Raw genomic sequence first — 42,682 nt, 5'->3', positions numbered from 1 at the left:
GTCACGGGGGCACGGTCACGGGGGCACGGTCACGGGGGCACGGTCACGGGGGCACGGTCACGGGGGCACGGTCACGGGGGCACGGTCACGGGGGCACGGTCACGGGGGCACGGTCACGGGGGCACGGTCACGGGGGCGCGGTCACTCGGGCACCGTCAGTGGGGCAGGGCGGGCGCCACGTACACCGTGCGGGGCGGGTGGTGCTCGACCACGACCACGATCGTCCCGACGCCGATCTCGTCCTGCGGGTTCACCGGGTGCGCGTAGAACGCCTCGACACCGCCCCGGATCGGGATCATGACCTCGCCGACGAGCCCCGGCCCGATCCGGCCGGTCACCCGGCCCTCCTTACCGATCAAGGAAACCCCCGCTGGGAACGACGCGCCCGGGACGTCCGTCCCGTGTAAGGCGAACCGTATCCGCTGAACGAGACGGACCGCGAGCCGCGCGCCTCACATGAGGACGCGTTCCGCCTGGGCATGCGATTCGCGGGCGAGGCGCTCGGCGTCCGCGCGGGTGACGGTCGGGCCGAAGACGGAGACGGTCGCGACGTAGTGGCGGCCCCGGAAGACGACGTACCAGGTGCGGGTCTTCGCGTTGCCGCTGGTCGTGGTGACGCCGACGGTGCGGGAGCCCTCGCCGATGTCGCCCTTCGGCACCTCCACGACGCGGTGCTCGGCCCAGTTCGAGCCGATCCTGGTGCGGAAGCTCAGGCAGCCGGACGGGACGCGCGCGTTGACCTGCTTCTCGCCGTCGGCGGCGGACATGCCCATCAGCGTCTCGGTGGCGGTCTGCCCGGCGTTGCCGGTGAACGAGACGAGCGCCGCCGGGACGTCGCCCGCCACGGCGCCGCCGGGACGGCCCGTCCCGCAGCGCGGCCTGTCCAGGGTCGCCTCGCGCTGGAGCCTGGCCGCGTTCTGGATGGCCTTCAGCGAGCCGTACTCCCCCGAGTCGGGCTCCCCCGCCCGCCGGTAGCCGGTCGCTTCGAGGAGCAGCGCCTGCGCGAGCTGGTCGGAGGTGTACCCGATGCCCGCGACCTCCGCGCGGGCGGTGCCGCCCACCTCGCGGGCGCGCTCGCTGCCGCCCCCGCACGCTGTCGCGGCGGCGGCAGTCACCAACAGGACGATCGGGAGGATCCTGTGCGCCATGGCCGCGACATTACGGCCCGGACGCCCCTTTCCGCCCCGGCGACACGCGCTGACCCCGAGCCTCCTCGGGGGCGCCCCGCCACGAGGGCGGCGCGGAGGGCGCTAGCCCTTCTCCGCGCGGTCGTTGTACTCGGCGGCGTAGTCCTGGCCGGACATCTTCTGGATGGTCTCGACGATCTCGTCGGTGATGGCGCGGCGGGCCTTGGCCGGCGGGAGGTCGCGGTAGTGGGAGAAGTCCATGGGCGGGCCGATGCGGACGGTCGGACGGGGGCCGAAGACCCGGGGGAAGGCCGTCCCGATCGGCTGGATCTTCTCGGTGCCTTCGAGGGCGACCGGCAGGACGCGGGCGCCGGATTCGAGGGCGAGCCAGCCCACGCCCGTCCGGCCGCGGTAGAGGCGTCCGTCCGGGGAGCGGGTGCCCTCGGGGTAGATCGCGAAGGCGCCGCTGTTGTCGAGGACCTCGGCGGCCTGCTCCAGTGCGCCCATCGCGGCGCGGCGGGCGCCGCGCCGGACGGGGACGTGCCCGAGGTTGGTGAGGAACCAGCGGACGAAGGCCCTCTTCAGCCCGCCGCCCTCGAAGTAGTCGGCCTTGGCGATGTAGGTGACCGGGCGCGGCACCGCGAGCGGGATGATGAAGCTGTCGATGACCGACAGGTGGTTGCTCGCCACGATCAGCGGCCCGTAGCTCGGCACGTTCTCGCCGCCGATGACGCGGGGCCGGAAAAGCAGCCAGAGGATCGGACGCACCACTCGCGTCATGAACGTGTAGAACACCCAGCCTCCCGAATTTCGCCACCGCCACTGTAACCTCTGCGCGGATCCGGGCCCGGGTCAGCGTCCGCCTTTCGCGCGGGGAGGCGGGCAAGAAATGGTCTGTCCCCAGTTCAAGCCATGCCGGAGGCGGTATTGGACGCCATTTCTTACTCCCTGGTAAGTTTCTCTTGAGTAAGTTATTGCCCGATTTCCCGGATGACCCCGGACGCATCCGGACGGCCCGGGCGGCCGTCGGGTAGAGTCTGCACGTGGGACCCGGCCGGGACGTCCGGTACGGCGTTACGGTCCGGGAGACGGGCCCGTGGCCCGGTCCTCATTCCCGGTCAGAGCTTGGAATGCGGGCACGGGTGCGCGATCCTGAGGAGTCACCTGAGTTGGCCGGGTGCCACCCGAGTGGGGCGTGAGGTGACCATGGACTTCGACATCAGCCTGATGCGCGACGACCGCTGCACCGTCGTACGCGTGAAGGGCGACATCGACGTGGTGTCCAGGACGCGCTTCGAGGAGATCCTCTTCGAGGTCGTCGACACGGCCGAGCCGACGGTCGTCGACATGCGCGAGGTGACGTTCTGCGACTCGACGGGCCTGAACGCGCTCGTCGCCGCCAACCGCCGCGCCGGCGAGCGCGGCACCCACATCGCGCTGGTGGCGCTCCCGCCGCGCGTCCAGCGAGTCTTCCGCATCACCGGGCTCGACAAGTTCATCCCGATCTACGACACGCTGCGCGAGGCGATCGTCGGGTTCCCGTCCACCACCACGCCCTGAGGTTCAGGTACAGCCCTCGAACTGGGGGACGCTGGTCGTCAGCTTCAGCCCCGACTCGCCGAACCACTTGGTGAGCAGGCGCTGCGCCGTGCCGTCCTGGTACATGGCGGTGATGGCCCGGTTGACCTCCTCGCAGCCCTTCAGGTCGCCCTTCCGGAGGCCGACGCCGTACTTCTCGTCGGTGAACGGCGCGTTGATCATCCGTCCGGGGCGGCCGGCGGCGAACCCGGCGAGGATCAGGTCGTCGGTCGAGACGGCGTCGAGCTTCCCGGCGGCCAGCGCGTCCATGCACGCCCCGTAGGTGCCCACGGTGACCGGCTCGGCGGCGACCTTGCGCTCCTCGATGACGCGGCGCCAGGAGTTGGAGCCGGTCACCTCGCAGATCCGCTTGCCCTTCAGGTCGCGGACGTTCTTGATCGAGGCGGCGTCGGCGCGGACGAAGGTGTCCTGGTGGGCGACGTAGTAGGGCCCCCCGAAGGTGACCTTCATCTTGCGCTTCGCGGTGATCGAGTACGTCGCGACGACCATGTCCACGGTGCCCTTGGCCAGCGCGTCCTCGCGGACGGACGAGTTCGTCGTCCGCCACGTGATGCGGCTCTTCGGGACGCCCATCCTGCCCGCGATGTAGGTGGCGACGTCGACGTCGAAGCCCTCGTAGGTCCCGTCCGGGCGCTTGACGCCGAGGGCCGGCTGGTCCTCCTTCAGGCCGATGACGAGGGAGTCCTTGTCGGCCGCCGACTCGGCCTCGGTGCCGCCGAGGCCGCAGCCGGCGAGCGTCGCGGGGGTCAGGACCGTGGCGGTCAGGACTGCGGCGATCGCCCGGGGGGCGGCCGCTCGGGGGGCGGTGGCGCGCATGGCTTGCTCTCCTCCGGTCAGCGGAACTCGGCCAGCCGGGGACGGACCCCCGCCAAGATCAGCAGGGCGATGACGGCGGCGCCGGCGGGCGGGACGGCGTTCCAGCCGCGCAGCCCGCCGTCGGCGTCCCTGATCGCCTCGTCGAAGGCGTCCTGGTGGACGGCGGTCAGCGCGCTGAGCGAGGCGTCGAAGGCCCCGAAGTCGCGGATGGCGCCGGACGTCCGTCCCATCCGGTGGTCGATCGCCCCGGAACGGTTCCCGGACGACGCGAGCCGCCGCATCTCCGCGTCGTTGCGCTGGACCGCCCGGTACGCCTGCAGTGTCTTCGCGAGGGCGTCCGCCTCGCGACCCTTGCCGGTGGTGCGCGCCTCGTCCCCGAAGAAGCCCAGGAACGGAACGGCGGCCGGGCCGCCCGCGCCGGGCTTGTACGGGGCGACCTTCTGCTCCAGGCCCGCGTAGTAGTTCTCCAGGTTCACCGGCTTGTCCCCGAGGTCGGGGTAGATCACCGACAGCGACTTGTCTAGGTAGGTCTGCTCGTAGGTGTCGGCGCGTCCCGGGTCGAGGAGGTAGCGGCTCTCGTCGGCGAACGCACTGTGGCTGATGGCGCGCGCGCGGGACAACTGGAGGATCGAGTCGAACCCGTCCTCCTTGGCGTTCTTGATGTGGCCCGCATGCGCCGTCAGGAGGCCCGCACCGACCGAGGTGAGGACGATCGTGGCGAGCGTGGCCAGCAGCAGCGCCGGGTTCAGCACGCGGCGGAACGTCCGCGCCAGGTACAACTGCGTGGCGATCAGAAAGAGCAGCACGATCAGGCCGGTGAGGGCGACCCATGCGCGGCCCGTCAGCACGGCCGACCGCTTCGTCTCGTACGACTGCCGGACGTGCGCGCCGCTGTCGAGCGTGATGTTGTACGCCTTGGGCAGCAGTTGCAGCTTCATCAGGTCGGTCGCCTGCCGGTAGGCGTCGATGACCTGGTTCGGCAGCTCGCCCGGCGCGTGGTTGGACTGGGCGTCGAGCTGCATCGCCTGGCCGACGAGGCGCTCGTACTTGCCGAGGCCGTCCAGTACCTCCTGGACGGTCCGCTTCAGGGCCGGGTCGCGTCCGGCGAGCTGCGCGGCCTGGACGGCGGCCGCGTCCGCCTCCGCGCGGCGCTTCTCATACACCCGCAGGGACTCGTCGTAGCCGACGCCGAGGTCGTGCTCGCGGCCGATGAGCAGGATGTTGGACACCTGGGCGTCCATGTCGCTGAGCGCGAAGTACAGCGTGCCGGTCGCGACGACCTGCGGGCCCGCGTCATGCCCGATCGTCTGGACGGAGTCGCGCGCGTTCCCGATCGCCACCGCGAGGACGGCGAGCAGCGCGACGAGAGCGGCCAGACACAGGACCACGTGCGCGCGCACACGGCCCGGGATCGTCTTCAGCCACCGTCCGCGGAGGAACGTCCTGAGACGGCCTCCGGTGGCGTGCTGCCGGCTCGCCGCCGGCTCCGGATCAGGCAGCGGACCAGGCTGCGGGGCGGACGTCCGGGGAGCGGGAACCACCGGCTGCACGGGACTCATCGTCATGGCAGGCCCTCCTGCAGGGACAGCGTGATGGTCGTCCAGGCGCCCACGTGGATGCGGTCGCCGTCGCCCATCGGCAGCGGCACGTTCACCGGGATCGGCTCGGTGCCGCCGTTCACCGTCGTGCCGTTCGTCGAACCGGGGTCGACGAGGTTCCAGGTGCCGTCCGGCTGCGCCAGCAGGACGGCGTGCAGATGCGACACGCCGGGGTCTTCGGGCGGCGCGCCCAGGTCGATCTCCGGCACGATCGCGCGCGACCTGCTGCGCCGCCCGATCCGGACCTGGCCGCCGAGCAGCGGGACGCGGCGCTCCGGGCAGTACGGCGGGAAGGAGAGGCCCGCGGCGTCCGGCCCCATCTCGGCGAGGACGCTGTCGAAGTACGCGCGGTCGGCCGTGACCAGCGCCGACGGGCCGACGGGCGGCGCGGCCGGGCCGCCGGGCGGCGCGGCCTGCGAACTGCCCGGGCGCGGCTGCGGCACGACCGGGACCGCCCGCGCCGCGTGGTCGACCGACAGCTCGACCGTGTAGAGGGTGCCGGTGTCGAAGTCGTACCCGTCGACCTCGCAGAAGCGGCCCGAGCGCGGCGTCCCGCAATGCGGGCACGCCGGCGGCTCCGGCGGGGCCGCAGGGGCCGCGGGGGGCGCGCCGCCGATGAGTTCGCCGCACACGTCGCAGTATTCGGCGTCCTCGGACGTGTGCCCGCTCGGGCAGATGGGCATGGGCGTCAGCCCCCGCGCCTGTCGCCGGCGTCGTCGCCGTGCCGGGTCCGCACGGTCCGGACGGAACGCGTGTCGAGCGACATCTCGTCCGCCTTCGACACGTCCCGTTTCAGGCGCACGGTGCCGTTCGCCTCGTCCACCACGTCCACGACGCGGTCGAGCAGGCCGGAGATCTGCTCGTTGCCGACCTCCCGCGCGAGGACGACTGCGCGCCCGAGCCGGGCCGTCGCGGTGTCCTCGTCGCCCTCCCGGCGCGCCTCGAGCCCCTCCTGGATCGCCTCGGCCAGCTCCGACTGCCCGGTGTGGTGCGCGACCCTCCCGTTGATCTTGGTCGAGCGGGCCTCGTCGTCGGTCCACTCGGCGAGGACGTTCCCGGACGCGAGGACCCGGTCGCCCGCGAGGAGCTTCAGCCACGCCGCCCGCATCTGCCGTCCGACGTCGCCCGGCCGCACCTCGACGCACACGTGGTACTCGCGGGACTCGTTCCCCCACGCGCCGAGCGGGTAGTCGCCCGTCTGCGGCCCCGACTCGACCCGCCGGCCGGTCAGGTCCTCCACGGCCGGGACCATCTGCTTGACGAACCGGAGCCGCGACTGCTGCGGCGTCCACACGCGCATCGTGACGTCCGCGACCTCCTTGCTCATCGCGGCCCGCGTCATCGCCAGGAAGTCGGCCTCCAGGTCGGCGGGGTCGGGGACGTCCAGGAACCCGCCCAGCAGCGCCGAGGTGATCTTCCGCAGTTCGGCGACGTCCCAGTCGGTGCCGACGCCGCGCGCGTCGCAGAGGAACCGGCCCGCGCACAGCCGCAGCGCCGCGTCCAGCTCCTCGGCCGACTCGTGCTGGTTCTTGCCGTCGGTCAGCAGGATCGCGTGCTTGACGGCGTCGTCGTACCCGGTGAACAGCCGTTCGGCGAGCCGCAGCCACGACCCGATCGCCGTCCCCCCGGCGGCCTCCAGCCGTCCGATCGCGTTCACCGCGCCGCGCCGGGACGCCTCGTCCACCGCGATGAGCCGCTCCCCCTGCGGGTAGATCATCCGCGGCCGGTTCGCGCCCGCGACCACCGCGAAGTGCACACCGTCCCGCAGCACGTTCACCGCCGCCCGGGCGGCCCGCTTCGCCGCGGCCATCTTCCCCCGGTACGACATGGAGCCGGACGTGTCGATGAGGATGATCTCCGCCGCCGGGGCGCCTCCGCCCCCGCCGCCGCCACCGCCACCGCCGGACGAGCGCGCCTCCACGGTCACGATGGCGTGCATCTCCTGCCCGCCCGCCGGAAGATAGGCGTTCTGGTCGACGCGGACGGTGAACTCCGGAGTCCCGCTCATCTGCCCCGCTCTCTCCCCGGCGGCGAACAGGGGATCACCGCCACCGTCACGTTGTCGCGGCCACCCGCGTCCAGCGCCGCCCGCAGCAGCCGCCGCGCCGCGCCCATCGGGCCGTCTCCGCCCAGCGCCACCGCCGCGAGATCCGCCGCCTCGGGCAGTCCGTTCCACAGCCCGTCGCTGCACAGGAGCACCAGCCCCGGGCCCGTCGGGCGGAACGCCGCCACATGCGGCTCGACGGGCCCCGAGTCCGCACCCAGCCACGCCGTGATCGCATGCGCCCGCTTGTCGGCCCACGCGTCGTCGGCGCTCATCGCGCCCTGCTCGATCATCGACTCGGCCCACGAGTCGTCCCGCGTCAGCAGGCACGACCCCGCTTCTCCCAGCCAGTACGCCCGGCTGTCGCCGACCCATCCGACCGTGACACCGGCCGGATCCACGATCGCCGACACGAACGTGCACGCCGGCGACCTCCGGGGTTCGCCGGCGAGCCCCTCCACGACCTCCGCGGCCCGCTCCACCGCCGCGCGCGTCGCCCCCTGGGGATCCATCCCGACCGAGACACGCCCGGTCAGCACGGCCACGGCGGCATCGGCCGCCCGCCGCGACGCCTCCTCGGACCCCGGCGCGGTCGCGACCCCGTCGCAGACCACCGCACACGCCCCGCGCGGTAGGGCCGCGATGGCGAACGCGTCCTCGTTGCGCCGCCGCCGCAACCCGAGATCACTCACCGCCGCCCCGGCCGCCCCGAGATCAGCCTCGACGTGCTCACGCCCGCCGGGCTGCCGCAGCCCGCACCGCTCACAGAACCCGTCCCGCCCGACGGCCGACCCGCCGCAATCGACACATCCCGCCCCGGCCTGCGGAACGAAACCCCCGCCGGTCGCGCAAGGCGCGGACGACGTGCCCGGCGCAGGTGCTGCCACCGACACGCCAGGCGCACGCCCCGCCCGGGGCGCGAACGGCACGCCCGACGCGGACGGCGCGGGTGTTGCGCCCAACGTGCCCGGCATGCTCCCGGCCCCCGGCATAGGTCTCGCACGCGGCGCGGACGGTGCACCGCTCATGTGCGGCATGGGCACCGCGCTCTCCACGGGTGACCTGGGGTGGGGGACTGCCGGGTCGGGGGCGCCGCATTGTTCGCAGAAGCGGTCCTGCGCGTGGGCCGGTTCGCCGCACGTGCGGCACGACGAAAGGTAGGTGCGCTGGTCGGGGTTCATGGTCAGAAGAGAGTCCTCGGGCGGACGGCGTTGGCGCGTTTCACCATGGCGTGGCGGTGTTCGGCGCCGTCGGCGAGTTTGGCGAGGACGCGGTAGGTCTCCTCCAGCTTCGCGCGCAGGGCCCGCTCGTCCAGGTCCGTGCCGAGGATCTGCTGCCGGAACCCGGCCGGGATCGGGGCGCGGCCCGCGCGGAGCCAGGCGAGGGCGGCCTCCAGGACCTCGGCGGTGAACGCGGCGGCCCGCTCGGTGTCCAGGCGCAGGGACGCGAGGCGCCGGCCCGCCTCGACGAGCCCGGCGGCTGCCAGCTCGCCCGGGTCACGGCCCCGGACGGCCGTGGCGACGGCGGCGAGCTGCGCGGCGAGGTAGTGGCTGGAGACGCGGGGCACGGAGTCCAGGACGCGCTCGGCGGCGGCCCGGTCGCCGGCGGCCAGGCGGGCGCGGGCCAGGCCGAACGCGGCGCTGACGTGGGTGGGGTCGGTGCGCCAGACCGTCTCGTAGTAGTGGCTGGCGTTGCCCATGTCGCCCAGGGTCTCGTAGCAGAACGCGAGCGCCAGCTTGGGGGCCCGTTCCCCGGGCGCGAGGTCGTACAGGTCGTTGAAGACGGCGACGGCCTCGGTGCCGCGCCCGCCCGCGAGGGCGCGGACGCCCCGGTACCAGTCGACGCGCCAGTCGTCGGGGGCCTCGGCCGAGATCTCTTCGAGGAGCCGGGCGGCGCCGTCCAGGTCGCCCAGCTCGATGCGGACGCGCAGCAGGGCGAGGCGCACCTCGCGGGACGCGACCGGGGCGGAGCCGAGCGCCGCGGCCAGGTCGTCGGGGTCGCGCGCGGTGAGCCCGGCGAGGAACGCGGCGGCCGGGTCGAAGGCGGACACGAGCGGGACGGGCAGCGCCGCCGCGGCGGCCGCCGGCTCCAGCGGCACCAGGACGGTCGTGTTCCCCACGGTGCCGGCGATCTCGGTGCCGGCCGTCTGCTGCTCGGGGCCGAACAGCGGCGACGGCGACGGCCGGGGGCGTCCGTCCTCGGCGGACAGGACCTCGCGCAGGACGCCGGTCAGCTGCTCGGCCATCTCGGCGGCGCTCTGGAAGCGGCGGGACGGGTCGGGGTGCGTGGCGCGCCGCAGCAGCCGGTGGTAGGACTCGTGCCGCTGGAACAGCGGGACGTCGTCGCGGGGCGGCAGGCTGCGCAGATGCCGTCCGGTATAGCCGCGGAACGGGAAGCTGAGCACGGCGAGCGCCCGTCCCACGGTGTAGAGGTCGGACGTGACCGACGGGCCCTGCGAGCCGATCTCGGGGGCCTGGTAGCCCGGCGTCCCGAAGATCGGGCTGTCCACGTCGAAGGCGCGGCGCACGCCGCCGAGGTCGATCAGCTTGAGCTGCTCCTCGGACTGGATCGCGTTGTCCGGCTTGAAGTCGCAGTACAGCAGGCCGACGCCGTGCAGGTAGCCGAGTGCGCTCAGCACCTCCAGCCCGTACGCGATCACCTGGCCGAGCGGCAGCGACGCCTGGTCGCCGTGCTGGCCGCGGACGCTGAGCAGGATGTCCTTGAGGGAGCGCCCGCCGACGTACTCCATGACGATGTAGCCGGAGTCCTCGTGCCGGACGAAGTTGTAGATCTTGACGATGTTGGGGTGCTCGACCTCGGCGAGGAACGCCCGCTCGGCGGTCGCCGCCGCGAGGGAGTCGGCGTCCCCGGTGTCGAGCAGGCCCTTCAGCACGACCCAGCGCTCGCTGACGTTGTGGTCGCGGGCCAGGTACACCCAGCCGAGGCCGCCGTGCGCGAGGCAGCCGAGCACCTCGTACTGCCCGCCGACCATCTCGCCCGCGTGCAGCTTCGGCGTGAACGAGAACGGGTGCCCGCAACTGCGGCAGAACCCCTCGGTGCGGCCGGGACGCCCACCCCGGCTCCGTCCGACCTTCTCATCGCATTTGCTGCAGAAACGCCGGTTCTCCGGCACCTCCGGATTGTCCATGATCGCCGAGGCGGGGTCGCGGGCCGGGACGGGCGGCACCTCGACGAGCCCGGCGCCGAGCATCCCGCGCCTGGTGGAGCCGCTGGACCCGGTCCCCCGGGTGCCGCCGCGCGAGGCCGTCCGGCCGGACCCGACCGTCCCCCGGCCGCTGCCCCCCGAGCTCCCGGCCGTGCCTCCGCCGGGCGCATCGCGTCCGGTCGGGCCGGACGAGCCCGGATCCTTGCTCGTCGCGGGCGCGAACGGGGTCTGCGTGGTCACCGCCGCGACCGGGACCCGCGCGGGCGCCGCCCTCGAGTATCCCGTCCTCGCCGGCGCGGCGGGCCCGGCCGTGCCCGCCGGGGCCGCGGTCGCGGGCTCGGGCCGCCGCGGCGCCGGCGGCGCGGCGGACGGGACGCCGGAGCCCGAGGTACCGGACGGCGGGCCGCCCGTGGCCGAGGGGGCGGCGGGCGGCGGAGCGGCCGCGGGCGGCGCGGAGGCAGCGGACGGCGGGGAGGCGGCGGGGGCCATCCCGCAGAGGTCGCAGAAGCCGTCCGCGTCGACCTCGCCTGTGCAGCCGGGCTGGGTGCATCGGTTCATCGCCGCGTCCCCGTCTCGCTCTCGCTCGCCCTGATCGCCCGCTGGAACTCCGCCAGGACCGCAGTGGCCCGGCGCAGGTCGCACGGGGCCGTCCACAGCACCTCGCGGGCCTCGCCGTACAGCTCGGTGACCCGCTCGTCCTCGACGAGGCCGAGTCGCGCGGCCTTCGCCCGGTACGCCTCCAGGCGCCCGCGCAGCTCGCCCCGCCGGTCCATCAGGCCGGCACTGAGACGCAGGTCGCCGCGCGCCCGTTCCAGCGCCTCCTCGGCGGCCCGCTCCAGCTCGGCGAAGCGGCCCGTCATCTCGATCCAGCGGCCCGCCTCGCGGAGCCGTTCGAGGGCCGCGAGCCGGTCGCGCAGGGCGACCCCGAGCCCGGCCGACGGCTCCGGCAGGTTCGGTGAGTGGATCTTGGCATGGGCGGTCGTGTACGCGTCGCGGGCCCGCCGCTCGGTCCGCTCGATCTCCTCGATCACGGCGGTGATCCGGGCGACGAGCTCGGCGTACTCCTCGCGCATCCGCGCGACGCCGGCGAGTTCGTCGCCGAGCGCGGTGAGCGCGGCGCGGACGCGGTCGAGCCGGGCGGTGTCCGGCCGCCCGTCCCGGACGAGCGACAGCGGGTCGGTGCGGACGAGCCGGCCGAGCGCGGTCAGCTCCCGTCCGACCCGGTCGAGTTCGGGGTGGCGGGTGCCGTCCAGCGCGTGCGCCAGCCGGGCGGTCGTCCGCCAGGCTTCCTCGGCGGTCTCCAGCGGCGCCAGCAGCGCCGTCCAGGCGGCGTCCGCGGCGGCGACCTCGCCCGCGACGAACTCGTAGGCGTCCGACATCATCGCGACGGCCTCGTCCAGGGTGATCCGCCGCTCCTGCGGGCCGAGCAGCGTGCGGTGCTCCAGCGGGACCTCCCCGTCCGGCAGCTCCACCGAGCACCCCGACAGCAGGCCGGACAGCTCCGTCAGCGTCGCCGCGTCCGGCCGGGGCGACCGGTCGCGCAGCTCGCACGCCTCTTCCAGGACGCGCTGGTACGCGTCGAAGATCCGCCACAGCGTCGCCAGCCGGGCCTGCGCGTCCGCCCAGTGCCGCCACGTCTCGCCGGTGAGCCGGGCGCCCTCCAGCAGCCGCATCGCGGGCCGGCGTTCGAGTTCGACGAGCGATGCGGAGATGCGTTCGCGCTCGTCCTGGAGCTCGCGCAGGGCATGGTCGACGCCCTCACGGCTCATGGGCGCGGCGGCCCCGGGCCCGCTCTGGTCCAACGTCTGCCCCGCGATCGCTTCTCCGGTCCCCCTGAGCATGCCCTCGGCGGTGCCGGTCTGGGAGCAGGGACCGGGTCCACTATCGGACGTACGCTCGCATACAAGTGTGATCCGTGACACTAACCCAGACAAGGTGCTTTCGCCCACGCCCCGGCGCATGCGAAGTCGGCGCGAAAAGGGCCTTGCCGCGAGGCGGACGGGCGCCGACCCGTACCCTGTGCGCCGGGAACGTCGTTGACCCGAGCGACGTTACGACAGGTAGATCGTCTACGAGAGGAGTGGTGAGTCCGCGGTGTCGGACCCCAGTCATAGACCTGGTGCCCCATGCTGAGCGCGGCGCTGGGGGTGCTCGCGGTGATCCTTCTCACCGCCGCCACCGGATACTTCGTCGCGCAGGAGTTCGCCTACGTCGCCGCCGACCGCGCGACGCTGGAGCAGGCCGCCGAACGCGGCGACACGTCCGCCAAGAGAGCCGTCAAGGTCATCGGCCGGGTGTCGTTCATGCTGTCGGGCGCGCAGCTCGGCATCACGATGACGACGCTGGTCGTCGGCTTCATCGCCAAACCCGCCCTCGCGGAGTTGATCCAGCCGCTGCTGGAGGTGGTGGGCGTCCCCGAGGGCGCCACGGGCGCGATCGCCCTCGCGACGGGCTTCGTCCTCGCAACGCTCATCCAGATGCTTCTGGGCGAGCTGTTCCCCAAGAACCTCGCCCTGGCGCGCGCCGAGTCGCTGGCGCGCGCCCTGGCCTCGTCCACCCTCGTGTACCTGACGATCGCGGGGCCGCTGATCCGGCTGTTCGACCGTTCGGCGGAGCGTCTGCTACGCGCCGTGGGCGTCGAGCCCGTCGAGGAACTGCACAGCGGTGCGACGCTTGAGGAACTCGGCGACATCATCGGCAAGTCGCACAGCTCAGGGCACCTGCCCGCCGACCTGTCCGGCCTGCTGGACCGCGCCCTGTCCTTCGGCGAGCTGACGGCGGCCGAGGTCATGGTGCCGCGCCCGCAGGTACGGACGCTGCCCTCCACCGCGACCGTCGGCGAGCTCATCGCGCTGATCCGGGAGACCGGGCACAGCGCCTACCCCGTCTACGGGACGGAGGTCGACGACGTGGTCGGCGTCGCGGGCGTCCGCGAGGTCGCCGACGACACGCTCGACCCGTCCACCCCGGTCGGCGAGGTCGCCCGGCCGGCGCTGCTCGTCCCCGGCAGCCAGCCGCTGTACGGGGTCATCGAGCACATGCGCGACTCCCGCCAGGAGTTCGCCTGCGTCGTGGACGAGTACGGCGGCCTCGCCGGCATCCTCACCTTCGAGGACGTCGCCGAGGAACTCGTCGGGGAGATCACCGACGAGACCGACGGGCTCGAGGACGCCCCGAGGTCCGGTCCGGACGGGTCCTGGCTCGTCGACGCCGGCATGCGCATCGACGAGGTCGGCCGCCTCACCGGGCTCGACCTGCCCGAGGGTGACGCCTACGACACGCTCGGCGGCCTCGTCATGGCGGAGCTGCGCCGGCTGCCGTCCGCGGGCGACCGCCTCACCGTCGACCTCGACAACGGCTCCGTCGAGCTGGAGGTCGTGAGCGTGGCGCGCCGCGTCGCCGAGAAGGTCCTGATCAGGGCGGCGGTCGTCCCGGCGCCGCGCTCTCCCTCGCCGTCGGTGGAGGTGTCATGAACCCGCTGCCGTCGCTGCTGATCACCGTCCTGCTGCTGGTCGGGAACGGCTTCTTCGTCGCGGCCGAGTTCGCGCTCGTCGCGGCCAACCGCTCGCAGCTCGAACGCGCCGCCGCCAAGGGCAGCCGGCCCGCCGTCGCCGCCGTCGCGGGCGTCCGCGAGCTGTCGCTGATGCTGGCCGGCGCGCAGTTCGGCATCACCATGTGCTCGCTGGGCCTCGCGATCGTCACCGAGCCCGCGTTCGAGCACTTCCTCGAACCGCCGCTGCACGCGCTCGGCGTCCCCGAGGCCGGGGTGAAGGCCATCGCGCTCGGCACGGCGCTCGCCGTCGTCACGTTCCTGCACATGGTCATCGGGGAGATGGCGCCGAAGTCGTGGGCGATCGCGCACCCGGAGCGTTCGGCGCTGCTCCTGGCGCTGCCGTTCCGCGCGTTCGCGAAGGTGTCCCGGCCGATCCTGTCGGCGCTGAACTCGACGACCAACGCGCTGCTGCGGCTCATCCGCGTCACGCCGAAGGACGAGCTGGACAGCCACACCGACCCGGCACGGCTCAGCCACCTGGTCGGCGAGTCGCGCCGCCTCGGCCTCATCGGACGGCGCGACCACGAGCTGCTCCGCCGGAGCATCTCCGCGCGGGAGGCGACCGTCGGGCACCTCGTCGTGCCCGCCACGTCCGTCACCACGATCGGCGCGGACGCGACCGCCGCGCAGATCCGCCGGACGGCCAGCGCGAGCGGCCACAACCGGCTGCTCGTCCGGTCCGGGGACGGCGCGATGACCGGCATCGTGCACGTCCGGGCCGCGATCACCGAGCCGAACGGCGACCGCCGCGCGGACGAACTCGCCCACCCGGCCCCTGTCCTGACGGCGGAGACGACCGTCCTGGACGCGGTCAGCCGCATGCGGCGGGGCCGCGCGCAGCTCGCCGTGGTGAACGACGAGCGCGGCGAGTTCGCGGGCATCGTCACGCTGGACGACCTGCTGGCGGAGCTACTGGCGACGAACCCGCACTGACGCAGGCCGCGTACCTGCGACAACAGCGCAGTTGTCGAGGTGCTGCAACGGGATTCGTGGTTCATCGTGGACCTATGAACGGACACGTCCACGGGCATGGGCACGGCCACGGGCACGGCCACGGGCATGGGCGGGGGCAGGGACGGGGGCGTCTGCGGCACGTCCTGCGTCCGCACTCCCACGAGGCGGCCGACAAGGTGGACCCGGAGCTGGAGGCGAGCGCCCAGGGCATGCGCGCCCTGTGGATCTCGCTCGCCGCCCTGGGCGCGACCACCGCCCTCCAAGCGGTGGTGGTCGCGTTCACCGGCTCGGTGGCGCTCTTTGGCGACACCCTCCACAACGCCGCTGACGCGCTCACGGCCGTCCCGCTGGGCATCGCGTTCGTCCTCGGCAGGCGTCCGCCCACCCGCCGCTACACCTACGGCTACGGACGCGCCGAGGACTTGGCCGGCATCGTCATCGTGGTGGCGATCGCCGCGTCGTGCATCGTCGCCGGGTACGCGGCCGTCGACCGTCTGACTCATCCACAGCCTGTGGAACATCTGCCGGCCCTCGCGGGGGCCGCCCTCGTCGGCTTCCTGGGCAACGAACTGGTGGCCCGCTATCGCATCCGCGTGGGCCGCCGGATCGGCTCGGCGGCTCTGGTCGCCGACGGCCTTCACGCACGCACGGACGGTTTCGCGTCCTTGGCCGTCCTACTAGGCGCGGCTGGCATCGCCCTAGGCGCGCCCTGGGCCGACCCAGTAGTGGGCCTGCTCATCACGGCCGCGATCTCGGTCGTCCTCTGGCAGACGGCCCGCGAGGTCTGGCGCCGCCTGATGGACGCCGTGGACCCGGCCCTGGTCGACCGCGCCGAGGACGCTCTCGCCTCCACCCCGGGGGTTCTCGCTGTGGGCGACGTCCGCCTCCGTTGGATCGGCCACAGCCTGCGCGCCGAGTGTGACGTCACCGTCGATCCCACTTTCACGGTCGTCCGGGCCCATCAGGTCGCCGTCGACGCCGAGCACAGCCTCCTGCACGCGCTGCCACGCCTCTCCGGCGCCGTCGTCCACCCCGACCCCGAACCCCGCGACGGTGAAGATCATCACGCGGCTCTGGCCGGTCACCGCTGATCCATATCGTGTGAGACGTTAGTCCTCGGCAGAAGGGGGAAAACGGCCCCGGACGGTCGATCTGGGACGGGATGACGTCGTGAAGCAGCCGGCAGACAGCAACGGACCCGAAGAAGGACCCGGCGTCGACGGCATCGCGCCTGGCCAGACCGCGGGCGGTGCGGAGGATGCGGGGCCAGAGGGCGAGACCGACGCCCGGCCCGGGTTGGAGACCGTGCCGCTGGGTGGTGAGGGTTCCACGCCCCTGCTGGGGACGGACGAGGTCGGCTGGGGCGGGCGTGAGCTGGTCGAGAGCGTCTACGCGCCGCTGAGCGAGTTCTACGAGCACATCGACGCGCGGCTCAGGGAGGTTCCCGAGGACGTCCCGCCGGTCGGGTGGGCGCCGCACATCGCGGCGTTGCGGGCGCTGCGGGACGAGCGGGTCGCGGGTGACTGGGAGGCGCTCGCCCGGTTCCTGGTGGCGCCCGGGGCGCTGGACGCGGAGTCCGTACGGCTCGTCCACGTGGAGGAGGGCGGCGAGGCCGGTGCCGTCCGGAACGTGGTCAAGGAGCTCACGGCGACGGACGAGCGGGCCCTCCTCATCGCGCCCACGCCGGAGCTGGCCGCCGAACTGCTGCGGAGCGTGGAGGACGACCCCGAGGTCTTCTCCCTGCTGATCGAGACGCGCCCGGGGACGGCGGAGACCGCCTCGGTGAGGACGCGGGCGCTGCCGCCGGTCGAGGAGGAGTTCCCCGTACCGCCGCCGGTCGAGGAGGAGGCACCCGTGCCGCCGCCGGTGCGGGAGCCCGGATCCCACGGGACGGTCGAGTTCAGGCCGCTGGACGACGAGAGCCCGTCCGCCGTGACGCGGGTCGAGCCGCTGCCCACATTGCCGCCCGAACCGGACGAAGAGGAGGGACCGTCCACCATCACGAGGGCGGAACCGATTCCCGCCATACCGCCCGAGCCTGACGAAGGTGATGGGCCGTCCACGGTCACGAGGGCGGAGCCGATTCCCGCCATGCCGCCCGAAGGCGACGAACCGTCCGGTCTCTCCGAGGTCGAGCCGGGTCCGCCCCCGGTCGAGGGGGCGTCCGCGCCGGAGACGTGGGTGCGGTCGGCGGCGTTGCGGCCGGTCGGGGAGGCGTGGCGGCAGGCATGGGACACCGAGGTGCGGCTGCTGCGGCGCGGGCTGATGTGGCTGGAGCAGTGGCCGCGGGACGCGGCGGCGCTCCAGGCCGTTCAGGCGGAGAACCTGCGGCGCGGCGAGGAACTGGAGGCCGAGCAGGCGGCGCTGCGCAGCGGCATCGAGGGGGCCGGGAACGCGGCGGCCGCGGCCGAGCGGGCCGCCGCAGATGCCGAGGCCGAGGCGGAGCGGCTCGCCGCCGTCCAGGCTGAGGCCGAGGCCGAGCTGGTGGAGCCGCGCGCGGAGGCCGATCGGCTCCAGGCGGACGCCGACCGGGCGGGCGACGAGGCGACCGCCCAGACGCGGACGGCCGACGCGTCCTACGCGCGGTGTGCGCAGCTGGACGAGCGGGCGAAGACCGCGCAGTCGGAGTTGCAGGGAGCGCGGCAGGCGGAGGCGTCCCTCACCGACGAGCTGGCGCGGGCGCGGGAGGCGCTGCCCGCCGCGGCGGAGGAGGCGCACCGGCTGACGGCGGCGGACGCGGACGCCGCCGCCGAAGGCCACGCCGCCTACTACCGGCTGGTGTCGGCGGAGTCGGCGCTGTCGGCGGTGCGCCGGAGGATGACGCTGGGGCAGCGGCTGCACGTGGCGTCGCCGCCGTCCGAACTGGGAAGCCTGCGGGCCGAGGTCAAGGCCCGGACCAGGGAGGCGGACGAGGCCGCCAGGCGCGCGCGGGAGGCCAAGGACGTCGCCGAGCACGCCGAGCGGGTGCGCCGCGGGCTGGCGTCGTTCGTGTCGGAGGGCGGGGCGCGGCTCAAGCAGGCGCAGGAGGCCCAGAAGCGGCTCGGTACCGAGCTGACCTGGCTGGCGACGGAGCGGGAGAAGGCCGGGGCCGAGCATCAGGAGCACGCACGGCTCGCGTCGGAGGCCGTGGAGCGGGCGACCGAGGCGGGCCTGCGGGCGCGCGCGGCGCACCAGGTGGTGCAGGAGATCGAGAACCGGATGAACGCCGCCCGGACGGCCCGCGAGGCCGCCCACGCGGCGTCGGCCCAGGCCCGGACGGACGCCGAGACCGCGGCGGCGAAGGCGGCGGAGACCGCGGCCGTGCTCGACCGCCGCACGGCGGAGGCCGCCGAGGAGATGTCGGCCCGCGAGGCCGACGGGGAGACGGTGGCGCGGACCGAGGCCCGGACGCGGGAGAACGTCGCGGAGATCTGCGGCGCCGATCCCGCCGAGGACCCGGACGCCGTTGCCGCGCACCAGCGGCGCGCGATGGCCCGGATCGAGCAGCTCACCGGCTATCTGGAGGGCGGGCGGGCGGTGGAGGGCGACGTCCTGCTCCGCACCGCCGACCTCGTCGTCGGGACGCCGCTCGGCGCCGCCCTCACCGCCCCGGACCAGCAGTTCGACGCGCTGATCGTCGCGGACGCGGGGGCGGTGACCGACGCCGAGTTCCTCATCGGGGCCGTCCGGACGCACCGCTGGGTGCTGATCGGCGCGCCCGGGTCCCGTCCGCCGGAGTACCGCGAGTACTCCGGCGCGCCGTCCGGCCGGCTGGAGCGCGGCCCGTTCGAGCGCGCGTCCATCGCCGCAGGGGACTGATCACATCGCCGCCGGGACCGGTGGCAGGGGGCTCTCGGGCGGGGACTAATCGTCGTCGTCGTCCGGGACGAACAGGTGCAGCAGCCAGCCGATGACGCCGACGACGATCGCGCCCCAGAACGCGGGCCAGAAACCGGCGACGTGGAACGGCAGGTCGAGCCGCTCCGCGACCTCGCTCGTCAGCCACAGCAGCAGGGCGTTCACGACGAGGCCGATCAGCCCCAGCGTGAGGACGTAGAACGCGCAGCCGAGGGTCTTGATGATCGGCTTGAGGATGGCGTTGACCAGGCCGAAGATGACGGCGACCCCGACGAGCGTGAGGACGCGCCGACCGGTCGTCTGATCGCCGAGCGAGATGCCGGCGATCAGGACGGTCGCGGCCCACAGGGCGACCGCGGTGATGCCCACCTTGAGAAGAATCCGCACACCACGATCATGGTCGACGCGGGCGCACCTTGCATCCCTCTACGTGACGATTCGGGCGGACCGTCCGGTCATCACCGCGGACTACTCGTCGCGGTCGAAGAAGGGGGACGTGGCCGGGATCCGCGACCGACCCGCGACCCGGACGCCCTGCACCGGAACCGTGGGCTGCGGCTGCGGCTGCGGCTGCGGCTGCGGCTGGGCCGACCGTCGACCGAAACCCTGCCGACCGGAACCCTGCCGCTCAGACCCCTGCCGACCGGAACCCTGCTGGGCGCGGGCGAGTTCGCGCTCCAGGCGGCGCTTCTCCATCTCCAGCGTGGTCAGCGACTCCTGGTGCTCGTCGCGGAGGTCGCGCAGGTCGCGGTGGTTGCGGATGCGGCGGGCGGCGCCCGAGAAGGTGAGCGTCATGCCGAGGACGAAGACGATGGCGACGCCGGCGCCGGCCAGGAACACCTGCCATTCGCTGTTCACGCCTGGCACGGCCTGGCCGAAGACGACGATGTGGGAGGCATCGGAGTTGTCGAGGACGACACCGGCGCCGACGGCGATGGCGGCGGCGACCAGGAGAAGACCGAGGAACACCATGGAGCAGCTCTCCTCTGCAGTGGCTCCGGAGGGGGAACGGAGGACCACCACGATGCCAGACCGAAACTCGATCATGTCGCGTTCGGGGCATAAATCCGGTACGCCCGTCGGGCCGGGGGAGGCCGGGTTCCGGTCCGTCCGTATCGGGTAGTGGACCGAGAATCGCACCAGGATCCAGGGAGAGCCCATGTCCGTACAGGCCGTCGTGTTCGACCTGGACGGGGTCCTGATCGACTCGGAACCGGTGTGGGAGGAGGTGCGGCGCGGCTACGTCGCGGGCCACGGCGGGCGCTGGCTGCCCGACACCCAGGAGCGGCTGATGGGCATGAGCACCGAGGAGTGGGCCGCCTACATCGCCTCCGATCTCGTCGACGGCGTCACCGCCGAGGAGGTCGCCTACACGGTGATCGACCAGATGACGCAGCGGTACACCGAAGGGTTGCCGCTGCTGCCGGGCGCGGAGGACGCCGTCCGCCGGATGGCCCGGTACCGTCCGCTGGGCCTCGCCAGCTCGTCCCCGCGCGCCCTCATCGACCTGGTGCTCGGGAAGCTCCGCGTGGAGAGCCTGTTCCAGGCGACCGTGTCGACCGAGGAGGTCGAGTACGGCAAACCGGCACCGGACGGGTATCTCACGGTCGCCGCCCGGATGGACGTCCCGCCCGGCCGCTGCGTCGCCGTCGAGGACTCCAGCAACGGGCTCCGGTCGGCGCACGCCGCCGGGATGACGGTGATCGCGATCCCGCGCCCGGCCCACCCGGCGGCGCCCGACGCGCTGGCGCTCGCCGCGCACGTCGCGGGCCATCTGGACGAGCTGACACCGGAGCTGGTCGAGGTCGTCCACAGGTGAACGTTCCGGGGACGGGTGTCCGCGGCGGTTCGTAGTATGGGCCGATGACTTCCCCCGAGACCCGCGAGACCCCGGAGACGCTCGAGACCCTGCGGCGCGTGTTCGGCTACGACGCGTTCCGGGACGGCCAGCGGGAGATCATCGAGCATGTCGTCGCCGGCGGGGACGCGCTCGTCCTGATGCCTACCGGCGGCGGGAAGTCGCTGTGCTACCAGATCCCGGCGCTGGTCCGTAAGGGCACCGCCATCGTGATCTCGCCGCTCATCGCCCTCATGCAAGACCAGGTGGACGCGCTGCGCACGCTCGGCGTCCAGGCGGGCTTCCTCAACTCCACCCAGGACCTCGACGAGCGCAAGGTCGTCGAGGCCCAGTTCGTCGCGGGCGAACTCGACCTGCTGTACCTGGCGCCCGAACGGCTGCGCCTCGCCGCGACCGTCGACCTGCTCGACCGCGGCGACGTCGCCCTCTTCGCGATCGACGAGGCGCACTGCGTGTCGCAGTGGGGGCACGACTTCCGTCCCGACTACCTGATGCTGTCCGGCCTGCACGAACGCTGGCCCGACGTCCCGCGCATCGCCCTCACCGCCACCGCGACGGAGGCGACCCGCCGCGAGATCGCGTCCCGGCTCCAGCTCGAACCGGGGGCGCGGACGCGCCACTTCGTCGCGAGCTTCGACCGCCCCAACATCCAGTACCGGATCGAGCCGAAGACCGACGCCAAGCGCCAGCTCCTCCGCCTCCTCCAGACCGAGCACAAGGGCGACGCGGGCATCGTCTACTGCCTGTCCCGCAACTCGGTCGAGAAGCACGCCGCTTTCCTGACCGAGAACGGCATCGAGGCCCTCCCGTACCACGCGGGCCTGGACGCGGGAACGCGCGCAGCGAACCAGTCCCGCTTCCTCCGCGAGGACGGCCTGGTCATCGTCGCGACCATCGCGTTCGGCATGGGCATCGACAAACCGGACGTCCGCTTCGTCGCCCATCTCGACCTGCCCAAGTCCGTCGAGGGCTACTACCAGGAGACGGGACGCGCCGGACGCGACGGCCTCCCGTCCACCGCCTGGCTCGCCTACGGCCTGCAGGACGTCGTCAACCTCCGCAAGATGATCGACGGTGGCGAGGGCGACGCCGCGCACCGCCGCCGGCAGAGCACGCACCTCGACTCCATGCTCGCGCTCTGCGAGACGGTCGAATGCCGCCGCGCCCAGCTCCTTGACTACTTCGGCCAGTCCGGCGAGGCCTGCGGCAACTGCGACACGTGCCTGACCCCGCCCGAGACCTGGGACGCGACCGTCGCGGCCCAGAAGGTCCTGTCGGTGATCGTGCGGCTCGACCGGGAACGGCGGCAGAAGTTCGGCGCCGGGCACATCATCGACATCCTGCTCGGCAAGAAGAGCGCCAAGGTGATCCAGTTCGACCACGACTCGCTCAAGCCCTTCGGCGTCGGCACCGAGCTGCGCGAGGTCGAGTGGCGCGGCGTCATCCGCCAGCTCCTCGCCCAGGGGCTCATCGCCGTCGAGAGCGACCACGGCACCCTGCTCCAGACCGACACCAGCGGCGACGTCCTGCGCGGCGAGCGCACGGTGATGATGCGCCGCGAAGCGGAGCGCGCCGCCGCGAAGGCGGCGAAGACCGCGAAGGCCGCCAAGGCCCCGATCGACCTGCCCGCCGAGGCGATGCCCATCTTCGAGCGCCTCCGCGCCTGGCGCGCCGCCACCGCCAAGGAGCAGGGCGTCCCCGCGTACGTCATCTTCCACGACGCCACCCTCCGCGAGATCGCCACCGCCCTCCCGGCGACGCTGACCGAGCTGGGGCGGGTGAGCGGCGTGGGCGAGAACAAGCTCGCCAAGTACGGCGCCGAGGTCCTGGAGGCCCTCGAATCCCCCGCCTGACCGGCGACGCACCGAACGGCGTTCGGTGAAATCCCAGGGTTCTCCCAGGATCGCGGGAGGACTTCTGCCAGGTGCCTCCGGTTAGATGAGCGGCATGCGAACCAAGACCATCGCGGCCGGAGCCGGCGCCGCCGGGCTTCTCGGGCTCGGCCTGTACCTCGCCGTCCCGGCCTTCGCCGCCGACCCCTCCCCGTCCCCCTCCCCCTCCTCCACCGCGCACCCCGGCCACCCTGGGAAGGGCCATCCGTTCCGGCAGGGGGGCGCTCACCGCGGCGACCGCGACGGCCACGGCGTCCGCGGCGGCCGGGGCGTCCATGGCGAGGCGACCGTCCAGCGCAAGGACGGCTTCCGGCTCGCCACCTGGCAGCGCGGCAAGATCACGTCCGTGTCGTCCAGCGGGGTCACCGTCCTCAGCGTCGACGGCGCCTCCTGGACGTGGACGGCCGACGACAAGACCCGCGTCCGCAAGGACGGCGAGAAGTCCGACTTCAAGTCCCTCAAGAACGGCGACCAGGTGCTCGTCGCCGGCGAACGGTCCGGCGACACCCGCACCGCCCGCCTGATCCGCGTTCCCAAGCAGCGATAGCGCCGCGACCGCGACCGCCCACCGGTCGCGGGCGGTACCGTCGGGCGAGGATCGCGTCCAGCGGGAAGGGACCGATGAGCGAGAGCCGGCGGGTGCTCGTCGTGGACGACGAGGCCAACATCCGTGACCTCGTCGAGGTCGCGCTGCGCTTCCACGGTTTCACCCCCGCCACCGCGTCCACCGGCGAGGACGCCCTGCGCGCGGCCCGCACGCAACGGCCCGACCTCGTCCTGCTGGACGTCATGCTCCCCGGCATGGACGGCTTCGAGGTCTGCCGGCGGCTCCGCGCAGGCGGCGACCAGGTCCCGGTGATCTTCCTGACCGCGCGGGACACGCCGTCCGACACGGTCACGGGCCTCACGCTCGGCGGTGACGACTACGTCACCAAGCCGTTCTCGATCGAGGCGCTGATCGCGCGGGTGCGGGCCGTGCTGCGCCGGGCCGCCCCGCCCCCGTCCTCATCCGGCGCCGTCCTGCGCGTCGCCGACCTCGAACTGGACGAGGCGCACTGGACGGTCCGGCGCGGCGGAGTCGACGTCGACCTGTCGCCGACCGAGTTCCGCCTGCTCGCCTACCTGATGCGCAACGCGGGCGTCGTCCTGTCGCGCGACCGGCTCATGGCCGGCGTGTGGGGCTGGGACCACGGCAACCCGCAGGTCGTCGAGACCTACATCAGCTACCTGCGCCGCAAGCTGGACCCGCTCGGCGGTCCGCTCATCCACACCCGGCGCGGCGTCGGCTACGCGCTGCGGCCATGACGCTCAACGCCCGGCTGCTCACCGGCCTGCTCGCGGTCACCGCCGCCGGGCTGGCCATCATGGGCCTGGTCAGCGCGCTCGTCCTGAACGGCTACCTCATGCACCGGGTGGACGAGCAGCTCCAGGCCACCCGGGACCGCGCCGTGGCCCGCCTGCTGCGCCCCGGCCTGCCGGAGCAGGGGGTCGCCCCGGCCCAGTTCGTGGTGCTGGCCGTCGGGCAGGCGGGACGGGTCCGCGTCCTCAGCGGCGACGATCCGGACCCCGAACGGGCCGTCACCGCCGTCGAGAAGCTCGGCCCGGACGAGCTGGCCTCCCGTGCCCGCAGCCTCGAACCGTTCTCCCTCCCCGGGCTGCGCGCCGTGGCGCGGCCGTGGCGGAACGGCATCGTCGTCGTCGCGGCCCCGCTCGCCGAGATCCATTCGGCCGTGCGGAACCTGGTGCTGTCGGAGGTCGCGACGGCCGCGCTGCTGCTCGCAGTCCTGATCGTGCTCGGACGCCGGCTCATCCAGCGCGGCCTGCGCCCGCTGGACCGGATGGCCGCCACCGCGCACGCGATCAGCGCCGGCGGCGACCTGCGCGCCCGCATGCCGGACGCCGGGCAGCGCACCGAGACCGCCCGGCTCGCCGCCGCCGTCAACGTGATGCTGGAGCGGATCGAGCAGGCGTTCTGGGCGCGCAGCAGATCCGAGGCCCGGGTCCGCGAGTTCGCCGCCGACGCGTCCCACGAGCTGCGGACGCCGCTGACGACCGTCCAGGGCTACGCGGAGCTCTACCGCCACGGCGCCCTCGGCCCGGACGAGCTGCCCGACGCGATGCGCCGCATCGAGGGCGAGGCCCGCCGCATGAACGACCTGGTCACCGACCTTCTGGAGCTGGCCCGCCTGGACCGCGAGGCGTCCCTGCATCCCGTCCCGGCAGACCTGGTCGTCCTCGCTCGGGACGCCGTCGCGGACGCGACCGCCGCCGAACCCGACCGTCCGGTAAGCCTGGACGCACCGGAAACGCTCATCGCGAACGTCGACAAGGCGCGCATACGCCAGGTCTTCGCGAACCTCCTCGCCAACGTTCGCGCCCACACACCCCCCGGAACGCCTGCGACCATCCGTCTGGCTCCGGGTCTGATCGAAGTGGCGGACGAGGGGCCGGGCATGTCACCGGAGAACGCCGCCCGCGCCTTCGAGCGCTTCCACCGCGCCGGAAAGGGCGTCGGCGGCACCGGCCTCGGCCTTCCCATCGTCGCGGCCATCGCCGCAGCCCACGGCGGCCGCGCCGACCTCCGCTCCGAACCAGGCACCGGCACGACCGTCCGCGTCACCTTCCCTCAGCCGTGACCTGCACCGGATGACTCCTCGAACACGGCACACGGGCGGGACTCCCACTGAGCGGGACGTGCCGGTGTCGGGGACGGCGAGCGTCCTGCACAGTCGGGCGACGGATGGTCCCGGAGCCTTAAGGAAACCGCAGCATGGCCGGCTGGAGTCATCGGTACGCGAAGATCAACGGCCTCGACGTCCACTACGTGGAAGAGGGGACCGGGCCGCTCGTCGTCCTCCTGCACGGGTTCCCGCACACCTGGTTCAGCTGGCGGCACCAGATCGGGCCGATCGCGGACGCCGGATTCCGGGTCGTGGCGCCCGACATGCGCGGTATGGGGCAGACCAGCGGGCCTCCGGACCACCACGAGTACGGCCCGGACCGCATCGTCGCCGACCTGATCGGCCTCCTGGACCACCTCGACGCGGAAAAGGCGGTCTTCAGCGGCCTGGACTTCGGCCTGTTCGCCGCCTACGACCTCGCCTACCACCGTCCCGAACGCATCTCGGCCATCATCGGGCTGGAGAATCCGTTCATCACGCCGTCCGACGAGCCGCCGCTGGCCCTCGCCGCCCGGCAGGCCAAGAGGCATTTCAACCACATCCATTACTTCGTCGCGTCCGGCACCGCGGAGCGCGACCTCGCCGCGGCGCCCCGCGAATTCCTGCACAAGCTCTTCTACGCGCTGTCCAGCGACTACCACTACCTCGACGTCTGGCGGCAGCCCCCGGGCACGTCCTACATCGACGCTCTTCCGGACGCGCCGCCCCTTCCGTGGACGTGGCTGACCGAGCCGGAACTGGAGTTCTACGTCGCCGACTACAGCCGCAGCGGATTCACCGGCGGGCTGAACTGGTACCGGGCCATGGACCTTGCCTGGGAGTACCGGAAGTCGTACGCGGGCCGGAAGAACCCCGTCCCGTACTACTTCATCGGCAGCGAGCAGGACACCGACCTGGAGGGTTGGCACGGCGACGACCCGCTGAACCGTCTCGGCGACCACTACGAGGATCTGCGCGCGGTTCGAATGATCCAACAGGCGGGCCACATGATGCAGATGGAGAAATCCAGCGAGACGACCGCGACGATGCTGGAATTCCTGGCTTCGGGGAGGAACGAATGGGCCTGATCGAGAACCGGGTGGTCGTCGTCACCGGAGCGAGCCGCGGCGCCGGAAAGGGAATCGCGCTGGCCCTCGGAGAGGCCGGAGCGACGGTCTACGTGACGGGACGCACCCGCACCGAGACCGCACTCCCGGGCACCGTCTTCGCCACCGCGCAAGAGATCACCGACCGGGGCGGCACCGGAGTCCCGGTGATCTGCGACCATTCCGACGACACCCAGGTCGAGGCCCTGTTCAAGCAGATCGAACGGGAGTCCGGCGCGCTGGACATCCTCGTCAACAACGCTTTCACCATCCCCGACGGACTCTCCCGCAAAGGCCCCTTCTGGGAGAAGCCGCTGGCGCTCCAGAGCATGTTCGACGTGGGAATGCGGTCGGCATACGTGGCGAGCTACTACGCGGCCCCGCTGCTCATCAAGAACAACGCGGGGCTCGTCGTCAACACCTCGTCCTTCGGCGGCCGCTGCTACATGCACGGCCCGGCCTACGGCGCCGGCAAGGCCGCCGTGGACAAGATGGCCCACGACATGGCCGTCGACTTCAAGCCCTACAACGTCGCCGCCATCTCGCTCTGGATGGGCCTGCTGAAGACCGAGCGGAACAGGGCCCTCTTCGAAGGCGTTCCCGACCGCTACCAGTCGTTCGCGGCCGGAGCGGAGTCCCCGGAGTTCAGCGGACGGGTGATCGACGCCCTCGCCCGCCACCCGGACCCGATGCGGTGGACCGGACAGGTGCTCATCGGCGCCGAACTCGGCGAGGAACTGGGCGTCACCGACATCGACGGCGGCCGGCCGCGCTCCCACCGCGCCATGCTGGGCGACACGCCGACCTTCAGCGACGCCGTGGTCGACTGACCGCCTGCCGCCCTGCCACCAATTCGGCGGCGCCCATCAATCAAGACCTGTTGATAATTTGCACTACTAAGTTCAACTCCCGTCCCGCAGGATAAAGGCCGCCCGCACCGGCCCCCAAAGCCCTGCCATGAAAGCGGACGCTGCACACCATATCGAGGACTTTTTCGGCACCGAGAGCGCCCGCACCCGCCGAACTGGACGGCGACCACCCGACTTTGCGGTGATAGGCCGGAAATATCCCGCGAGGCCGGTTGTCCCGGCGGAGTTATCATCCGAAACGGGACCGCTCCCAGACAGCGGTCCCGCAGTTCAGGGACGCATCCGTCCGAATCGCGCCGGGTGCCTGGCATGACGGTGAGGTCGGATCTCTATGGGACGACGCGAGTCCCGTTCGCGCCGGTGCGGCCTTTGCCGACGTCCGCTGTCGCATTCCTTCGTCCATCCCTGCCCCGCCCGTACGAGACCGAGCGAGACACGGCGATGGGACTCCACCGAGGAGGCACCATGACCCACGTCGAGCAAGAGCCCACCCCGCGGGCACCGCACGCGGTCGCCGACCCCGCACCGCTGGGACTCGCGGCCTTCGCCCTGACCTTGTTCCTCCTGTCCGCCAAGAACGCCGGCTGGACCAACGGCACCGACGCCTGGCTCGGCTACGCCCTCGGCTACGGCGGTCTCGTCCTGCTCCTCGCGGGCATGTGGGAGTTCCGCAACCGGAACGTGTTCTGCGCGACGGCGTTCGGCTCGTACGGCGGTTTCTGGATCGGCCTCGGCCTGTACGTCGTCATCTTCGCCGGCCGCACGACCCCCGCCCAGGAGGCCAACGACCTCGGCTGGATCCTGCTGGCCTTCGCGATCTTCAACACCTACATGATGCTGTGGGCCACACAGGTCAACCAGGCCGTCCTCGCGGTGTTCGTCACCCTGGAGGCCACCGAGATCATCCTGTTCATCGGCCAGTTCGCCCAGAGCGCCAACACCATCAAGATCGGCGGCTACATCGGGGTCCTCACCGCCATCTGCGCCTGGTACGCGTCCGCCGCCGGCCTCATCAACGGCATGACGGGCCGGAAGTTCCTCAGCGTCGGCCGCCCGATGTTCACCCACCTGACCACCGGCCCCACCCCCCGCTGACCCGGGCCCCGGCTGGGACTCCGCCGTCCGTCCCCTTCGGCCTCGAGTCTCCGAATCCGATTCGGTCAACTTCGAGTATCGTGAACAAATCAGGCATTTGACTCGCAATGCTGGCCAGATGAGGACACCACAGGCCCACTACCAGCTGATGTCCGACGATCACGTTAAGTGACGCCTAGAGTTGCGTCTCTCAGGGAACATCTTGGAAGACACCGAGGACCCGTGTATGAGCGCACCAGGCAAGGAGGACACCGTGCCCGGAACACGCCACCACACTCACGTCGAGGCTGATGAGGTCTCTCGGAGCGACGGCGCGTCCATGCTCCACAAAGCCGCCCGCAGACGGCTGAACATCTCCGGCGAGGAGTTCCTCTCCCGCTGGGACCACGGCTACTACGACGACACCGACGACCCCGCCGTCGCCGACGTCGCCATGCTGATCCCCTTTGCCCGGTAGGACCCCCCGGGAGGCTGTCGAAGCCTTCCTCATCCCCCTGCAGGACACGCTCGCCTGCGTCGCCAAAGCCAAGATCACACTCTCTGAGGGCGGATACAACACCGCCGGTCGTGTCCACGGTCTCACCCTGAATCGCGACGAGGCCGTGAAGCTGAAAGGCCCACAGCAACTACTGCTGCGCGTCCAGATGCACTACGAGATCATCCCGGTGAAGGAGCCCGGCCGGTCCCCATGGCGGGTCACGACCCACGCCTACAACTATGAGGTTCAGAACAGCAGCGGTGAGGGCGTCGTCTCCTATCACTGGCATCCGAAGGGCAAGGTAAAAGGCCCCCACATCCATCTGGGGCACACCCAACTGGCGAAGGACGTGGTGCTGCACAACAAGCTCCATCTCCCTACTGCCCGGTTGTCGCTCGAAGGCGTGACCCGACACTGCATCGAGGAGCTGCAGGTGGAGCCGCTCCGATACGACTGGGACCCGGTGTTGGCAACCAGGCAAGCCGACTTTGAGGCGTACCGGAAGTGGAGCCAGTCACCGCCGTCGGCACAGGCGGTCGAACCGAAGCCGGACAGGAACAAGCCCAGGCGGCCGGGGAAGCAGCGGAGTCTCTAACCCCGATTTCCGCTGCTGGAAGCCGGCGGACTCACCGGCTGACCGCCGAGGTCACCGACCTGTCTTCGTTGCCTGACCACCTTACGAGTCGCCGACGTTCGCTCCGTGCTTCCTACAGGCGTTCGGTGACACCGTGCTGGTCGACCAGGTCATCACCGCCCACCCTGCTGAGCGAGCTCAAGCGGCCTCGATGCGCCCCGCCGAACCCGGCGAGATCTGGACGCCTGCGATGCTGCGGACCTTCCTCAAGATCGTCTGGTCGCGTACGCCGCTGCTCGCCACGGGGCGCCGCTTCACCCCACAGTCGCGGGATGTCGACCTGGACGGCACGTCCACACAGGTCGAGGGCCCGACCTCGTTGTTCGTCGGCGAACGCATCGAGGGCACGACCAAGAGCTGCGGTCCCGCATCGTAAGCCTCGACGCCGGAACGGTCTACGTCCTCGAGGCACGCGCAGGTGCCAACTCGCCGACAGGCTCGAGCTCGGCAGGTCCTGGATGGGCGTCCCCGTCCACACGCTCCCGGTCTGCACGCACGTCATCAATCAGCAGCTCGTAGAGGCCGCAGAGATCTTCGTCGACGAGTGGAGACCGCAGCCTAGATCAGATGCGCTGTTAGCGGGACCGTTAGCAAAGCCCCTTGCGGAAGATCGCAAGGGGCTTTGAGCTGGGTGCACCCGAAGGGATTCGAACCCCTAACCTTCTGATCCGTAGATTCCCAAACGATCAGCGCGCCCGTCCGAATCAGTCCGCACGCTCGGACGCGTGCCCTCCGCTCGTCCGGACCCGTCCGCCGCGTTCCAAGATCGTCCGCCGACGTGGCTCCCAACGTGGCTCCCAGGGGCCCAGCCTGATCGCGACCCTTATGACCGGCCCACTGGTCTCGGTCGGCTCATCACTGGAACTAGCAACGGAGGTCGGGCGTCACATCGTCAAGTTGCCTTCGACAAGGTGGAGACCGGCTTGGCTCTGCGTGACCATACTGGACGGCTTACCGTCGCAAGCATCGCTGCGTTGGCGGCAGTACTCGCGGTACTCGCTGGCTACGTGGACGACTTCTACCCACGGGCTTGGCTTCTGGCGCTTGTCGGTATCACCGCTGGTGGCGCTGCGTTTCCCTCCACGCCCCCCAAAAAAAGAGCTGTAGCAGCCCTAGAACAGTGATCTTTAGGCACGCGCGCGCACTCCTGCCCGAGCTTCCCGTCTGCCGTCGTCCCGCGCTCCGCGCCGCCGGGCCAGGGCCAGGGGGTGAAGGTGGAGCGCCCCACCGGACGAACGACCTTCACCCCCTGGCCCTGGTCTGGTAGATCTCCGATCGGGACGACGGCAGACGGGAAGCTCGGGCATCCCCCAACCCTCCGAAACCGTGACGGACGCGGCCCTGACTTCCCGGAGTCGGAGTGCCCCCCGCCGGAGGCAAGAAGGAACCTCGGCCACGTGGTGGCCTGAGCCTTGGGCGGTGGCGCGACCCGGTGACCGCCTGCGGCTGGCGGACGGGCGGCGGTGGCACGATGCGCGGCCCGGTGCGGTCGGCCGGTGACCGGCGCCCACGCCGCACGCTCCGGGCGGCCTGGCGCCGGGCCGCGCAGCGGGCCTGAGCGCCGCCGCCCCTTGATCCTAAACAGCCAGATTCGGCAATCATCCGGCCTGTCGCTCTGGCCTGTCGCTCCGCGTATCGTCACCGGGCAGCTTGGAGGATGTGCCAAGCTCGACGGCACTTAACAGCGCTTGGCATAGATGGCGTGAGGCGTGTCGCTCCCACGAGTGTTCGCCTGGCAACACAAGATCAAGTATGCGATGCTAGAACGCACGTTCGAAGGACGTGTGGAGGTTGAGGCGTCCAAGCTGGGCGAGTCGGTGGTGGTGTAGCAATCATGCTGATAATATCAGCGCCATGGCCACAGCCGCCGACCAGGCGTACCTAGTTGATGCCGTCAGTTCGCTCTGCGGAGTCCTCCACGAAGGCATTGAGGTCGCTCGTGAGATCGCTGAGGGGCACTTCGGCGACTACGAGATGACGGATCCTGAGTACGGAGCCGGCACCACCCATCTCACACGCTTCCATGCTCGGCGCGTTCTAAAGACGCTGGACCTTGGCGAGTGGGAGATTGCAAAGCCTCGCCCGAATGGTCAAGTTCTGCTGCGAAATGAGCTACTACTTCTCCGCATTTTGCATGAGTGGCCTGAAAATTCAGTTCCTCCTCCTGGGCACAACACCGCTCGCATCGACTTTTATCGCAATCCAGATCTAGGGTTGCACGGGGTAAAAGCTAGCAAGTTGATCGCCGTGTGGCGTCGCGCCCCAGAGGGAGAGGTTTCTATACGGATCATACGCCCGATAGGTAAATGGAAGCTTGGCAAGGTCGCCAAGTTTGATATTTCCTTTCCTTTGCACAGGAGCGGGCTATCCGATCTGGAATTTGTGCCCGATGACAGCGGAATGAATGTTCTTCTGCCATTCGAGGCCGAAGAAGAGGGAGAGAAGGGAAATGAGCAGCCCCTGGGCGGGTGAAAGACTTCGAACTCTACGTCACTTGTTCGGACTTTCACAAGGGCAACTCGCCCAAGCGGCGGGGGTCGGCCAGTCGCGGATCTCTCAAATTGAAAATGGCGTATTGGAAGCTTCCAATGATATCCTAGACGCAATTGCTGCCTCAACGGGAAGCCCTCGTTCATTCTTTGAGGTCATGCCACCGGATGTCCCTCTGGGAACGCTTCGATTTCGCAAGTACGCCTCTGCGCGCAAGACTGAATTCAAGCGGGTTAAAGCCCTCTTCGATGAAGCTTACCGAATATCGAACCAACTCCTCGTAGACGCCGGATACGGCGGGCCTGATATTCCCATGCTCAAAGGCGAGGTCAGCGACAGGGAAATAGAAGAGCTAGCCATGCAAGTGCGCGAAGCCTTGCAAATTGGAGGAACGAGCCCCATACGGCATCTAACTAGAGCCTGCGAGAGAGCCGGTATCGCGGTAGTTCCCCTGACACTTCCAGGAGACGAGGATGAAGCTCATGTAGTAGACCACTTTGGTATTAGTTATTGGCCCGCCTTCGATGAACCGGCAGTTATCGGTTACTTCACTGGCGGACCAGGTGACCGTCAGAGGTTTACACTAGCTCACGAGTTGGGGCACCTCGTATTGCACAGCAGGCGACGAAACGCCGCCGACCCAGAGAATGAGGCCCATCGCTTCGCTGGAGCTCTCCTTGTGCCACACGAAAGAGCTATCGAGATGTTCAGCAAGCCTGTAACACTACGACAACTTGCGCAGATGAAGGCAAATTGGGGAATATCTATTCAAGCACTCATCATGCGTGGATCTCATCTTGGGCTAATCGACGAACATCGAAAAACCTCATTGTTCCGGCAACTCAGCGCGCGAGGATGGCGCAAGTCAGAGCCAGTTGCGGTCAGGCCCGAAGAGCCCATCCTTATTCGGAAGTTGTTGTGGAGCCAGCATGGCCCTCACGTTCCAGATACGAAGATTGGCGAGATAGTCGGCCTCCAAGCCATGGTACTAAGGTCCTTTGCGCCTATGGCCGCATAGCCTTTTCGAGGCAATCAGGAAGACACCCTGCTCCGACCCTTACCGCAGTAACCGCTAAGCCAGCTTCCGCGACTCTACATCATCGGATGCGATGTCTCGCCGAGGAGATCCGTTATTCCGTGCGCAAGCTGATAGCTGGAAGCAATGGTAGCTTGGGATTCGAAGGAGTGGTCGATTCCGTCTTGGTCGGTGACTTTGGCTCCCGCTTCGCGGGCGATAATGACGCCAGCGGCTGTGTCCCATGGTTTATTTGAGAGCGTGATGGTGGCGTCTAGCTTTCCCTCGGCTACCCACGCTAGATCTATGGCGGCTGAGCCGAGCATGCGGACGCGTTGGACCTTGGCGGCTAGGCGTTCGGTTAGGGCGATGCGTTGACGGTTCTTGGCTTCGGCTCCCTCGCCTACGGCGTAGTCGCCGATGGCGACGATTGCGTCTTTGAGGTCGGTGGTCATGCTGGCTTGGATGCGGCGGTCTCCGAGGTAGGCGCCGGTGTGCTGGGCTGCGTGGTAGCGGGTGCCTAGGAACGGTAGGTCGATGACGCCGACGACGGGGCGGCCTCGTTGGATGAGGCCGATGGAGAAGCCGCAGAGCGGAATGTTGCGGACGAAGTTGGCGGTGCCGTCTACGGGGTCGATGGCCCAGAGGAGTTCGCCGGTGGTGTCGCCGGTGATGCCTTCTTCTTCGCCGAGTATGGCGATGTCGGGGGTTCGCTCGTTGAGGTAGTCGCGGACGGCGCGTTCTACGGCGTAGTCGACTTCGCTGGCCATGTCGCGGTCGCCCTTGGCGGTGAGGAGGCCGGGGACGCGTGTGCGCACTAGGTCGCTGGCTATCTCTGCTGCTTTGAGTGCGACGGGTAGTAGTGCGGTGGGTGCGTCGGTCATAGGGTGCGGCCTCGTTCCCATAGCGAGTTGAAGATCTCTTCGAACGTCCCATACAGGCCGGTGCCTGTCGGGTTGCGTTCGGCGAGGAAGGTGGGCGAGTCGACTCCGCGGGCGGTCGGTAGGTAGGGCTGTATCACGCAGAGCTTGTCGTTGATGAGCGTGATGTTGAACCGGATGGTCTCGTCGTAGACGGCGACGAACAGCCGGTCTTGGGCCTCGGGCGATAGGCGCTTGCGGAGGCGCGTCAGGACTTCGATGTTCAGGCGCGTGAGGGTGGTGAGGTGGTTGTCTGTGTAGCCCTCTTCGTGTTCGCGGGCTCGGATGGCCCCGCCTTCGGGGTCCAGGAACAGGGCTTGCAGGGTGGTGCCGTCCTCGATGAGCCGGTAGAGGCGCTGGTCGGGGTACTGCTGGCAGAGCATGTTGAGGGAGAGGCCGGCGGCCCGGATGCTGCTGGCGCCGTCGAGTAGGGCGTGCGGCGGGTGGGCGTATGAGAACTCGGCTCGGGTGGCGAAGACGGCGGTGACGTCGGCGTAGGGGTTGGGGCCTACCCGGTCGGCGGTGGACTCAAGGTCGGCGCGCTCGTCGGTGGCGGTGTGGGCGGTGGGCTCGTCGGCCAGGACGTGGGGCGGGCAGGGGGCGAACAGCTCGTCGGCTGTCCACTCGGGGAACATCGCCTCCAAGACGCGGCAGTGGTCGACATAGGGCAGGCGTTTGAGTTCGCCGGACGTCCAGCGGTGGAGCTGGGCGCGGCTGGGGGCGGTGCCGGTGAGTTCGGGCGAGATCTTCTTGGCGGCTTCGTTGTAGGCGGCCTGGAACATGCCGTACCGCTGTAGTCGGCGCTGACGGATCACGACGTGCAACAGGATCGGTTGGGGAGACACCGGCCGTCCTCTCTGCTGGGCGTTTCTCAGGCTAGACGTGACGCGAGATCGAAGACGAGACAAAGTCGAGACGGTTGCAAGACGTTGACGTGCGAAACGAGATGATCACGGCGTCGTGACGCAACGTGACTTGTTGGCACGGTGTGGTCATGGCGAGTGATTGCACCTCTTGCAGGGGACGCGGGGTCAAGCGGCGGGTGGCGCGGCGGACGTTGACGCCGGGGCACATGGCGGGCGTTCCGGCGGACAGCCGTCAGGACTCCTGCCCTGACTGCCTCGGGACGGGTGAGGCGTCCGAGCGGCAAGGCGGTGCGGCCTCGTGAACGCACGGGATGTGGAGCTGCGGCTTCTGGCTGATCTTCGGGCCTCCCTTCTCGGTCTGGGTCTGGCTGTCCGGCTGGACGAGTCGATGCCGGGGCTGCTGGTGAGTACCGCGAATCCGGGCCTGTTCGTGTGGGTGTTCGTCGGGGCCTCGGGCCGTACGTTCACCTGGCGACGCGATGACAGCAAGCACCCGGTCGGCGACGTGCCGGGCGCGGCCGCCGAGGTCGCTCGGTTCGTGACCGCTCAGGCCGGGCAGCTCAACGGCTCGGCGAACGACCACTTCGACTAGCGCCGTGGGCTGGCCTTACAGGCTGGCCAAGGCGCATTGAACGGCAGAGCCGGCGGCGCGGCGAGGACGGTCCGTCGCGTGATCGCCCCCCAAATCCCCCGTGGTCACGCGTGTGGGAGGGACGGGCCAGGCCCCGCGCCTCCGGCTCTGCTTCCAACGAAAGCGAGAAACAGGTGATGGGTCCTTCTTTGTCCCGCGACACTGAACTTCGGGTGCTGGGTGATCTGTGCCGGGCTCTGGTCGGGCGCGGCCTGTACGTCCAGTTGCGCGACGCCATCCCCGGACTGACGGTCATCCGGCCGGGTGGGACGGCCCTCGACGTCATCGGCTATGTGGTGGTGAACCGCCGCAAAGGCGAAGTCTCCTGGTGGCGGGTCGACAACCTGCACCCGGTCACGGATCTGGACGGAGCGGTCGAGCGGATCACCGCGTTCATGAACGAGCCGACCGCGCCGAGCTTGCCGAGGTTGCGGCCGTGACGTCGTGGAGAGGCGACGCGCCGGACGATGTCACGGCGGCGATCATCACACTTCAACGCCGGTTCCCCGGCTCGTCGGTCTGGTTCGGGCGCCACACGTTCCGTTGGTGGGCGGCGATGCCGCGGGCTGGGTGGTGGGTGCTCCTGGAAGCGGCGACGCCGATGGAGCTGGCGGGCCGGATGGCTGAGGCGCGCGGGTCCGCTGTTCCCCACGGAGTAATCGGGTCTGTTGGTGTCCGGTAGTCGTGACAGCCGGTACGGGTTGGGCGTACATTAACGCTGACCTGGTAAGACAACCTGTCAGATGATGGACGGACGAGATGAGCCTTGAATCCGTGCCCCCCAAGTACGCCCAGCTCGTCACGGAGCTTCAACGGCGCATCGAGTCCGGACGGTATCCGCCGGGCTCGGCGATGCCCAGTGAACATCAGCTCATCGAAGAGTTCAGCGTGAGTCGGCCGACCGTGGTGTCGGCCCTGCGAGTGCTGCGGGATCAAGGCTGGATCGACTCCCGGCAGGGCAAGGGCCGCTTCGTCCGCGGGCGTCCCGCCCTGGCCTCGCTGGAGAGCGCGCGGGCGGGACAGGTTCGGCTGGCTGGCTCGGAGGCGTCCATACCCGGCGAGGTCCTGGCCGCTGGGGTGGTCGACGCGCCGAACCGCGTCCGCTCCCTTCTTGACCTCGGCTCGTCTGGCAAGGGATTCCTTCGCCGGCGGCTGCTGACGGCTGACGGCACGCCGTCTGAACTGCTCTCGCTGTGGCTGCCTCTGGACCTCGCGGAGGGGACGAACCTGACCAGCGCCGAACCGCTGCAACAGGGGGTGCGGCAGCATCTGGAGTCTCGCAAAGGCGTGAAGTTCGATCACGTCATCGAGCACATCGTTGCGAGGATGCCGACCGGCGAGGAAGCCGCCGCGTTGTCGATGCGTGCGGGGACACCTGTCCTCGTCGTGTACGCGACTGCTCGGGACGCTGCCGGGCGTCCGCTGCTGGTGGTCGACACTGTCTTGCCCGCTGACCTGCATGAGCTGGAAGACGCCTACCCGCTGGCGTGACCGTATCCGGCCACACGCCGGTTAGTTACTTGATAGACCAAGCTGGGTACGCTTATGATCACACTTGTTAGGTCAACTGACTGACAGTTGACCGGATGGGAAGTGATCGTCATGGCGGTGCAAGGTCCGTTCAAGGTCGCGTTCGGGGACGTGTTCCCGTTCGGGGCGTTCGTGAAGGGCGGGGTGGAGCCGGTGCGGGACTTCGACCGGTCGACCCGGGAGAACTTCGTGCAGGCGCGGGACAAGGACTCCGGGGAACTGGTCTGGGCGGTGGAGGTCCTGGACGCCGACCCGGAGTCCAAGGGGACGTTCAAGGTGAAGCTGTCGGGGCCGGTTCAGCCGGTGGTGCCGGAGGCTCCGGCGGGGTTCCCGTTCGTGCCGGTGGAGTTCGAGGGGTTGGCGGTGACGCCGTACGTCAACTCCGGTAACGGCCGTCTGGCCTACAGCTTGAAGGCGGGGGCGGTGCGTCCGGCGGGTATCAAGGGCGCGTCCCGCTCGGGCAAGGACAACGGCGCGGCTGCTAAGGATGCTGCGTGATGGCGGGCGGGCGCATGTCGGCGCTGTCACTGCCCATCGACAGCGCGGCCTCAACCGAGTTCCGGACGTTCCGGACGCGTACCCCGCTGTTCACCGTCTCGGCGGGCCGGGTGCTGGTCACCCTTACCCTCCCCGAGCGGCTGAACGCCGGGGATGTGGAGTTCGCGCGGCGGCTGGCCGAGCAGGCAACGGCCTACGCGGTGGAGGTCGAACGGCTCTACCGCTCCGGCCGCCCTTCGGGCCGGTCCTCGTCGGGGCGCCCCTCGTCGGGCCGGTCGTCGTCGGGGAAGGGGGCGGCTGCGTGATGGACGCCTACAGCTACACCACGGTCCAGGTGGACCCGGACGGGACGGCAAGGGTTCACGTGGCCCTGCACCCCGGCGAGGACGTGAGGGTCTACTGCACGCCGGGCCGTGACCGCGCGCAGATCTCGGTGATGCACGCACGCGCCGACGTGACGTTCTGCCCGACCAACCCGACCGCGCCGACCGCCGAAGACGTCCGGGTCGCGCGCCAGCTCGCCGAGTCCTTCGCGACCTACGCGGCTGATGTGGAGCGGCTCCACGTCCGGAACCGCGCGCCGGCTGAGGGCTCGGCGGCCTGAAAACGGGTGGGGCGGCTGGAGCTGGTACCTCCGGCCGCCCCGTTCCCCTCTCCCCTGAACTGCACAAAGACACAAAGAAGAGGTGTACCCATCATGGCATGGGAGTTCCGCAAGCTCGGACCGGGCGAAAACGTCGCCGTCGAAGCACAGCGTGACCCGTTCGCCGCGCCCAAGTGGGCGCCCCCGGTGTGGCACATGCCCGAAGGGCTCGTGCTCCTCGTCAACACCGTCCGCGCCCTCGTCCGGACGGTGGTGTTCCTGGTCCGCAACATCGTCCCCGTCTCCGTCCTGTCCGGGCTGGGCTGGCTCGGCTACCGGTTCGGGTGGCTGGTCCCCGTCCTGGTCCTGGCCCTCGTCGCCGCGGGCCTTTCGGTGTGGGCGGTGGTGGACCGTCCGTCGTTCGTCCGCTGGGTGGTCCGTCCGGCCCGTGCCCGGTGGCGGCTCGTGCTCGTGTACCGGCGGCACTGGCAACCCGTCCTGGTCACTGCGGGCCTGACCAAGGTCCACAAGGGGCGGGAGTACCTGCCTGCGGTGGTCCGGGTCCGTTGCGGTCCGACGTCGGATCGGGTGCTGGTCCGGATGCTCAAGGGGCAGGCTCCCGACGCGTGGGAACGGGTCGCGGTCAACCTCGCGCACGGCTTCGGCGCAACGCTGGTCCGGGTCCGGGACGGGGACCGTCCAGGCCGCATCTGGCTGGAGTTCGTCCGCCGCGATGCCCTCGCCGTCCCGATACCGGCGCTGCCCGTCCCGGACGGCTCCGACGTCGACCTGTCCGGGGTGGTGATCGGACGGTGCGAGGACGGGTCGCCGTGGCGGCTGCGGCTCCTGGGCACCCACGTGTTGATCGCGGGTGCGACGGGGGCCGGCAAGGGCTCGGTCATCTGGTCGACCATTCGCGCCTTGCTCCCGCTGATGCTCGCGGGCCTGGTGGAGGTGTGGGCCGTCGACCCCAAACGCATGGAACTGTCCTTTGGGCGGGCGTTGTTCGAGCGGTACGGGCGCTACAGCGACGACCCCAAGGGCGGCATGGTCGAGCTGCTGGAGTCGGCGGCCGAGGACATGAACGCCCGCGCTGAACAGTTCGCCGGGGTGACCCGCTCGTTCACCCCGTCGCATGAGCACCCGTTCCGGGTGATCGTGGTGGATGAGCTGGCGTTCCTGACCGCCTACTGCCCCGAACGCGACCTGAGAAAGCGGGCCGAGTCCGCGCTTGCCGTGCTCACCAGCCAGGGCCGCTCGGTGGGGTACTGCGTGATCGGTGCGCAGCAGGACGCGCGCAAAGAGGTCAACAACCTGCGCAACCTGTTCCCCGACCGCATCGCCCTGCGCCTGGACGAAGACGAACAAGTCGACATGGTGCTCGGCGACGGAGCCCGCGACCGCGGCGCCCTGGCCGACCAGATCTCCTCGGTCCCGGAGATCGGGGCGGGGGTCGGGTTCGTCCGCCTCGAAGCCTCGCCTGACCCGGTGCGGGTCCGGGCGGCCTACGTCTCCGACTCCGACATCCGCGACATGGTCGCGTTCGGGGTGCCTGACCTGGACGTCTGGGGGGCCGCGTGAGGAAAACCGGTCCCCGCGTCATACAACCCACCCTCGACGCTCCCGACGTCGACCCGCCTCCTTCGGCCGAGCCCGGCCCGGAACCGGTCGTCAAGGTCCTGGCTCCGCTGGCGCGCGGGGTGCTGGAAGCGGTCGCGGTCGAACACGGCGTCTGTATCCGCCCGGTCCCCATGCGGCGCGTCGACCTGCACACCGGCGCGGCCGAAATGGTCTACGTCCCGTGCGGTCACACCCTGGCCTCGGTCTGCCCCTCCTGCGCCGAACGCAAGCGCAAACTCCGCGCGGTGCAGTGCCGCCAGGGCTGGCACCTGACCACCGAACCCGTCATCACCCGCGCCGACCCCGACGCCGAACAACGCACCTGGATGGAACTGCGGGCACACGCTCAAGCGGCCCGTGACCGCGCGGCCGAGGACGGGACGGCGGAGGGGGAAGACTCCTCGTTCTGGGATGCCGTGGTGCGTGACCTGGACAACGAGCTTGAACGGACCGGGGTCCGCGGTGCCCTCAAAACCGGCGACCAGAGCAAGAGCCGACGGACCCGGTCGACCCGGCGACGCCAGGACGCCCCCGACCTTCCCCGTCGTCCGGTCGACTCCCGCACCCTCGGCAAGGTGTTCCGGAGCCAGGACGGGAAGACCTTCCGGCCCTCGCTGTTCCTGACCCTCACCCTGGACTCCTACGGGCGAGTTCGCGGTGATGGAACGCCGGTCGACCCGGCCACCTACGACTACACGCGGGCGGCCCGTGACGCCCTGCACTTCTCCAAGCTGATCGACCGGTTCGTGCAGAACCTGCGCCGGTTCGTCGGCTACGACGTCCAGTACTTCGCCGCTGTCGAACCACAGAGGCGTCTCGCGCCCCACCTGCACATGGCCATACGCGGAACGATCTCCCGCGCTGAGCTGCGGCAGGTGGTGGCGGCCACCTACCACCAAGTGTGGTGGCCACCCACCGACCGCATCGTCTTCGACGGCGAACACCTACCCGTCTGGGACGACGTGGCGGGCGAGAACGGCGGCGGCTACCTCGACCCGGCAACCGGTGAAGTCCTCCCCACCTGGGACGAAGCACTAGACGCCCTCGGCCAGGACGACGACGTCGAACCCCTGCACGTCGTACGGTTCGGGCGGCAGATCGACGCGCAAGGCGTCCTCGCTGACTCCGCGGACTCGCGGCGGTGCATCGGCTACCTGACCAAGTACCTCGTCAAAGGCGTCGCCGAATGCCACCAGGCCGACACAAGCGCGCAGCGCGAACACATCGACCGGATGGCCGAAGCACTCCGCTACGAACCCTGCTCGCCCACGTGCGCGAACTGGCTGCGCTACGGCGTCCAACCCAAGAACCCCCGCAAAGGCATGACGCCCGGCTACTGCAAAGGCAAAGCCCACCGACACGAACACCTCGGCTACGGCGGACGCCGCGTCCTGGTCTCCCGCAAATGGTCCGGCAAAACCCTCGCCGACCACAAAGCCGACCGCAAAGCATGGGCCCTCGCACGGCTCGCTGAAGCCGGTATCCCCGTGTCGAACCCGGCTGATACGAACGCCGTCCACATCTGGGAACGCGCGGGGCCTGGCGACCCGGACGTCAAGCCGACAGAGCATCGACTCCTCCTGCTGATCAACGAACGCATCCAACGGCGCCGCCAGCTCGACGCCGCAACCCACAACCCCACCCCAGAACTTTCGGCAACTGCGGAGGCAGCGTGACGACTGCGAAGGACGGGGTGGCTGAACCGCTCCTGTGGAGGCCGGAACAGGCCGCCGTGATGCTCGGCATCGGACGCACCAAGGTCTATGACCTGATGCGTACCGGTGCGTTGCGCTCGGTCCGGCTCGGTGGCTCTCGAAGGATTCCGGCAACGGCGCTGGCCGAGTTCGTTGCCCAACTCGAAGAGGAGGCGGACGCGGCATGACCAAGCGACGCGGCAACGGCGAAGACTCGATCTACAAGGACGGCGACCGCTGGCGCGGCGCGATCCACCTGGGCTACGACGACAAGGGACGGCGCGTCCGGAAGAAGGTCTCCGGACGGACACGTGCCGAGGTGGCCGAAAAGCTCCGCAAGCTGCGGAAGCTGGTGGATGCCGGGACGGTTCCCGACGACAAGATCACGGTCAAGGCATTCTTGGACCGCTGGTTGACTCACAACCTTCCCGGTGCAGTGGCCGAGTCGACCGAGGACGATTACAACGACACTGTGCGGCTGCATCTCGCTCCCGCCCTGGGGCGGAAGAAGCTAGCCAAGCTCGCCGTCCTGGACGTCGACAAACTGTGGCAGGCCAAGCGGGATGCGGGCTACAGCGCGAACAGCATCCGGATCATGCGGACAGTCCTCCGCAAGGCTCTCGGCCAGGCCGAGAGGGAAGGCATCGTCCCGCGCAACGTCGCTGCTCTTTCGGCAGCTCCACACGTGGTGGCGAAGGAAGGGCGAACGCTGACGATCGACCAGTCGAAAGCGCTCCTCGGGACGGTCGCCGGCCACCGCTTCGAGGTCGCCATCATGCTTGCCCTCGCATATGGCCTGCGCCGTGGCGAGGTCCTTGGCCTCCACTGGGCGGCTGTCGACTGGGACGCCGGGACGGTCCGGCTGACGCACTCCGTGAAGCGGATCAAAGACCGCGACAAGATGAGCGGCAGGAAGACACGGCTCGTGGTCGGGGAGTTGAAGACTCCTAAGTCCCGCCGGACGCTCGTCCTGACTACCCAGCTCGTGACCAAACTCCGGACGGCTCACACTCGGCAGGCAAAGGCCAGGATCGCGGCCGGTGGGTTGTGGCAGGATCACGGGCTGATCTTCGCGAGCGAAGTCGGGACGCCGATGGATCCGGACAACTTCTCGCACACCTTCTCCAAGTTGGCCAAGCGCTCTGGCCTCGGCCACTGGCATCCGCACGAGCTAAGGCACTCGGGCGCCTCGCTGATGCTGGCACAAGGGACGCCGTTGCACGTCGTCTCCGAGATCCTCGGGCACACGTCCATCGCGATCACGAAGGACGTCTATGGGCATCTGCTCGTCGACGACAAGCGGGCGGCGGCTGAGGCGATGAGCGGCGCCCTCTTCGGGGCCTGATCGCTGCCCGTGGCTCCCAACGTGGCTCCCATGGCGTACGCAAAAGCCCTCTTCCATGATCGGAAGAGGGCTTTGAGCTGGGTGCACCCGAAGGGATTCGAACCCCTAACCTTCTGATCCGTAGTCAGATGCTCTATCCGTTGAGCTACGGGTGCTTGCCGGAGCCAACTGTACCGGCTCCACGGACCTGTCCGCGAATCGGTT

43 protein-coding genes and 1 tRNA gene are annotated in these 42,682 nt (G+C 70.4%); 29 read left to right on the top strand and 15 right to left on the bottom strand.

What is annotated here, in order from left to right:
- Positions 1-155: 155 nt before the first annotated feature.
- The 3 genes from SM418_RS21480 to SM418_RS21470 all read right to left on the bottom strand — a co-directional run bounded on the left by SM418_RS21480 (position 156) and on the right by SM418_RS21470 (position 1,922).
- Positions 156-338: an NfeD C-terminal domain-containing protein gene (locus tag SM418_RS21480; RefSeq protein ID WP_371943224.1), complete on the bottom strand. Its 183-nt coding sequence runs from the start codon at positions 336-338 to the stop codon at positions 156-158.
- 114 nt (positions 339-452) lie between these two features.
- The gene (locus tag SM418_RS21475; protein WP_371943225.1) at positions 453-1,148 is read right to left on the bottom strand and encodes a hypothetical protein; all 696 of its coding nucleotides are present in this window, start codon (positions 1,146-1,148) and stop codon (positions 453-455) included.
- 102 nt (positions 1,149-1,250) lie between these two features.
- The gene (locus tag SM418_RS21470) at positions 1,251-1,922 is read right to left on the bottom strand and encodes a lysophospholipid acyltransferase family protein (RefSeq protein WP_371943226.1); all 672 of its coding nucleotides are present in this window, start codon (positions 1,920-1,922) and stop codon (positions 1,251-1,253) included.
- A gap of 411 nt (positions 1,923-2,333) precedes the next feature.
- On the opposite strand from SM418_RS21470, the gene SM418_RS21465 reads away from it, so the two are divergent.
- Positions 2,334-2,687, top strand: a complete 354-nt coding sequence (locus SM418_RS21465; protein ID WP_371943227.1) for an STAS domain-containing protein — start codon at positions 2,334-2,336, stop codon at positions 2,685-2,687.
- Between the two features lie 3 nt (positions 2,688-2,690).
- On the opposite strand, the gene SM418_RS21460 is transcribed toward SM418_RS21465, so the two are convergent.
- The 6 genes from SM418_RS21460 to SM418_RS21435 all read right to left on the bottom strand — a co-directional run bounded on the left by SM418_RS21460 (position 2,691) and on the right by SM418_RS21435 (position 10,395).
- Positions 2,691-3,542 (bottom strand): glutamate ABC transporter substrate-binding protein, encoded by an 852-nt coding sequence (locus tag SM418_RS21460; protein ID WP_371943228.1) that lies wholly within the window; start codon positions 3,540-3,542, stop codon positions 2,691-2,693.
- 17 nt (positions 3,543-3,559) lie between these two features.
- Positions 3,560-5,107: a GlnX family signal transduction membrane protein gene (locus SM418_RS21455; protein WP_371943229.1), complete on the bottom strand. Its 1,548-nt coding sequence runs from the start codon at positions 5,105-5,107 to the stop codon at positions 3,560-3,562.
- Entirely contained in the window at positions 5,104-5,823 is a 720-nt protein-coding gene (locus SM418_RS21450; protein ID WP_371943230.1) for an FHA domain-containing protein, read from the bottom strand. The genes SM418_RS21455 and SM418_RS21450 overlap by 4 nt, the downstream gene beginning before the upstream one ends.
- Before the next feature lie 5 nt (positions 5,824-5,828).
- Complete coding sequence (locus SM418_RS21445) at positions 5,829-7,148, bottom strand: VWA domain-containing protein (protein WP_371943231.1); 1,320 nt, start codon at positions 7,146-7,148, stop codon at positions 5,829-5,831.
- Entirely contained in the window at positions 7,145-7,876 is a 732-nt protein-coding gene (locus SM418_RS21440; protein ID WP_371943233.1) for a PP2C family protein-serine/threonine phosphatase, read from the bottom strand. The genes SM418_RS21445 and SM418_RS21440 overlap by 4 nt, the downstream gene beginning before the upstream one ends.
- A gap of 491 nt (positions 7,877-8,367) precedes the next feature.
- A complete protein-coding gene (locus tag SM418_RS21435) occupies positions 8,368-10,395 on the bottom strand; it encodes a serine/threonine-protein kinase (RefSeq protein ID WP_371943235.1) in 2,028 nt (675 codons plus the stop codon).
- Here SM418_RS21435 and SM418_RS21430 point away from each other — a divergent pair.
- Positions 10,331-10,942 carry a hypothetical protein gene (locus tag SM418_RS21430; RefSeq protein ID WP_371943237.1) on the top strand — a complete coding sequence of 204 codons (612 nt, stop codon included), beginning with the start codon at positions 10,331-10,333 and terminating at the stop codon, positions 10,940-10,942. The two genes, SM418_RS21435 and SM418_RS21430, sit on opposite strands and share 65 nt — an antisense overlap.
- Here SM418_RS21430 and SM418_RS21425 read toward each other — a convergent pair.
- On the bottom strand, positions 10,905-12,119 hold the full coding sequence (locus SM418_RS21425; RefSeq protein WP_371943238.1) for a hypothetical protein: 1,215 nt from the start codon (positions 12,117-12,119) through the stop codon (positions 10,905-10,907). The genes SM418_RS21430 and SM418_RS21425 overlap by 38 nt on opposite strands.
- Before the next feature lie 357 nt (positions 12,120-12,476).
- Between SM418_RS21425 and SM418_RS21420 the strand changes: the two genes are divergently transcribed.
- From SM418_RS21420 to SM418_RS21405, 4 genes are all read left to right on the top strand, one after another.
- A complete protein-coding gene (locus SM418_RS21420) occupies positions 12,477-13,823 on the top strand; it encodes a hemolysin family protein (RefSeq protein WP_371943240.1) in 1,347 nt (448 codons plus the stop codon).
- Complete coding sequence (locus SM418_RS21415; RefSeq protein WP_371943242.1) at positions 13,820-14,836, top strand: hemolysin family protein; 1,017 nt, start codon at positions 13,820-13,822, stop codon at positions 14,834-14,836. Before SM418_RS21420 ends, SM418_RS21415 begins: the two co-directional genes overlap by 4 nt.
- A 74-nt stretch (positions 14,837-14,910) precedes the next feature.
- Positions 14,911-15,948 (top strand): cation diffusion facilitator family transporter, encoded by a 1,038-nt coding sequence (locus SM418_RS21410; RefSeq protein WP_371943244.1) that lies wholly within the window; start codon positions 14,911-14,913, stop codon positions 15,946-15,948.
- Between the two features lie 79 nt (positions 15,949-16,027).
- Positions 16,028-18,655 carry a coiled-coil domain-containing protein gene (locus SM418_RS21405; RefSeq protein WP_371943245.1) on the top strand — a complete coding sequence of 876 codons (2,628 nt, stop codon included), beginning with the start codon at positions 16,028-16,030 and terminating at the stop codon, positions 18,653-18,655.
- Between the two features lie 45 nt (positions 18,656-18,700).
- Here SM418_RS21405 and SM418_RS21400 read toward each other — a convergent pair whose 3' ends face one another.
- Both SM418_RS21400 and SM418_RS21395 read right to left on the bottom strand, forming a co-directional pair.
- On the bottom strand, positions 18,701-19,081 hold the full coding sequence (locus SM418_RS21400; RefSeq protein WP_371943247.1) for a phage holin family protein: 381 nt from the start codon (positions 19,079-19,081) through the stop codon (positions 18,701-18,703).
- Between the two features lie 81 nt (positions 19,082-19,162).
- Entirely contained in the window at positions 19,163-19,666 is a 504-nt protein-coding gene (locus SM418_RS21395; RefSeq protein WP_371943249.1) for a hypothetical protein, read from the bottom strand.
- Positions 19,667-19,853: 187 nt separating this feature from the next.
- Here SM418_RS21395 and SM418_RS21390 point away from each other — a divergent pair, with 187 nt between their 5' ends.
- From SM418_RS21390 to SM418_RS21330, 13 genes are all read left to right on the top strand, one after another.
- Positions 19,854-20,513: an HAD family hydrolase gene (locus tag SM418_RS21390; protein ID WP_371943251.1), complete on the top strand. Its 660-nt coding sequence runs from the start codon at positions 19,854-19,856 to the stop codon at positions 20,511-20,513.
- Positions 20,514-20,557: 44 nt separating this feature from the next.
- The gene (gene recQ, locus SM418_RS21385) at positions 20,558-22,405 is read left to right on the top strand and encodes a DNA helicase RecQ (RefSeq protein ID WP_371943253.1); all 1,848 of its coding nucleotides are present in this window, start codon (positions 20,558-20,560) and stop codon (positions 22,403-22,405) included.
- 85 nt (positions 22,406-22,490) lie between these two features.
- A complete protein-coding gene (locus SM418_RS21380; RefSeq protein ID WP_371943255.1) occupies positions 22,491-22,991 on the top strand; it encodes a DUF5666 domain-containing protein in 501 nt (166 codons plus the stop codon).
- Between the two features lie 74 nt (positions 22,992-23,065).
- A complete protein-coding gene (locus SM418_RS21375; protein ID WP_371943257.1) occupies positions 23,066-23,749 on the top strand; it encodes a response regulator transcription factor in 684 nt (227 codons plus the stop codon).
- A complete protein-coding gene (locus SM418_RS21370; RefSeq protein WP_371943259.1) occupies positions 23,746-25,080 on the top strand; it encodes a sensor histidine kinase in 1,335 nt (444 codons plus the stop codon). The genes SM418_RS21375 and SM418_RS21370 overlap by 4 nt, the downstream gene beginning before the upstream one ends.
- Positions 25,081-25,214: 134 nt before the next feature.
- A complete protein-coding gene (locus SM418_RS21365) occupies positions 25,215-26,192 on the top strand; it encodes an alpha/beta hydrolase (RefSeq protein ID WP_371943261.1) in 978 nt (325 codons plus the stop codon).
- On the top strand, positions 26,183-27,040 hold the full coding sequence (locus SM418_RS21360; RefSeq protein WP_371943263.1) for an SDR family NAD(P)-dependent oxidoreductase: 858 nt from the start codon (positions 26,183-26,185) through the stop codon (positions 27,038-27,040). Before SM418_RS21365 ends, SM418_RS21360 begins: the two co-directional genes overlap by 10 nt.
- Positions 27,041-27,544: 504 nt before the next feature.
- Positions 27,545-28,174 (top strand): acetate uptake transporter, encoded by a 630-nt coding sequence (locus SM418_RS21355; RefSeq protein WP_371943264.1) that lies wholly within the window; start codon positions 27,545-27,547, stop codon positions 28,172-28,174.
- Positions 28,175-28,376: 202 nt separating this feature from the next.
- Positions 28,377-28,631 carry a hypothetical protein gene (locus SM418_RS21350; RefSeq protein WP_371943266.1) on the top strand — a complete coding sequence of 85 codons (255 nt, stop codon included), beginning with the start codon at positions 28,377-28,379 and terminating at the stop codon, positions 28,629-28,631.
- On the top strand, positions 28,621-29,247 hold the full coding sequence (locus tag SM418_RS21345) for a hypothetical protein (protein ID WP_371943267.1): 627 nt from the start codon (positions 28,621-28,623) through the stop codon (positions 29,245-29,247). The genes SM418_RS21350 and SM418_RS21345 overlap by 11 nt, the downstream gene beginning before the upstream one ends.
- 133 nt (positions 29,248-29,380) lie before the next feature.
- Positions 29,381-29,662: a hypothetical protein gene (locus SM418_RS21340; protein ID WP_371943268.1), complete on the top strand. Its 282-nt coding sequence runs from the start codon at positions 29,381-29,383 to the stop codon at positions 29,660-29,662.
- Positions 29,663-31,140: 1,478 nt separating this feature from the next.
- A complete protein-coding gene (locus SM418_RS21335; RefSeq protein ID WP_371966104.1) occupies positions 31,141-31,758 on the top strand; it encodes a hypothetical protein in 618 nt (205 codons plus the stop codon).
- Positions 31,736-32,794: an ImmA/IrrE family metallo-endopeptidase gene (locus tag SM418_RS21330; protein ID WP_371966103.1), complete on the top strand. Its 1,059-nt coding sequence runs from the start codon at positions 31,736-31,738 to the stop codon at positions 32,792-32,794. The genes SM418_RS21335 and SM418_RS21330 overlap by 23 nt, the downstream gene beginning before the upstream one ends.
- A gap of 74 nt (positions 32,795-32,868) precedes the next feature.
- Here the strand turns inward: SM418_RS21330 and SM418_RS21325 are convergent, their stop codons facing one another.
- Together SM418_RS21325 and SM418_RS21320 are read right to left on the bottom strand one after the other, a co-directional pair.
- A complete protein-coding gene (locus SM418_RS21325) occupies positions 32,869-33,675 on the bottom strand; it encodes an inositol monophosphatase family protein (RefSeq protein ID WP_371966102.1) in 807 nt (268 codons plus the stop codon).
- Positions 33,672-34,556 (bottom strand): DUF5919 domain-containing protein, encoded by an 885-nt coding sequence (locus SM418_RS21320; protein ID WP_371966101.1) that lies wholly within the window; start codon positions 34,554-34,556, stop codon positions 33,672-33,674. Before SM418_RS21320 ends, SM418_RS21325 begins: the two co-directional genes overlap by 4 nt.
- 319 nt (positions 34,557-34,875) lie before the next feature.
- Between SM418_RS21320 and SM418_RS21315 the strand changes: the two genes are divergently transcribed.
- From SM418_RS21315 to SM418_RS21270, 10 genes are all read left to right on the top strand, one after another.
- A complete protein-coding gene (locus SM418_RS21315; RefSeq protein ID WP_371966100.1) occupies positions 34,876-35,169 on the top strand; it encodes a hypothetical protein in 294 nt (97 codons plus the stop codon).
- A gap of 212 nt (positions 35,170-35,381) precedes the next feature.
- The gene (locus tag SM418_RS21310) at positions 35,382-35,648 is read left to right on the top strand and encodes a hypothetical protein (RefSeq protein ID WP_371966099.1); all 267 of its coding nucleotides are present in this window, start codon (positions 35,382-35,384) and stop codon (positions 35,646-35,648) included.
- A 319-nt stretch (positions 35,649-35,967) separates the two neighbouring features.
- Positions 35,968-36,699, top strand: a complete 732-nt coding sequence (locus SM418_RS21305; RefSeq protein WP_371966098.1) for a GntR family transcriptional regulator — start codon at positions 35,968-35,970, stop codon at positions 36,697-36,699.
- 111 nt (positions 36,700-36,810) lie between these two features.
- Positions 36,811-37,236 carry a plasmid replication, integration and excision activator gene (locus SM418_RS21300; protein WP_371966097.1) on the top strand — a complete coding sequence of 142 codons (426 nt, stop codon included), beginning with the start codon at positions 36,811-36,813 and terminating at the stop codon, positions 37,234-37,236.
- A complete protein-coding gene (locus tag SM418_RS21295; RefSeq protein ID WP_371966096.1) occupies positions 37,236-37,541 on the top strand; it encodes a hypothetical protein in 306 nt (101 codons plus the stop codon). Before SM418_RS21300 ends, SM418_RS21295 begins: the two co-directional genes overlap by 1 nt.
- Complete coding sequence (locus SM418_RS21290; RefSeq protein ID WP_371966095.1) at positions 37,541-37,840, top strand: hypothetical protein; 300 nt, start codon at positions 37,541-37,543, stop codon at positions 37,838-37,840. The genes SM418_RS21295 and SM418_RS21290 overlap by 1 nt, the downstream gene beginning before the upstream one ends.
- A gap of 93 nt (positions 37,841-37,933) precedes the next feature.
- Positions 37,934-39,400: an FtsK/SpoIIIE domain-containing protein gene (locus SM418_RS21285; RefSeq protein ID WP_371966094.1), complete on the top strand. Its 1,467-nt coding sequence runs from the start codon at positions 37,934-37,936 to the stop codon at positions 39,398-39,400.
- Between the two features lie 98 nt (positions 39,401-39,498).
- Complete coding sequence (locus tag SM418_RS21280; RefSeq protein WP_443098421.1) at positions 39,499-41,115, top strand: replication initiator; 1,617 nt, start codon at positions 39,499-39,501, stop codon at positions 41,113-41,115.
- A complete protein-coding gene (locus SM418_RS21275) occupies positions 41,112-41,321 on the top strand; it encodes a helix-turn-helix domain-containing protein (protein ID WP_371966093.1) in 210 nt (69 codons plus the stop codon). The genes SM418_RS21280 and SM418_RS21275 overlap by 4 nt, the downstream gene beginning before the upstream one ends.
- The gene (locus SM418_RS21270) at positions 41,318-42,478 is read left to right on the top strand and encodes a site-specific integrase (RefSeq protein ID WP_371966092.1); all 1,161 of its coding nucleotides are present in this window, start codon (positions 41,318-41,320) and stop codon (positions 42,476-42,478) included. Before SM418_RS21275 ends, SM418_RS21270 begins: the two co-directional genes overlap by 4 nt.
- A gap of 82 nt (positions 42,479-42,560) precedes the next feature.
- On the opposite strand, the gene SM418_RS21265 is transcribed toward SM418_RS21270, so the two are convergent.
- Positions 42,561-42,633: transfer RNA gene (locus SM418_RS21265), tRNA-Arg, on the bottom strand.
- Between the last annotated feature and the right edge of the window lie 49 nt (positions 42,634-42,682).

The organism is Actinomadura chokoriensis, assembly GCF_041463665.1.
In the GTDB taxonomy this organism is placed as follows: domain Bacteria; phylum Actinomycetota; class Actinomycetes; order Streptosporangiales; family Streptosporangiaceae; genus Spirillospora; species Spirillospora chokoriensis_A.
Note: the sequence above shows the minus strand (reverse complement) of the source record. Positions and strands in the feature narration are given on the sequence as shown.

Excerpts from the sequence above, each read along its gene's own strand:
- SM418_RS21330 (WP_371966103.1), top strand. The coding sequence starts at position 31,736 with ATGAGCAGCCCCTGGGCGGGTGAAAGACTTCGAACTCTACGTCACTTG.
- SM418_RS21270 (WP_371966092.1), top strand. The coding sequence starts at position 41,318 with ATGACCAAGCGACGCGGCAACGGCGAAGACTCGATCTACAAGGACGGC.
- SM418_RS21435 (WP_371943235.1), bottom strand. The coding sequence starts at position 10,395 with ATGCTCGGCGCCGGGCTCGTCGAGGTGCCGCCCGTCCCGGCCCGCGAC.
- SM418_RS21375 (WP_371943257.1), top strand. The coding sequence starts at position 23,066 with ATGAGCGAGAGCCGGCGGGTGCTCGTCGTGGACGACGAGGCCAACATC.
- recQ (WP_371943253.1), top strand. The coding sequence starts at position 20,558 with ATGACTTCCCCCGAGACCCGCGAGACCCCGGAGACGCTCGAGACCCTG.
- SM418_RS21285 (WP_371966094.1), top strand. The coding sequence starts at position 37,934 with ATGGCATGGGAGTTCCGCAAGCTCGGACCGGGCGAAAACGTCGCCGTC.
- SM418_RS21395 (WP_371943249.1), bottom strand. The coding sequence starts at position 19,666 with ATGGTGTTCCTCGGTCTTCTCCTGGTCGCCGCCGCCATCGCCGTCGGC.
- SM418_RS21420 (WP_371943240.1), top strand. The coding sequence starts at position 12,477 with ATGCTGAGCGCGGCGCTGGGGGTGCTCGCGGTGATCCTTCTCACCGCC.
- SM418_RS21335 (WP_371966104.1), top strand. The coding sequence starts at position 31,141 with ATGGCCACAGCCGCCGACCAGGCGTACCTAGTTGATGCCGTCAGTTCG.
- SM418_RS21325 (WP_371966102.1), bottom strand. The coding sequence starts at position 33,675 with ATGACCGACGCACCCACCGCACTACTACCCGTCGCACTCAAAGCAGCA.
- SM418_RS21300 (WP_371966097.1), top strand. The coding sequence starts at position 36,811 with ATGGCGGTGCAAGGTCCGTTCAAGGTCGCGTTCGGGGACGTGTTCCCG.
- SM418_RS21450 (WP_371943230.1), bottom strand. The coding sequence starts at position 5,823 with ATGCCCATCTGCCCGAGCGGGCACACGTCCGAGGACGCCGAATACTGC.
- SM418_RS21380 (WP_371943255.1), top strand. The coding sequence starts at position 22,491 with ATGAGCGGCATGCGAACCAAGACCATCGCGGCCGGAGCCGGCGCCGCC.
- SM418_RS21355 (WP_371943264.1), top strand. The coding sequence starts at position 27,545 with ATGACCCACGTCGAGCAAGAGCCCACCCCGCGGGCACCGCACGCGGTC.
- SM418_RS21430 (WP_371943237.1), top strand. The coding sequence starts at position 10,331 with ATGATCGCCGAGGCGGGGTCGCGGGCCGGGACGGGCGGCACCTCGACG.
- SM418_RS21475 (WP_371943225.1), bottom strand. The coding sequence starts at position 1,148 with ATGGCGCACAGGATCCTCCCGATCGTCCTGTTGGTGACTGCCGCCGCC.
- SM418_RS21365 (WP_371943261.1), top strand. The coding sequence starts at position 25,215 with ATGGCCGGCTGGAGTCATCGGTACGCGAAGATCAACGGCCTCGACGTC.
- SM418_RS21425 (WP_371943238.1), bottom strand. The coding sequence starts at position 12,119 with ATGAGCCGTGAGGGCGTCGACCATGCCCTGCGCGAGCTCCAGGACGAG.
- SM418_RS21295 (WP_371966096.1), top strand. The coding sequence starts at position 37,236 with ATGGCGGGCGGGCGCATGTCGGCGCTGTCACTGCCCATCGACAGCGCG.
- SM418_RS21460 (WP_371943228.1), bottom strand. The coding sequence starts at position 3,542 with ATGCGCGCCACCGCCCCCCGAGCGGCCGCCCCCCGGGCGATCGCCGCA.
- SM418_RS21415 (WP_371943242.1), top strand. The coding sequence starts at position 13,820 with ATGAACCCGCTGCCGTCGCTGCTGATCACCGTCCTGCTGCTGGTCGGG.
- SM418_RS21465 (WP_371943227.1), top strand. The coding sequence starts at position 2,334 with ATGGACTTCGACATCAGCCTGATGCGCGACGACCGCTGCACCGTCGTA.
- SM418_RS21360 (WP_371943263.1), top strand. The coding sequence starts at position 26,183 with ATGGGCCTGATCGAGAACCGGGTGGTCGTCGTCACCGGAGCGAGCCGC.
- SM418_RS21410 (WP_371943244.1), top strand. The coding sequence starts at position 14,911 with ATGAACGGACACGTCCACGGGCATGGGCACGGCCACGGGCACGGCCAC.
- SM418_RS21290 (WP_371966095.1), top strand. The coding sequence starts at position 37,541 with ATGGACGCCTACAGCTACACCACGGTCCAGGTGGACCCGGACGGGACG.
- SM418_RS21390 (WP_371943251.1), top strand. The coding sequence starts at position 19,854 with ATGTCCGTACAGGCCGTCGTGTTCGACCTGGACGGGGTCCTGATCGAC.
- SM418_RS21305 (WP_371966098.1), top strand. The coding sequence starts at position 35,968 with ATGAGCCTTGAATCCGTGCCCCCCAAGTACGCCCAGCTCGTCACGGAG.
- SM418_RS21370 (WP_371943259.1), top strand. The coding sequence starts at position 23,746 with ATGACGCTCAACGCCCGGCTGCTCACCGGCCTGCTCGCGGTCACCGCC.
- SM418_RS21445 (WP_371943231.1), bottom strand. The coding sequence starts at position 7,148 with ATGAGCGGGACTCCGGAGTTCACCGTCCGCGTCGACCAGAACGCCTAT.
- SM418_RS21455 (WP_371943229.1), bottom strand. The coding sequence starts at position 5,107 with ATGACGATGAGTCCCGTGCAGCCGGTGGTTCCCGCTCCCCGGACGTCC.